This is a genomic window from Pseudomonas sp. 44 R 15 (assembly GCF_900004965.1).
In the GTDB taxonomy this organism is placed as follows: domain Bacteria; phylum Pseudomonadota; class Gammaproteobacteria; order Pseudomonadales; family Pseudomonadaceae; genus Aquipseudomonas; species Aquipseudomonas orientalis_A.
The window spans coordinates 1-56,888 of the sequence record NZ_CVTU01000053.1; the positions used below are offsets into that span (position 1 = coordinate 1).

General features: G+C 61.8%; 49 protein-coding genes (1 of these 49 running past the window's edge). 20 read left to right on the forward strand and 29 right to left on the reverse strand.

Going from position 1 to position 56,888, the window contains the following annotated elements; translation table 11 throughout:
• Nucleotides 1–167: 167 nt before the first annotated feature.
• Nucleotides 168–1,361: a murein transglycosylase A gene (locus BFP93_RS05950; RefSeq protein WP_065892424.1), complete on the reverse strand. Its 1,194-nt coding sequence runs from the start codon at nucleotides 1,359–1,361 to the stop codon at nucleotides 168–170.
• Nucleotides 1,362–1,488: 127 nt separating this feature from the next.
• Here BFP93_RS05950 and BFP93_RS05955 point away from each other — a divergent pair, with 127 nt between their 5' ends.
• A complete protein-coding gene (locus tag BFP93_RS05955; RefSeq protein ID WP_065892425.1) occupies nucleotides 1,489–1,938 on the forward strand; it encodes a c-type cytochrome in 450 nt (149 codons plus the stop codon).
• Nucleotides 1,939–1,944: 6 nt separating this feature from the next.
• Here the strand turns inward: BFP93_RS05955 and BFP93_RS05960 are convergent, their stop codons facing one another.
• The 4 genes from BFP93_RS05960 to BFP93_RS05975 form a co-directional block, all read right to left on the reverse strand.
• Entirely contained in the window at nucleotides 1,945–2,340 is a 396-nt protein-coding gene (locus BFP93_RS05960) for a DUF1090 domain-containing protein (RefSeq protein WP_065892426.1), read from the reverse strand.
• A gap of 40 nt (nucleotides 2,341–2,380) precedes the next feature.
• On the reverse strand, nucleotides 2,381–4,042 hold the full coding sequence (gene ligB, locus BFP93_RS05965) for an NAD-dependent DNA ligase LigB (protein ID WP_065892427.1): 1,662 nt from the start codon (nucleotides 4,040–4,042) through the stop codon (nucleotides 2,381–2,383).
• Nucleotides 4,043–4,314: 272 nt separating this feature from the next.
• A complete protein-coding gene (gene metK, locus BFP93_RS05970) occupies nucleotides 4,315–5,505 on the reverse strand; it encodes a methionine adenosyltransferase (protein ID WP_065892428.1) in 1,191 nt (396 codons plus the stop codon).
• Between the two features lie 19 nt (nucleotides 5,506–5,524).
• Entirely contained in the window at nucleotides 5,525–6,520 is a 996-nt protein-coding gene (locus BFP93_RS05975; RefSeq protein WP_065892429.1) for an ArsR/SmtB family transcription factor, read from the reverse strand.
• 259 nt (nucleotides 6,521–6,779) lie between these two features.
• On the opposite strand from BFP93_RS05975, the gene tkt reads away from it, so the two are divergent.
• The 6 genes from tkt (at nucleotide 6,780) to fba (ending at nucleotide 13,166) form a co-directional block, all read left to right on the forward strand.
• Nucleotides 6,780–8,777 carry a transketolase gene (gene tkt / locus BFP93_RS05980; protein WP_065892430.1) on the forward strand — a complete coding sequence of 666 codons (1,998 nt, stop codon included), beginning with the start codon at nucleotides 6,780–6,782 and terminating at the stop codon, nucleotides 8,775–8,777.
• Between the two features lie 166 nt (nucleotides 8,778–8,943).
• The gene (epd, locus tag BFP93_RS05985; protein ID WP_065885403.1) at nucleotides 8,944–9,999 is read left to right on the forward strand and encodes an erythrose-4-phosphate dehydrogenase; all 1,056 of its coding nucleotides are present in this window, start codon (nucleotides 8,944–8,946) and stop codon (nucleotides 9,997–9,999) included.
• A 17-nt stretch (nucleotides 10,000–10,016) separates the two neighbouring features.
• Nucleotides 10,017–11,180, forward strand: coding sequence for a phosphoglycerate kinase (locus tag BFP93_RS05990; protein ID WP_065892431.1), 1,164 nt, complete (start codon nucleotides 10,017–10,019; stop codon nucleotides 11,178–11,180).
• A gap of 31 nt (nucleotides 11,181–11,211) precedes the next feature.
• Nucleotides 11,212–11,439 carry a hypothetical protein gene (locus BFP93_RS05995; protein ID WP_065892432.1) on the forward strand — a complete coding sequence of 76 codons (228 nt, stop codon included), beginning with the start codon at nucleotides 11,212–11,214 and terminating at the stop codon, nucleotides 11,437–11,439.
• 60 nt (nucleotides 11,440–11,499) lie between these two features.
• Nucleotides 11,500–11,832 carry an MliC family protein gene (locus BFP93_RS06000; RefSeq protein WP_065892433.1) on the forward strand — a complete coding sequence of 111 codons (333 nt, stop codon included), beginning with the start codon at nucleotides 11,500–11,502 and terminating at the stop codon, nucleotides 11,830–11,832.
• Between the two features lie 269 nt (nucleotides 11,833–12,101).
• Entirely contained in the window at nucleotides 12,102–13,166 is a 1,065-nt protein-coding gene (gene fba / locus BFP93_RS06005; protein WP_003177554.1) for a class II fructose-bisphosphate aldolase, read from the forward strand.
• Between the two features lie 62 nt (nucleotides 13,167–13,228).
• Here fba and BFP93_RS06010 read toward each other — a convergent pair whose 3' ends face one another.
• Together BFP93_RS06010 and BFP93_RS06015 are read right to left on the reverse strand one after the other, a co-directional pair.
• A complete protein-coding gene (locus BFP93_RS06010; protein ID WP_065892434.1) occupies nucleotides 13,229–13,522 on the reverse strand; it encodes a fructose-bisphosphate aldolase in 294 nt (97 codons plus the stop codon).
• Between the two features lie 485 nt (nucleotides 13,523–14,007).
• Nucleotides 14,008–14,673 carry a polysaccharide lyase family 7 protein gene (locus BFP93_RS06015; RefSeq protein ID WP_065885408.1) on the reverse strand — a complete coding sequence of 222 codons (666 nt, stop codon included), beginning with the start codon at nucleotides 14,671–14,673 and terminating at the stop codon, nucleotides 14,008–14,010.
• Between the two features lie 312 nt (nucleotides 14,674–14,985).
• Here BFP93_RS06015 and BFP93_RS06020 point away from each other — a divergent pair, with 312 nt between their 5' ends.
• The 3 genes from BFP93_RS06020 to BFP93_RS06030 are packed head-to-tail and all read left to right on the forward strand — an operon-like array spanning nucleotide 14,986 to nucleotide 17,951.
• Nucleotides 14,986–17,091 (forward strand): putative bifunctional diguanylate cyclase/phosphodiesterase, encoded by a 2,106-nt coding sequence (locus tag BFP93_RS06020; RefSeq protein ID WP_065892435.1) that lies wholly within the window; start codon nucleotides 14,986–14,988, stop codon nucleotides 17,089–17,091.
• Between the two features lie 42 nt (nucleotides 17,092–17,133).
• A complete protein-coding gene (locus BFP93_RS06025) occupies nucleotides 17,134–17,649 on the forward strand; it encodes a M48 metallopeptidase family protein (RefSeq protein WP_065885410.1) in 516 nt (171 codons plus the stop codon).
• Nucleotides 17,650–17,651: 2 nt separating this feature from the next.
• Entirely contained in the window at nucleotides 17,652–17,951 is a 300-nt protein-coding gene (locus BFP93_RS06030) for a winged helix-turn-helix domain-containing protein (protein ID WP_065892436.1), read from the forward strand.
• 5 nt (nucleotides 17,952–17,956) lie between these two features.
• Here the strand turns inward: BFP93_RS06030 and BFP93_RS06035 are convergent, their stop codons facing one another.
• The gene (locus BFP93_RS06035; RefSeq protein ID WP_065892437.1) at nucleotides 17,957–18,409 is read right to left on the reverse strand and encodes a GNAT family N-acetyltransferase; all 453 of its coding nucleotides are present in this window, start codon (nucleotides 18,407–18,409) and stop codon (nucleotides 17,957–17,959) included.
• A gap of 200 nt (nucleotides 18,410–18,609) precedes the next feature.
• Here BFP93_RS06035 and BFP93_RS06040 point away from each other — a divergent pair, with 200 nt between their 5' ends.
• Nucleotides 18,610–19,347: a substrate-binding periplasmic protein gene (locus tag BFP93_RS06040; RefSeq protein WP_065892438.1), complete on the forward strand. Its 738-nt coding sequence runs from the start codon at nucleotides 18,610–18,612 to the stop codon at nucleotides 19,345–19,347.
• A gap of 95 nt (nucleotides 19,348–19,442) precedes the next feature.
• On the opposite strand, the gene yccS is transcribed toward BFP93_RS06040, so the two are convergent.
• The 10 genes from yccS to betI form a co-directional block, all read right to left on the reverse strand.
• Nucleotides 19,443–21,626 (reverse strand): YccS family putative transporter, encoded by a 2,184-nt coding sequence (yccS, locus tag BFP93_RS06045; RefSeq protein ID WP_065892439.1) that lies wholly within the window; start codon nucleotides 21,624–21,626, stop codon nucleotides 19,443–19,445.
• Between the two features lie 234 nt (nucleotides 21,627–21,860).
• Nucleotides 21,861–23,039: an NAD(P)/FAD-dependent oxidoreductase gene (locus BFP93_RS06050; RefSeq protein ID WP_065892465.1), complete on the reverse strand. Its 1,179-nt coding sequence runs from the start codon at nucleotides 23,037–23,039 to the stop codon at nucleotides 21,861–21,863.
• Nucleotides 23,040–23,200: 161 nt separating this feature from the next.
• Nucleotides 23,201–24,538: an ATP-dependent RNA helicase DbpA gene (gene dbpA / locus BFP93_RS06055; protein WP_240995367.1), complete on the reverse strand. Its 1,338-nt coding sequence runs from the start codon at nucleotides 24,536–24,538 to the stop codon at nucleotides 23,201–23,203.
• 130 nt (nucleotides 24,539–24,668) lie between these two features.
• Nucleotides 24,669–26,096, reverse strand: a complete 1,428-nt coding sequence (gene mdtD / locus BFP93_RS06060; RefSeq protein WP_065885417.1) for a multidrug transporter subunit MdtD — start codon at nucleotides 26,094–26,096, stop codon at nucleotides 24,669–24,671.
• Between the two features lie 35 nt (nucleotides 26,097–26,131).
• Entirely contained in the window at nucleotides 26,132–27,022 is an 891-nt protein-coding gene (locus tag BFP93_RS06065; protein ID WP_065892440.1) for an alpha/beta fold hydrolase, read from the reverse strand.
• A 252-nt stretch (nucleotides 27,023–27,274) separates the two neighbouring features.
• Nucleotides 27,275–28,591: a TldD/PmbA family protein gene (locus tag BFP93_RS06070; protein WP_065892441.1), complete on the reverse strand. Its 1,317-nt coding sequence runs from the start codon at nucleotides 28,589–28,591 to the stop codon at nucleotides 27,275–27,277.
• The gene (locus BFP93_RS06075) at nucleotides 28,591–30,033 is read right to left on the reverse strand and encodes a TldD/PmbA family protein (protein ID WP_065892442.1); all 1,443 of its coding nucleotides are present in this window, start codon (nucleotides 30,031–30,033) and stop codon (nucleotides 28,591–28,593) included. Before BFP93_RS06075 ends, BFP93_RS06070 begins: the two co-directional genes overlap by 1 nt.
• A gap of 195 nt (nucleotides 30,034–30,228) precedes the next feature.
• Nucleotides 30,229–31,923 carry a choline dehydrogenase gene (betA, locus tag BFP93_RS06080; RefSeq protein ID WP_065892443.1) on the reverse strand — a complete coding sequence of 565 codons (1,695 nt, stop codon included), beginning with the start codon at nucleotides 31,921–31,923 and terminating at the stop codon, nucleotides 30,229–30,231.
• 159 nt (nucleotides 31,924–32,082) lie between these two features.
• Nucleotides 32,083–33,555, reverse strand: a complete 1,473-nt coding sequence (gene betB, locus BFP93_RS06085; RefSeq protein ID WP_065892444.1) for a betaine-aldehyde dehydrogenase — start codon at nucleotides 33,553–33,555, stop codon at nucleotides 32,083–32,085.
• A 50-nt stretch (nucleotides 33,556–33,605) separates the two neighbouring features.
• Nucleotides 33,606–34,208, reverse strand: coding sequence for a transcriptional regulator BetI (gene betI, locus BFP93_RS06090; protein ID WP_057723583.1), 603 nt, complete (start codon nucleotides 34,206–34,208; stop codon nucleotides 33,606–33,608).
• A gap of 390 nt (nucleotides 34,209–34,598) precedes the next feature.
• On the opposite strand from betI, the gene BFP93_RS06095 reads away from it, so the two are divergent.
• Entirely contained in the window at nucleotides 34,599–36,533 is a 1,935-nt protein-coding gene (locus BFP93_RS06095; RefSeq protein ID WP_237140441.1) for a BCCT family transporter, read from the forward strand.
• Nucleotides 36,534–36,678: 145 nt separating this feature from the next.
• Here the strand turns inward: BFP93_RS06095 and choV are convergent, their stop codons facing one another.
• The 3 genes from choV to BFP93_RS06110 form a co-directional block, all read right to left on the reverse strand.
• Nucleotides 36,679–37,857: a choline ABC transporter ATP-binding protein gene (gene choV / locus BFP93_RS06100; protein WP_065885424.1), complete on the reverse strand. Its 1,179-nt coding sequence runs from the start codon at nucleotides 37,855–37,857 to the stop codon at nucleotides 36,679–36,681.
• Nucleotides 37,854–38,699 (reverse strand): choline ABC transporter permease subunit, encoded by an 846-nt coding sequence (gene choW / locus BFP93_RS06105; RefSeq protein WP_003194913.1) that lies wholly within the window; start codon nucleotides 38,697–38,699, stop codon nucleotides 37,854–37,856. Before choW ends, choV begins: the two co-directional genes overlap by 4 nt.
• A 69-nt stretch (nucleotides 38,700–38,768) precedes the next feature.
• Nucleotides 38,769–39,716 carry a choline ABC transporter substrate-binding protein gene (locus BFP93_RS06110; protein ID WP_065885425.1) on the reverse strand — a complete coding sequence of 316 codons (948 nt, stop codon included), beginning with the start codon at nucleotides 39,714–39,716 and terminating at the stop codon, nucleotides 38,769–38,771.
• 415 nt (nucleotides 39,717–40,131) lie between these two features.
• On the opposite strand from BFP93_RS06110, the gene BFP93_RS06115 reads away from it, so the two are divergent.
• The gene (locus BFP93_RS06115) at nucleotides 40,132–41,508 is read left to right on the forward strand and encodes an L-serine ammonia-lyase (RefSeq protein WP_065892446.1); all 1,377 of its coding nucleotides are present in this window, start codon (nucleotides 40,132–40,134) and stop codon (nucleotides 41,506–41,508) included.
• Between the two features lie 508 nt (nucleotides 41,509–42,016).
• On the forward strand, nucleotides 42,017–43,120 hold the full coding sequence (locus tag BFP93_RS06120) for a choline metabolism transcriptional regulator GbdR (protein WP_065885427.1): 1,104 nt from the start codon (nucleotides 42,017–42,019) through the stop codon (nucleotides 43,118–43,120).
• 130 nt (nucleotides 43,121–43,250) lie between these two features.
• On the opposite strand, the gene BFP93_RS06125 is transcribed toward BFP93_RS06120, so the two are convergent.
• The 5 genes from BFP93_RS06125 to BFP93_RS06145 form a co-directional block, all read right to left on the reverse strand.
• Entirely contained in the window at nucleotides 43,251–43,514 is a 264-nt protein-coding gene (locus BFP93_RS06125) for a hypothetical protein (RefSeq protein WP_065892447.1), read from the reverse strand.
• 225 nt (nucleotides 43,515–43,739) lie between these two features.
• Nucleotides 43,740–44,219, reverse strand: coding sequence for a thioesterase family protein (locus BFP93_RS06130; RefSeq protein ID WP_065892448.1), 480 nt, complete (start codon nucleotides 44,217–44,219; stop codon nucleotides 43,740–43,742).
• Nucleotides 44,220–44,334: 115 nt separating this feature from the next.
• The gene (locus tag BFP93_RS06135; RefSeq protein ID WP_065892449.1) at nucleotides 44,335–45,300 is read right to left on the reverse strand and encodes an L-carnitine dehydrogenase; all 966 of its coding nucleotides are present in this window, start codon (nucleotides 45,298–45,300) and stop codon (nucleotides 44,335–44,337) included.
• Nucleotides 45,301–45,424: 124 nt separating this feature from the next.
• Nucleotides 45,425–46,312: a 3-keto-5-aminohexanoate cleavage protein gene (locus BFP93_RS06140; protein WP_065892450.1), complete on the reverse strand. Its 888-nt coding sequence runs from the start codon at nucleotides 46,310–46,312 to the stop codon at nucleotides 45,425–45,427.
• Nucleotides 46,313–46,385: 73 nt separating this feature from the next.
• Entirely contained in the window at nucleotides 46,386–47,330 is a 945-nt protein-coding gene (locus BFP93_RS06145) for a choline ABC transporter substrate-binding protein (protein ID WP_065892451.1), read from the reverse strand.
• A gap of 193 nt (nucleotides 47,331–47,523) precedes the next feature.
• Here BFP93_RS06145 and BFP93_RS06150 point away from each other — a divergent pair, with 193 nt between their 5' ends.
• Nucleotides 47,524–48,468 (forward strand): GlxA family transcriptional regulator, encoded by a 945-nt coding sequence (locus tag BFP93_RS06150; RefSeq protein WP_065892452.1) that lies wholly within the window; start codon nucleotides 47,524–47,526, stop codon nucleotides 48,466–48,468.
• Between the two features lie 153 nt (nucleotides 48,469–48,621).
• Here BFP93_RS06150 and BFP93_RS06155 read toward each other — a convergent pair whose 3' ends face one another.
• Genes BFP93_RS06155 through BFP93_RS06165 form a run of 3 tightly spaced genes read right to left on the reverse strand, consistent with a single transcriptional unit; the run spans nucleotide 48,622 to nucleotide 50,322 of the window.
• Nucleotides 48,622–49,038 (reverse strand): DUF3010 family protein, encoded by a 417-nt coding sequence (locus tag BFP93_RS06155; protein ID WP_065892453.1) that lies wholly within the window; start codon nucleotides 49,036–49,038, stop codon nucleotides 48,622–48,624.
• Between the two features lie 46 nt (nucleotides 49,039–49,084).
• A complete protein-coding gene (locus tag BFP93_RS06160; RefSeq protein ID WP_065892454.1) occupies nucleotides 49,085–49,873 on the reverse strand; it encodes a hypothetical protein in 789 nt (262 codons plus the stop codon).
• Nucleotides 49,874–49,920: 47 nt separating this feature from the next.
• Complete coding sequence (locus tag BFP93_RS06165; RefSeq protein WP_065885435.1) at nucleotides 49,921–50,322, reverse strand: lysozyme inhibitor LprI family protein; 402 nt, start codon at nucleotides 50,320–50,322, stop codon at nucleotides 49,921–49,923.
• A 219-nt stretch (nucleotides 50,323–50,541) separates the two neighbouring features.
• On the opposite strand from BFP93_RS06165, the gene BFP93_RS06170 reads away from it, so the two are divergent.
• From BFP93_RS06170 to BFP93_RS06190, 5 genes are all read left to right on the forward strand, one after another.
• Entirely contained in the window at nucleotides 50,542–51,519 is a 978-nt protein-coding gene (locus BFP93_RS06170; protein WP_065885436.1) for a dipeptidase, read from the forward strand.
• Nucleotides 51,520–51,571: 52 nt separating this feature from the next.
• Complete coding sequence (locus BFP93_RS06175) at nucleotides 51,572–52,102, forward strand: DUF5943 domain-containing protein (protein ID WP_008033249.1); 531 nt, start codon at nucleotides 51,572–51,574, stop codon at nucleotides 52,100–52,102.
• Between the two features lie 15 nt (nucleotides 52,103–52,117).
• On the forward strand, nucleotides 52,118–54,178 hold the full coding sequence (gene dgcA, locus BFP93_RS06180) for a dimethylglycine demethylation protein DgcA (RefSeq protein WP_065892455.1): 2,061 nt from the start codon (nucleotides 52,118–52,120) through the stop codon (nucleotides 54,176–54,178).
• A 157-nt stretch (nucleotides 54,179–54,335) separates the two neighbouring features.
• Nucleotides 54,336–56,279 carry a dimethylglycine demethylation protein DgcB gene (dgcB, locus tag BFP93_RS06185; protein WP_065892456.1) on the forward strand — a complete coding sequence of 648 codons (1,944 nt, stop codon included), beginning with the start codon at nucleotides 54,336–54,338 and terminating at the stop codon, nucleotides 56,277–56,279.
• Nucleotides 56,279–56,888, forward strand: the start of a protein-coding gene (locus BFP93_RS06190; RefSeq protein WP_065892457.1) for an electron transfer flavoprotein subunit alpha. It continues 611 nt past the right edge of the window; 610 of the gene's 1,221 nt are visible here — the first part of the coding sequence; it begins with the start codon at nucleotides 56,279–56,281; the stop codon falls past the right edge of the window. Before dgcB ends, BFP93_RS06190 begins: the two co-directional genes overlap by 1 nt.

The window sequence follows — 56,888 nt, forward strand, 5'->3', positions numbered from 1 at the left end:
CGGCTAACCCGGCGTCCTGCCGGGTTGCCCACGGATTCAAGCCTGCGTTCGGCCAGCGTGGTTTAACGGGGCGCCTAAGATCAAGATCAAAAGCCAGATCAAGGGCGACTCGCTTCGCATCGTGGTTAGCGTTGGGTGCTACCGCGTTGTGTCGATACCTATGGCTGTCAGGTGCCCGCGGGGGCATCCGGCACGTGCGGCAGCGGCGTACCCTTGGGCCATAGCATCCAGATCTGTCCCTGCTGCTTCATGTTCCCCGCCAACTCGCCTGCTGCTTCGCCTGTGCCCCAGAACAAATCTGCGCGTACTTCTCCGGTAATGGCGCCGCCGGTGTCTTGGGCTGCGACGGGTCTGGCGATCGGTGAGCCGTCGGGTTTGGTGGTGGACAGCCACAACAGGCTCCCCAGCGGAATCACCTTGCGGTCAACCGCTACGCTGTATCCCGCCGTCAAGGGCACGTTCAGCGAGCCGCGCGGCCCTTCATTGCTGTCGGGGCGGGCGCTGAAGAACACGTAGCTGGGGTTGCTCGCCAGCAGTTCGGGGATGCGTTGCGGGTGCGCCTTGGCCCAGGCGCTGATGGCGGCCATGCTCACGTCTTCCTTTTTCAGCTCGCCCTGCTCGACCAGCCAGCGACCGATAGGGCGATAGGGATAGCCGTTCTGGTCGGCATAACCCACGCGCAGTTGACGACCATCGGCCAGTTGAATACGCCCGGAGCCCTGGATCTGCAGGAACTGCAGGTCCATCGGGTCGGTCAGCCAGGCGATCGGCTTGGCGCTCGAGCCTTGGCCGTTGAGGGTGCCGGCATCGTCATATGGCTTGAGCACGCGGCCCTCCAGGCGACCGCGCAGGCGTTTGCCCTTGAGTTCCGGGTAGATTGCTTCCAGGTTGACGATAATCAGGTCGTCCGGCACGCCATACACCGGCACATGGGCGGTGGCGGTTTCGGTGAGGCTGCCGGGGTAGACCGGCTCGTAGTAGCCGGTGATCAGGCCGTTCGGCGTGTTGTCGGCTGAACGCAGGCCAAATACATCCAGGCGCTCCTTGAGGAACCCGCGAACCGTCACGGCATCGCCCGGCACGCCGGCTGCGGCTGCGCAAGTCGCCCCCCAGACCGGGTCGGCCTTGAGGCGCTGGCAGGCACTGCGCCAGGATTCGAAACCCGCCAGCAGATCGCTGTCGGAAACAGACGGCAGCGCCTCCCACGGCGCGCTCACGTAAGTGGCGACGGCATGGGGTTTGGCGGCTTCTTCTTTGGCGGGCTCTTTGCCCGCGTCCTTGCCCAGGTCGCAGCCGGCCAGCAGCGCGATCATCGGCAGAGCCCACACCAGGCGGCTCCAGAGTTTCCAATTGTCATTCATGTACGTAATTCCTGAAGCGATTGCCCGGGCTTTATCGCGTTGGGCAACCCTTATTATTAATAGGGCTATTGGTCTTTGCGGACGAGGCGGGGATACTGGCCGCCGTTTCCCGTGACCCTGAGCCACCATGACTTTTAAACATATGACGGTTGTAGTGCTGGCCTGCCTGGCCTTGTCCGCCTGCGGCGGTGTTGACCCCAATTCGCCCCTGGGCCAGCGCAAGGCGATCTTCAAGCAGATGCTCAAGACCAGCGAAGACCTGGGTGGCATGTTGCGCGGGCGTATCCCGTTCGACGGCGCCCGGTTTGCCGACGGCGCGGTCAAGCTGGACGTGTTGGCCCATGAACCCTGGCAGCACTTCCCGAGCGTACGTGAAGACGACCACACCAGTGCCAGGGACGAAGTGTGGCAAAAGCAGGCGCAATTCCAGCAACTGGCTCGCGACCTTGAAGCGGCCACCGGTGAATTGGTGACCGCAAGCCGCGTCCAGCCCTATAAGGCCGGCAGCCTTCAACCTGCGGTGCAGAAAGTCGAAGATGCCTGCAGCGCTTGCCATAAGCAGTTCCGGGACCATTGACCGGTTTTACTGGTCGAGTTCTTCCACCGCATCCTGCAACTCTTTGCGCGATTCGGCGAGCTTGTCCTTGCGCTTGTTGATCTTGTCCGCATCGCCTTTTTTCATGGCCTTGTCGAGGTCGGCTTGACGGCGGCTGACTTCGTGCTTGGCATCGAGCACCTTGTTTTCGCGCTCTTTCTTCAGCGATGCGTCAGTGCAGTTGGCGGTGACCTCGCTCAGGGCTTTTTCCAGCCCGGCCTGTTGGGCGCTGTTGCCATGGGCCTTGGCCTGTTCGATCTGGGTACTGATGGCTTGGCGCTTGGCGGCGCAGCCTGTCAGTTGGGGGGCTTCGTCGGCGGCCAGCAGCGGCGTGGTCGTGAAGCTTGCAAAGGTGAGTAACGCAAGAGGGGCAAGAAATTTCATATAAGGGCTCCAAGGTAGCAATCAGAGGGCCGGGCCGGTTTCAAAAACCGTCTATGCCGGCGCCATGTAATATTTCAGCCAATGCCTGTACCTGCGGGTCGCGGAAAAAAGCGCTCAGTTGCGCTGCGCGTCCCGGGCCGATGCCGTCAGAGGCCAGCCAGGCTTGGGTGTCTTTGGCGACCAGCGTATGCCAGTCGCCCTGCAGGTTGTTGCGCGCCGCGGGCGGCACCCCCAATGCTTTGAGCCATTGTGCAAAAGGCCGTTTGCGGGCGCTGTGAATACTGTCGAGCACCCGCGTACGGGTGCGTTCGCCGAAGCCATCAATGTTAGCAAGCTCTGCCGCATCCAGGGTCAACCAATCGAGAAAGCCTGCGATTAGACCGGCCTGGATCAATACGTTCCAGGTCTCACGCCCCATATGGGGCAAGGCCAGGCCCTGGTTGCTGCTCAGCCAGGTGAGGCGCGAGAGCAGTTGCTCCTCGCAACCAGGGTCCAGTTGCCAACAACTCAAGGCATGAAAGTCGCGAGTATCGGGCACCGGCACTTCCACCCGGGTCTTGTTGCGCAGGACCACCTCATCGAGCCGGGGAATGACCTGGCCGGCCAGGCTGATGGACACCTGGTCGCCGGGACGGATGTCCAGGTTTTGCCAGTTTTTCAGCGAGCCTGCGCTGACCCGCCTGATTTGCCGATCATCCAGCCACACGGGGTCCAGTTCGAGAATCGGTGTGATACGCCCGGTACGCCCGATCCTGAACTGCACCTTGCGCACCAGCGCCAACGCCTTGCTCACCGGGTACTTCCAGGCCACGGCCCAGTAGGGTGCGCTGGCTTTCCAGCGTTTGGCCGGCGCGCGCGCCGCCTGATGCAACACCACGCCATCGCTGGCGAACGGCAGCGGATGGTTGTACCAATGCAGACGCCAACGCGCGGCATCGCTGATGCTGGCGATGGACTGGCTATACCGCTGGCTGTCGGTAAACCCCCACCGCGCCAGCGTGGCCAGGCGCTCGGTGAAGCTGGCCGGGCCCTCGGGCCAGGCCCACACGAACAGCCCGATCCCGCCTGCCTCGGTGTCGCTCAATTGCCGTCGGTTCATCAAGCCAGCCACTTTACTGCGCGCGTTGAGCCCGCCCTGTGCGGACTGTACGTGGCCGTCGAGGCGCCAGTAGAGCTCGCCTTGCAGTACCGCATCGACCGGCTCCGACAGTTGCTGGACGATACCCGGGATTCTGCGTGCGCCAGCGGACCAATCGTGACCGAGCAGGCCGTCGCCGCGGCTGATGAGTTGGTGCAATCGGCCTTTGCGATACACCAGGGTCACGGCGACGCCGTCGACCTTGGGTTGAATCCAGACCTCCTGTCGGGTGCTGAGCCAATCACCCACTTCGGATGCGTCCAACAGCTTCTCCAGCCCGGTATGGGCGACCGGATGGCGGACTGTGCCACGAGCGCTTGCCAGCGGGTTGTCAGCCCTGGGTGTGGGTTGCAGCGCGCATTTGCGCCAATGGGCCAGGCGACGCCGGGCCTGGTCGTACAGTTCATCGCTGACGGGAGATTGACCCTGTCGGTGGTAGGCGTCATCCCATTGGCTGACCTGCCTGGCCAACGTGTCGATTTGCGCTCGGACATCATCGGGGCAGTCTTCGGCCCAGGCCCGGCACGCTAGAAAGCTGATCAGGAAAATCATCAACAGACGCATCGTGAGCATCCTTGCTCGAAAAGGGTGCTCAGCCTAAGTGATCGGCACGGCCACAAAAAAGCCCCGACCGAGCGGGGCTTTTTACCGGGTGTTTCTGCTTGGGTGAACAGGCCGCCCCACGCGTGCGGCGCGTCGTTGTTATCCGTCTCGGCTCCGCGCTTTTGCTGGCCCGCGTCGACTTCGGCCGTGGTTTCAACGATTTTGTTGCAACCTTTGAGAAACAAAAAAGCCCCGCCGGGCGAACCCGGCGGGGCTTTGGCGGCCGCGAGCGATTACAGGCCGGCAGCGGTCCGCAGGTCGTTGGCGCGGTCGGTTTTTTCCCAGGTGAAGGTGGTGAAGGTGTCGTCGCCGACCGTTTTCTGCGCAGGGGTACGGCCGAAGTGGCCGTAGGCTGCGGTTTCCTTGTACATCGGGTGCAGCAGGTCGAGCATGGTGGTGATCGCGTAAGGGCGCAGGTCGAAAATCTCACGCACCAACTTGACGATCTTGTCATCGCTGATCTTGCCGGTACCGAAGGTATTCAGCGAGATGGACGTCGGCTGGGCTACGCCAATGGCGTAGGACACCTGGATCTCGCAACGCTCGGCCAGGCCTGCGGCGACGATGTTCTTGGCCACGTAGCGACCGGCGTAGGCGGCGGAACGGTCAACCTTGGACGGGTCTTTGCCCGAAAATGCACCACCGCCGTGGCGGGCCATGCCGCCGTAGCTGTCGACGATGATCTTGCGACCGGTCAGGCCGCAGTCGCCTACCGGGCCACCGATGATGAACTGGCCGGTCGGGTTGATATGGAACTGGGTGTCCTTGGTGAGCAGTTCGGCCGGCAGCACGTGCTTGACGATCAGCTCCATCACGCCTTCGCGCAGGTCTTTGTAGGAAACGTCCGGGTTGTGCTGGGTGGACAGTACGACGGCGTCGATACCGACCACTTTGCCGCCGTCGTAGCGGCAGGTGACCTGGGACTTGGCGTCCGGGCGCAGCCATGGCAACAGCCCGGATTTGCGCGCTTCGGCCTGGCGCTGCACCAACTGGTGGGAGAAGGTGATAGGCGCAGGCATCAGCACGTCGGTTTCATTGCTGGCGTAGCCGAACATCAGGCCCTGGTCGCCGGCGCCCTGATCTTCAGGCTTGGCGCGGTCGACGCCCTGGTTGATGTCGGGGGACTGCTTGCCGATGATGTTCATCACGCCGCAGGTCGCGCCGTCAAAGCCCACGTCGGAGCTGGTGTAGCCGATGTCGGTGATCACGTCGCGCACGATCTGTTCCAGATCGACCCAGGCCGTGGTGGTGACTTCGCCGGCGATGATCGCCACGCCCGTTTTCACCAGAGTCTCGCACGCCACACGGGCGAACTTGTCTTCAGCAATGATGGCGTCCAGCACCGCGTCAGAAATCTGGTCGGCGATTTTGTCCGGATGCCCTTCAGACACGGACTCGGAGGTGAAAAGGGAGTATTCGCTCATCTCGATGTTTTCCTGATATTTACCGATGGTGAGTGTCGCCAGCCGGTCGCTGAAAATGGCGGACCTGAATCTGGAAACCATTACGTAAACCTACATAGAGGCTTTCCCCGGGAACGAGTCCCGCAGCGGTGGCCCAACGGGCCAGATCGTCCTGTTCAAAACCCAGCCAGAGATCACCGCAGGCCTCCTTGGCCCAATTCTGGTTGTGGCTGCATAAATCCGTCACCAGCAGGCTACCGCCGGGGTGCAACAGCCCGGCCATTTGCCTGAGCGCATCGGCCGGGGCGGCGAAATGGTGCAAGACCATGTTCAGCACCACGCAATCGGCCTGCAGGCTAGTGTCACTCAAGGCGTCGGCCAGTTGCAGGCTGACATTGGCCAACGCTTCGCGCTCACACAACTGGCGGGCCAGTTCGAGCATCGCCGGGCTGTTGTCCAGTGCCGTCACCTGCCCGAAGCGTCGCGCCAGGTCCGGCAGAAAACCGCCGTCGCCAGGGCCCACTTCCAAGGCCGTGGCCTTATCACTGAAGCTCAGCTTGTCCAACAGCGCCAGTACGCTTTCGCGGTACTGGGGCAAGCCGGCGATCAGGTCCTGCTGGGCACGAAACTTGTCGGCGACCCGGGAGAAAAAGTCCTGGCTGGCGGCAGCACGTTGCCCATGCACCTGGGCGATCCGCGCTTGCACAGCGCCGGGCAGGCCCAGGTTGTCGACTTCTTCGAGCAGCGCCGCGTGCAATTTGCCGCCGAGCAACTCGGTGTGGGGCAGGGCGCGGCGGTAAAAAATCGCATTGCCTTCGCGGCGAGTGGCCACCAGGTCGGCCTGGGCCAGTACCTTCAAATGATGGCTCATGCCGGACTGGCCGATGGCGAAGATCTGCGCCAGTTCCAGTACCCCGAATGAATCATTGGCCAGTGCGCGCAATACGTTCAAGCGCAACGGATCACCCGCAGCCTTGCAAAGAGCTGCCAGTTCATCGCTGTCGGCGGGAAGCAGGGAGGGCACGGGTAGGTTCATAAGGCCAGCAGTCTAGAGACGGGTGGTACTTGCCGCAAGGTCAATATCAAAAAGTTTTGATATTGATCGATAAGTGGCGGTTATAAGCAGCCGCTATTGCCTTTAGACGAACCCGCAGCGCAATTGTGCAAGGGATCGGCGCGCAAACCGCGGGAAAAACCTGCTCAAGTGACTATCTGTCATTGCCCGCAGGCGGTGGCTGAGGGAAAATGCCGGTCCTTTTTTCCGTTTCCTTATTCAAGCCCCCAGGAGATCAGCGATGCCCAGCCGTCGTGAGCGTGCCAACGCCATTCGTGCCCTCAGCATGGATGCCGTGCAAAAAGCCAACAGCGGCCATCCCGGTGCCCCGATGGGCATGGCGGATATCGCCGAGGTACTTTGGCGTGACTACCTGAAACACAACCCGAGCAACCCGTCGTTCGCCGACCGCGACCGCTTCGTGCTGTCCAACGGCCACGGCTCGATGTTGATCTATTCGCTGCTGCACCTGACCGGCTATGACGTCACCATCGACGACTTGAAAAGCTTCCGTCAACTGCACAGCCGCACCCCCGGCCACCCGGAATTCGGCTACACCCCAGGCGTCGAGACCACCACCGGTCCCCTGGGCCAGGGCCTGGCCAACGCTGTCGGCTTCGCGCTGGCGGAAAAAGTCCTGGGCGCGCAGTTCAACCGCCCCGGCCATGACATCGTCGACCACCACACCTATGTGTTCCTGGGTGATGGCTGCATGATGGAAGGCATTTCCCACGAAGTCGCCTCCCTGGCCGGCACGCTGGGCCTGGGCAAGCTGATTGCCTTCTACGATGACAACGGCATCTCCATCGACGGCGAAGTCGAAGGCTGGTTCACCGATGACACCCCCAAGCGTTTCGAAGCCTACAACTGGCAGGTAATCCGCAACGTCGACGGTCACGATCCGGAAGAAATCAAGATCGCCATCGACACCGCCCGCAAGAGCGCGCAGCCGACCCTGATCTGCTGCAAGACCACCATCGGTTTCGGTTCGCCGAACAAGCAAGGCAAGGAAGACTGCCACGGCGCCCCACTGGGTGACGCGGAAATCGCCCTGACCCGTGAAGCGCTGAAGTGGACCCACGGCCCGTTTGAAATCCCGGCCGATATCTACGCCGAATGGGATGCCAAGGAAAAAGGCCTGGCCGCCGAAGCCGAGTGGGACCAGCGTTTCGCTGCCTACTCCGCCGAATTCCCGGAGCTGGCCAATGAACTGGTACGCCGCCTGGCCGGTGACCTGCCTGCCGACTTCTCGGAAAAAGCCTCGGCCTACATCGCCGAAGTCGCGGCCAAGGGCGAGACCATCGCCAGCCGTAAAGCCAGCCAGAACACCCTGAACGCCTTCGGTCCGTTGCTGCCGGAGTTCCTCGGCGGTTCGGCCGACCTGGCCGGCTCCAACCTGACCCTGTGGAAAGGCTGCAAAGGCGTGTCGGCTGAAGACGCCAGCGGTAACTACATGTACTACGGCGTGCGTGAGTTCGGCATGAGCGCCATCATGAACGGCGTGTCCCTGCACGGTGGCCTGGTGCCTTACGGCGCGACCTTCCTGATGTTCATGGAATACGCGCGTAACGCCGTACGCATGGCCGCGCTGATGAAGAAGCGTGTGATCCATGTGTACACCCACGACTCCATCGGCCTGGGTGAAGACGGCCCGACGCACCAGCCGGTCGAGCAACTGACCAGCCTGCGCACCACGCCGAACCTGGATTGCTGGCGCCCCGCCGACGCGGTGGAATCCGCCGTGGCCTGGAAGCACGCCATCGAGCGCAAGGACGGCCCTTCGGCGCTGATCTTCTCGCGTCAGAACCTGCAGCACCAGGTGCGGACCGACGCGCAGATCGCCGATATCAGCCGTGGTGGTTATGTGCTCAAGGACTGCATCGGCGAGCCGGAACTGATCCTGATCTCCACCGGTTCCGAAGTGGGCCTGACCGTCCAGGCCTACGACAAGCTGACTGCGCAGGGCCGCAACGTTCGCGTTGTGTCCATGCCTTGCACCAGCGTGTTCGAAGCCCAGGACGCCGGCTACAAGCAATCGGTACTGCCGTTGCAGGTCAGCGCGCGTATCGCTGTCGAAGCGGCCCACGCTGACTACTGGTACAAGTACGTGGGCCTGGAAGGCCGCGTGATCGGCATGACCACCTACGGTGAGTCGGCGCCGGCGCCAGCGTTGTTCGAAGAGTTCGGTTTCACCCTGGAAAACATTCTGGGTCAGGCTGAAGAACTGCTGGAAGACTAAGGCGCTAACGCGGTGGCCCACTGGCCACCGCCTCTACTGTAGGAGCGAGCTTGCTCGCGAAGATCGTCAACGATAACGCAGCGTTTCTGGTTTAACGCGGCGCTCTCAAGTTCTTCGCGAGCAAGCTCGCTCCTACAGTTTGTGTCGCCCACAATGCGAGAACCCCATGCCCCAACCGCGTCCCTACAAAGTTGCACTCAACGGCTACGGCCGCATTGGTCGTTGCGTCTTGCGTGCGCTGTTCGAGCGAGGGGCGGCGGCCGGGTTTGAAATTGTCGCGATCAACGATCTGGCCGACATGGCCAGCATCGAATACCTGACACGCTTTGACTCCACCCACGGCCGTTTCCCCGGCGAAGTGCGGATCGAAGGTGATTGTCTGCATATTAATGGCAGCTGCGTGCAGGTCTTGCGCAGCGCCACCCCTGAAGGCATCGACTGGAAAGCACTGGGCGTCGACCTGGTGCTGGAGTGTTCCGGTGTCTATAACACCCGTGCCGACGGCCAGCGTTTTCTCGACGCCGGCGCACCGCGCGTGCTGTTTTCCCAGCCGATGGCCAGCGAGGCCGATGTCGACGCCACCATCGTCTACGGCATCAACCAGGATTGCCTGACCGGCGCTGAGCTGCTGGTGTCCAATGCGTCGTGCACCACCAACTGCAGCGTGCCGTTGTTGCGCCTGCTGGATCAGGCGATCGGCATCGATTACGTGTCGATCACCACGATTCACTCGGCAATGAACGACCAGCCGGTGATCGACGCCTATCATCATGAAGACCTGCGCCGCACGCGCTCGGCATTCCAGTCGGTGATTCCGGTGTCCACCGGCTTGGCCCGCGGCATCGAGCGACTGTTGCCGGAACTTGCCGGACGAATCCAGGCCAAAGCCGTACGGGTGCCGACGGTGAATGTGTCTTGCCTGGACATCACCCTGCAAACCGTCAGCGACACCGATGCGACGGAGGTCAACCGGATCCTGCGCGACGCCGCCACCCGCGGCCCGCTCAAAGGCCTGCTGGCTTACACCGAGTTGCCGCACGCCAGTTGTGATTTCAACCATGACCCGCATTCGGCCATTGTCGATGCCAGCCAGACCCGCGTTTCCGGCCCGAGGCTGGTGAACATCCTGGCCTGGTTCGACAACGAATGGGGCTTTGCCAACCGCATGCTTGATGTGGCAGAACACTATCTGCACATCGCCGCTAAACAACCTCAACAGTAACTCAGGAACTGCGACCCATGACCGTGTTGAAGATGACCGACCTCGATCTGCAAGGTAAGCGCGTACTGATTCGCGAAGACCTCAACGTCCCAGTCAAGGACGGTGTTGTCACCAGCGATGCGCGAATCCTGGCCTCGCTGCCGACCATCAAGCTGGCCCTGGAAAAAGGCGCGGCCGTGATGGTCTGCTCCCACCTGGGCCGCCCGACCGAAGGCGAGTTTTCCGCCGAAAACAGCCTCAAGCCGGTCGCCGAGTACCTGAGCAAGGCCCTGGGCCGTGACGTGCCGTTGGTCGCAGATTACCTGGGTGGCGTGGACGTGAAAGCCGGCGACATCGTGCTGTTCGAAAACGTGCGCTTCAACAAGGGCGAGAAAAAGAACAGCGACGAACTGGCCCAGCAGTACGCAGCATTGTGCGACGTGTTCGTGATGGACGCCTTTGGCACCGCCCACCGCGCCGAAGGTTCGACCCACGGCGTGGCCAAGTTCGCCAAGGTCGCGGCGGCCGGCCCGCTGCTGGCGGCTGAGCTGGATGCGTTGGGCAAGGCCCTGGGCGCTCCGGCACAACCGATGGCCGCCATCGTCGCGGGTTCCAAGGTCTCCACCAAGCTGGACGTGCTCAACAGCCTCAGCCAGATCTGCAACCAGTTGATCGTCGGCGGCGGCATCGCCAACACCTTCCTGGCTGCAGCGGGTCACCCGGTGGGCAAGTCCCTGTACGAGCCGGACCTGCTGGACACCGCCCGCGCCATCGCCGCCAAAGTCAGCGTGCCGATGCCGGTGGACGTGGTGGTCGCCAAGGAATTCGCTGAAAGCGCCGAAGCGACCGTCAAGCTGATCGCTGACGTGGCCGACGACGACATGATCCTGGACATCGGCCCGCAAACCGCAGCCAACTTCGCTGAACTGTTGAAAGCTTCCCAGACCATCCTGTGGAATGGCCCGGTCGGCGTCTTCGAATTCGACCAATTCGGCAATGGCACCAAAGTATTGGCCAAAGCCATTGCTGAAAGCTCCGCATTTTCCATCGCCGGCGGCGGTGACACCCTGGCGGCCATCGATAAATATGGCGTTGCTGATCAGATCTCCTACATTTCTACCGGTGGCGGTGCGTTCCTTGAATTCGTCGAGGGCAAGGTACTGCCGGCCGTGGAAGTGCTGGAAACCCGGGCCAAGGGTTAAGGCGCGCGTGATCAGGAAAAGGAGCGTTCCCATGATCAAGTCGTTGGCACTGGTGATCACAGCGGGCCTGTTGGCCGGCTGCGGCAGCACGCCGAGTGCGGCGCCCGAGGCGGAAAAGGCCTCGGCACCGCTTAAAAAAAGCTGCTACCAGGCTGACTGGCAAGCCGAGACCATGCCGGTGATCAACAAGCGCATCGGCAACGAACGGCTGGAGAAATACGACTCCGCGCCCAACGGTCAGGAACAGGGTTGCCCATGACGGGTCTGATCCACTAACCCACAGCAACGGCGGCCCCTGGTCGCCCTGCGAGGATTGGCAATGAAAGGCGTTTTCGCCCTGGCAACCCTGGCCTTGTTGGCCGGTTGCAGCAGCATGAGCATGTTCGACAAGGCAGAGCCTGCAGACAAGTGGACCACCTGGACCTGCGACAGCAAGGCCGAGGTCAACTGGCGCTTTGTCAATCAGGACCGCAGCGAGGTGGATGTACGTCTCGGTGGTTCGGACCAGGTCTACCGCCTCAAGCAGGACGTGGCGGCATCGGGCGCGCTGTACAGCGACGGCCAGCTGGCCTTTCACACCAAGGGTGAGGAAGGCCTGGTGTATTGGGTGGCCACGGATGATTTGATTGGGCGCGGCTGCAAGGCCAACTGAGATCTGTCATGAGATGAGATCCAAATGTGGGAGGGGGCTTGCCCCCGATTGCGGCGTGTCAGCCAGCACTTGGGTGTCAGGCTGACCGCTATCGGGAGCAAGCCCCCTCCCACATTGATTCGGTTTCAACTTGGAATTTGAGTCGGCTACACCAGCAATAACGATTCAGCAGCTCAAGCTCAACCCCTTGATCTGCAATAACTTGAATAGCAGCCGCCGCTACGGCAGGCTTGCACGATTAACGACCCTCGATCGGGAGAGACAACACAATGGCACTTATCAGCATGCGTCAAATGCTGGACCACGCAGCCGAGTTCGGCTACGGCGTCCCAGCCTTTAACGTCAACAACCTTGAGCAGATGCGCGCCATCATGGAAGCCGCTGACAAGACCGACTCCCCCGTGATCGTCCAGGCTTCGGCCGGTGCCCGCAAATACGCCGGCGCGCCGTTCCTGCGCCACCTGATCCTTGCCGCCATCGAAGAATTCCCGCATATCCCGGTGTGCATGCACCAGGACCACGGCACCAGCCCTGACGTGTGCCAGCGCTCCATCCAACTGGGCTTCAGCTCGGTGATGATGGACGGCTCCCTGGGCGAAGACGGCAAGACCCCGACCGATTACGAATACAACGTACGCGTGACCCAGCAAACCGTGGCCATGGCTCACGCCTGCGGCGTGTCGGTGGAAGGCGAACTGGGCTGCCTGGGCTCCCTGGAAACCGGCATGGCCGGTGAAGAAGACGGCATCGGCGCCGAAGGCGTGCTCGACCACAGCCAGATGCTGACCGATCCGGAAGAGGCTGCGGACTTCGTCAAGAAGACCCAGGTCGACGCCCTGGCCATCGCCATCGGCACCAGCCACGGCGCCTACAAGTTCACCAAGCCGCCTACCGGCGACGTGCTGGCGATTGATCGTATCAAGGAAATCCACAAACGCATCCCCAACACCCACCTGGTGATGCACGGCTCTTCCTCGGTACCGCAAGAGTGGCTGGCGATCATCAACCAGTACGGCGGCGACATCAAGGAAACCTACGGCGTACCGGTTGAAGAAATCGTCGAAGGCATCAAGTACGGCGTGCGCAAGGTCAACATCGACACCGACCTGCGCCTGGCCTCCACCGGTGCGATGCGTCGCCTCATGGCCACCAACCCGAGCGAATTCGACCCGCGTAAATTCTTCGGTGCGACCGTGACCGCGATGCGTGATGTGTGTATCGCGCGTTATGAAGCATTTGGTACCGCCGGTAATGCTTCGAAGATCAAGCCGATTTCTTTGGAGGCTATGTATCAGCGGTATTTGAAGGGTGAGTTGAACGCTAAGGTGAACTGAGTCTTAAGCGTTTAACTAAGGAAGCCCGCAGCGATGCGGGCTTTTTTTTGCCTTGGGTTTGATCAGGCGGCGTGGGGCGTATCGAAACCACGCTGTTCAATCACTCGAAACACATCACTCACATCCTGCACCAGAATGCGTGCGGTATTGGCCGCGTTGTTCAGGTCGCGCTCGGCGAAGTCCGGCAGGCTGGAGCAGGCCATGAGGTTGAGGTGTTCGAGGGCGGCGTTGAGGCGTTCGCGCAGGCAGGCGTGGAGGTCTAGCAGTGGGGCGTTGCTGTCTATCAAGAGAACGGGCGAATCGGTCGCGGACTCAGTGCAGGGATAAAAACGGCGGGGCGGAAGTTGGTTGTTCATGGCAAATCCTTAACTCGAAAGAAGAATAGCCACCGTTTGCTGCGAAACAAATTGGGTGGCAGCTGTACGCGGGTTCGCAGACCGAGGAGTTAAGACCCGGCAGACCCGAAGGTCTCCCACGCACAGCCGCCATAACAAAGACGACCTTCGGCTGGGAGCCTGGGCTGTTTTGACGGATGCGGAATTAACTCTGTAGGGCTGCGAAACCCTGTCGCCGATCAATGCCAGCGACGGAGCGAACTATAAGCGGCCATCTGTCTGGCCGCAACGGTACTGTAGGACGAACACCGGCCTCTCAGGCCAGGCAGGACAACTGTGGGAGGGGGCTTGCCCCCGATTGCGGAGTGTCAGCATGCACAGTCGGCGGCTGGCCCACCGCTATCGGGGTCAAGCCCCCTCCCACAGGTGGACTGCAGTGGCTTCAAGGCCTGGGAACGGTCCCTTGGTTTATCGGACCTTGCCTGCATACGCTGGGCCGATCCGTTTTACTCGTGATCAATATCCAACTTGGCAAACGTCACCCGTGCCCCCTCCTTGCTGTCCCCACTGTTGTCCTGCACATACACCCCCGCCTTGAAGTACAGCGGCTTGTCGCCCCAGGCCGCGCCGATGCGATCATTCCACTCGCTGTCGGCCGCGTTCACGCTGAGCAATCCGGCCTTGTTGAGGTTGATCACATAGGTAAAGCTCTTCTCCAGGGGCACGTTGGAGGCGACCGTGATGACCCTGCTTTCGGATTCATCCGGGCGCATGCGCACTTTGGCGACGATGTTGCCGGTCTGGGTTTTTTCCTTGAATTGGTACTCCAGCTTGATCAGGGGTTTCTGGCTGTCATAGGCATGGATCTGGCCGATCACGACCTTGCCGCTGGACGGCACCTGGTTGACGGTGAGCGTGGCGCGCAGGAAGTTGTCGGCCTCGGGGTAGGTCCAGTTGCGCAGGCGCCCGTCGGCGTAGGTTTCGCGCAGTTCGCTGCGCGGGTAGATGGCGTTTTCGGTGCGGGTGCCGGTGACGGGCGTCCAGAACTGCACATCGCTGCCTTCGGCCTGGAAGTACTGGTCATTGAAGCCGCTGAGCAGCTTCGGGGTTTCGATGGTCGTGGGCGGGGAGCCGACCGGAATGCTCAGGTTCCAGGTGGAAAGGTCGATCATGGTGTTGGCCTTTTGACGAGGGGTGAACGCTTTAGCCCGAGGGCTGCACAGGTTCTTTATAGGTGGTGTTAACCCACTTGTTAAACGCTGGCTGGCGATTTATTGGCGTCAGAGGAATGCCAAAAAGCCATGTTGCCCATGGTACGCGGGCTGTAGCGCCTTACCGTTAGTCGGCTTCCCGGGGTTTGGCGCGATGATGGCACCGACGTTACTTCTGCTTTTATATTCCCGGGGCTAGAGTGAGGCCTCATTATTTGTCCGGTTTTGAGTACCCGAAGTGACCGGTGCAGTTCCTTAAGGAAGAGACGTAGCATGGATTGCGCTTCAAACCTCGGCGACGGTAGTTCAGTTCTCCTGGTGGTCGATGACTACCCGGAAAATCTCGTCAGCATGCGTGCCGTGTTACAGCGTGAAGACTGGCGAGTGATTACCGCGACTTCCGGTTTGCAGGCCCTGGAGTTGCTGCTGGAGCATGACGTCGACCTGGTGTTGCTGGACGTGCGGATGCCCGGTATGGATGGCTTCGAGGTGGCCCGTCTGATGCGCGGCAGCCAGCGCACGAGCATGACGCCGATCATCTTTCTCTCGGCCAATGCCCAGTCCCCCGACGCGGTGCTCCAGGGCTACGCCAGCGGTGCGATCGACTACCTGTTCAAACCCTTCGACCCGCATATTCTCAAGCCCAAGGTACAGGCACTGCTGGAACATCAGCGTAATCGCCGTGAGCTGCAGCGGTTGAGCCATGACCTGGAGGCCGCCCGCGCCTTCAATGCCTCGGTATTGGACAACGCCGCCGAAGGGATTCTGGTGGTGGGCGAGGGCAGCGTGATCCAGTACGCCAACCCGGCTATCTCCAGGCTGCTCAATGCCACGATGGCCGAGTTGCAGGGCGAGAGTTTCCTGAGTTTCCTGCAAAAGCCCCATGTGCCGGCCTGGCTGGGGTTCCCGATGTACGAGGCGTATTGCAAAGGCGAAACGTGGCGCTTGCACGACGCTATTTTGCGCACCAGTCGCGGTCAACAGGTGCCGGTGGCGTTGTCCTGCGCACCCTTGCCCGCAGAGCAGAAGGCAATGGTGGTGACGGTGCTGGACATGTCCGAGGTACGCCACCTGCACCAGCAGTTGGAGTTCCAGGCGGTGACCGACCCGTTGACCGGGCTGCTCAATCGTCGGGGCTTCCACCAGACGGTGGAGAGCATGTTGTCGCGCAGCGAGCGCAATGAGCAGTCGCTGGTGCTGCTGTACCTGGACCTGGATGGCTTCAAGCGCGTCAACGACACCCTGGGCCACGACGCCGGCGATCGCGTGCTGCGCTGGGTGTCCGAGCAGATGCAGGCGTGCCTGCGCTCCTACGACATTCTTGGGCGCATGGGCGGGGATGAGTTCACGGCATTGCTGGAGCTGGAATTCCCGGAGCAGGCGGCGAAGATTGCGGAAAAACTGATCGAGCGGGTGTCGGTGTGCCAGCAGGTCGACGGTTTGGAGGTGATGCTCGGCGTCAGCATCGGTATCGCGACCTTCCCGGACTGCGGCTCGGACCTGAGCGGCCTGCTGCGCGCGGCGGACATCGCCATGTACGAAGCCAAGCGCGCCGGCCGTCAGCAATATCGCTATTACGACCATGAAATGAACGGTCGAGCCCGCTCGCGCCTGATGCTTGAAGACAGTGTGCGCACCGCGATTCAAAACAAGGATTTCGTCCTGGTGTACCAGCCCCAGGTGTCGCTGGTGGACGGGCGCTTGCGGGGTGTCGAGGCGTTGCTGCGCTGGCAGCACCCGAGTGTCGGTGACGTGCCGCCGGGGTTGTTCCTGCCGCTGCTGGAAGAGGCGCGGCTGATCAGCCAGTTGAGCAGCTGGATTTACCAGCAGGTCGCTGCCCAGCGCCAGGTCTGGCAAGCGTCTTTCGATGATGAGCTGGTGTTGAGCGTGAGCCTGAGCAGCAGTCAGTTCAATACGCCCAACCTGGTCGGCCAACTGCGGCAGGTCCTCGAACGGCACGGTTTGCAGGGGCGGCAACTGGAGGTGGAAATCAGTGAAGACTGCCTGATGAGCAACCTTGAGGAATCGACCAAGCAGCTCACCTTGTTGCGTGAGCTGGGGGTGCGTATCGCCCTGGATGACTTTGGCGCGGGTCGCTGTTCCCTGGCCCATCTGCGCGACCTGGCGTTCGACACCCTCAAGCTTGACCCGCAATTGGTGGCCCGATTGCCAGGCTCCGCGCGGGATGCCGCAATGGCGCGCAGCATCATCGAGCTGTGCGGGCATTTTGAGGTGCTGGTGATCGCCGAAGGCGTGCAAAGCCTCGAACAGGCGCAGTGGCTCAAGGCCAACGGGTGTTCATTGATCCAGGGCACCTGGGCGGCGGCACCGCTGATGGCCGAGGACGTCGTCGGTTGGTCGCACCCTCACGCGCTGTGAATTCGCTACACTGGCGGCCGTCCGAATCACATTGCAGCCCCCATGACCGCGTTGAAATACCTTCAGGCCTATCCCGCCGCCCTTCAGGAACAAGTGCGCCAATTGATCGCCAAGGACCAGTTGGGCGCCTACCTGGAGCAGCGTTACCCCGAGCGCCACGCCGTGCAGAGCGACAAGGCCCTGTACAGCTACGCCCTGGCCTTGAAGCAGGAACACCTGCGCAATGCACCGTCGATCGACAAGGTGCTGTTCGATAACCGCCTGGACCTGACCCACCGCGCCCTGGGTTTGCACACCACGATTTCCCGGGTGCAGGGCGGCAATCTCAAGTCCAAGAAAGAGATCCGCATCGCCTCGCTGTTCAAGGAGGCGGCCCCCGAGTTTCTGCGCATGATCGTGGTGCACGAACTGGCGCACTTCAAGGAATCGGACCACAACAAGGCGTTCTATAAACTCTGTGAACACATGATGCCGGGCTACCATCAGGTGGAATTCGACCTGCGGGTGTACCTGACCTGGCGCGATTTGCAGGGCAAGCCCCAATTACAAGGCGATTGACCATGGATGTGAGCAAGACCAAGAGCAGCTTTTACCGTCGCTTGTATGTGGCGTACCTGATCGACAGCGGGCTGGCCAGCAGCGTCCCGGCGCTGACTGAAGTGACCGGTATGCCGCGGCGCACGGCGCAGGACACGATTGCGGCGTTGGCCGACCTGGATATCGTGTGTGAGTTCGAGCAGGAAGAGGGTGCGCGCAATCACGCCGGGGGTTATCGGATTCGTGAGTGGGGGGCGATTGATCGGGGGTGGATCGAGGCCAATCTTGCGGCGGTCAAGCGGGTGTTGGGTTACCCCCGATGAGGCCCTCAGGCCCGGCGCATACCAATATGTGGAATATCGTCCTCCAGATATTCCTCACCCTCCACTACAAACCCATACCGCCCGTAATACCCCTGCAAATGCGCCTGGGCGGACAGGAAGATCGGTGTCTCGGGCCAGATCTCCTCGATCTGCTTGAGGGTCTCTTCCATCATCAAATGCCCCAGCCCGGTGCCCCGCGCCGACGGCGCGACGATCACCCGGCCAATCACCACATCGCCGCCCTGTGACTCCGGGTCGAGCAGCCGCAGGTAGGCCACCAGCTCATCCGCTTTCCAGGCCATCAGGTGGTGGGTATCGCCGGACAGGTCCTGCCCGTCGATGTCCTGGTAAACACACTGTTGCTCAACCACGAACACTTCGCCGCGCAGGCGCAGGGTGGCGTACAGCTGTTCCTTGCCCAGATCGTCGTGATGTCTGCAGATCCAATCGACCGTCATGAGGTGCGCTCTTGTCAAAGGCTTGGCAGGGATAGTAAGTGCGACTGGCGCTGCTGTCCAAAGCCGGTCGTTTTTGTGAATGGCGTCAATTTGCCATCATTCAGTGCATGCGTACCTGACTTCTTTGTGCAATAACCAATGCAGGCTCATTGATGAGCTACTGTTATCAGGCCATCGCCTGCCCGCCAAGGATTTTAAGCATGCCGCGATTGTCTCGTGCCGTTGCTTTGATTGCAGTGTTGTTGCTGGCTCAACCGGTATTGGCGCAGCGTTTGCGCCTGGTGGCGGACGGTTGGCCGCCGTTTACCGATGTCACCCTGATCAACGGCGGGCTGGCTACGGATATTGTCAGCACCGCGCTGGCTCGGGCCGGGTACGCGAGTGATTTTGAGCAGGTGCCTTGGGCGCGCGCGCTCAAGGGCATAGGCGATGGGCGCTACGATGTGCTGATCAACGCCTGGTACAACGATGAGCGCACGCAGTTGGGTGAGTTTTCCGCGCAATATCTGGTCAACCGCGTGCGCTTTATCAAGCGCCGCGACGACCCTGTCGATTATCAAGACCTGCAACGGTTGCACGGCGAAAGCATCGCCGTGGTGCGTGGTTATGCCTATTCGGCGGCGTTCGACCAGGATGCGCTGCTACAGAAAGTGCCGGTGCATAACTTTGCCATGGCCGTGCGGATGCTGGCGGCGAAACGTGTGCGCCTGACCCTGGAGGATGAGTTCGTGGCGCGCTACTACCTGGCGCGCGAGTCGCCCAGGGTGCGCAGCGCCGTGGAGTTCGTGGGCGAGCCGCTGAGCGAGAACAGCCTGCATATCCTGGTCAGCCTGAAGAACCCCGAGCATGCGCAGATCGTTGCCGGCTTTGACCGGGAGATCGCCAGGATGAAGGCGGATGGCAGTTATGCGAAATTGATGAAGGCCCATGGGATGTAGCGTCTGTGCAGGCCTCATCGGGGGCAAGCCCCCTCCCACACTTTTGATTTGTGAACACCGTCAAATGTGGGAGGGGGCTTGCCCCCGATAGCGGCCTAAGCCGCGCGGGTATCTTTGATCAGATGCGCCGCCAGCGTACGCAACGGCCCCAACTGCCGACCAATCAACGCCAACTGCGTCTGCACCAGCCGCTGGCCCTCATCGATCTCATCCGGCATCTGCTCAAGCTGCGTCGCCAGTGCTTCCTCGTCATCGCTCTGGATCGCAATCGGCTGTTTGTTCGCCAGCCCCGTGGCGATCTCATCAATGCTCGCTGCCAGGCTGTTGCCCGCGCCTGCGATCAACTGTTCGCGCACGTCGGCCGGCAGTTGGGTATCGCGGTGCGCACCAAGGCCCGACAAATAGCTGAGCAGCGTGTGCGAGAGCACCAGGAAGCGGAAGCCGACGTCGGCCTCCTTACGAAAGTGCCCAGGCTCCATCAGCATATTCGCCAGGGTGGTGGACAGCGCCGCATCGGCGTTGTGCGCGTTGCGACGGGCCAGCCGGTAAGCCAGGTCGTCGCTCTTGCCGGCGGCGTACTGCTGCATGATCTGGCGCAGGTAAATGCTGTTGCAGGTCAGGGTGTTGGCCAGCACCTTGTTCAGGCGCCGGCCTTGCCAGTCCGGCAGGAACAGGAACACCGCCAGGCCCGCGATCAGGCTGCCGAGCAAGGTATCGAACAGGCGTGGCAGGAACAGTCCGTAGCCATCGCCCACCTGGTTGAAACAGAACAGCACCATCAGGGTGATCGCCGCCGTGGCCAGGGTGTAGCGCGTGGTGCGGTTGATAAAGAACACCAGGCCGGCGGCGATGGCGAACATCGACTGCACCACCGGGTTTGGGAACAGGTCGAACAGCGCCCAGGCCACGGTCAGGCCGATCGCGGTGCCGATGATCCGCTGGCCGAGCTTGCGGCGCGTCGCCCCGTAGTTCGGTTGGCAAACAAACAGCGTGGTGAGGATGATCCAGTAACCCTGGGAGGCATGGATGGCATGCAGGGTGGCGTAGCCGACGGTCAATGCCAGGGACAGGCGCAAGGCGTGGCGAAACAGCAGCGAGGTGGGCGTGAGCTGGGTGCGCAGGCGCGTCCACATTTCCTTGAGGTTGCGTGGGGCACGGTCCAGCAGGTTGCTGTCGGTGGCGTCGGCCAGGGCGTCGGGGTTGCTTGCGTCGCCGAGCAGGCGGTCGAGGGTCGACAGGTTCGCCGCCAAGGCGCGCAACGAGCGCAGCAAACCGCGCCAGGCTGGATTGCTCTGGATGCGCAGGTGTTCCAGGGAGGCATTCAAATCGCCCAGGGCTTCGGCGAAGCTGTCGTCATAAATGAACGGCTGGCGCAGTTGGATCGACTCGGCCAGGGCCTGGCAGGCCTTGCCCTGCTGGCGCAGCAGGCGTTGGCAGCGGAACAACACGTCGCTGTGGAAGAACGCGTCGGCCAGTGCGTTATACGGGTAGTGGGACGAACTGGCACGCTCGTGGATGTCCTGGGCCAGAAAGTACAGCTTCAGGTAGCGGCTGACCTTCGAGCCCGGCCGGCCATTGCCGACGCGGTGCAGGATGATTTCCTTGGCCGCATTCAACGCCGCGACCACGCGGCCATTCTGCTGGGCCAGTTCCAGGCGGCGTGCTTCCACATCCAGTTGGCGGATCGGCTCGAACAACGCAGATTTGAGCTTCAGGTAACGTCCCAGCTCGCGGAACAACCGCGCCAGGCTCTGCTGCACCGGCTGGTTGGAAAACAGCGCCTGCCACAGCACCGACAGCACGCCGTACCAGGCCGCGCCCGCCACCAGCAGCAGCGGCTCGTGCCAGAAATCACTGACGGCACCGCCGCGCTGGTCCACGCCGATCATGGTGTAGACCGACAGGATCAACGTGGCCGAGGCAATCGCGCCATAGCGTTCGCCGAGCGCGCCGAGCATGGTCAGGCCGAACGTGGCCAGGGCCAGGGAGGCCGCGAAAATCCAGGGGTAGGGAAACAGCAGCTCCACCGACAGCGCGGCGATGCTGAAACACACCAGCGTCACCGCCAGGGCGTTGAGACGGCCTTGCCAACTGTCATCGGTCTCGGCCAGGGCGCTGGCGATAATCCCCAGGAACAGCGGGATCAGCAGCGTCATTTCATCCTGATACCAGCACAGCGCCATGCTGCCGGTCAGGGCGATGAATACCCGAATGCTGTAGCTGAATTTATCCAGTGCCCACAGGCGTCGCAGGGACTGCTTGAACGAGGTCGATGACATGAAGTCTGGAGTCTTCCGGGACGTTGTCGCTAAATTGAGCTATCAAGGACGCCACGGCAAGGGTGGTGATCACATCCAACAGAAAATTATTCCCGCACACCCATTCTCAATGTGGAATGCAGTCAATGTGGGAGGGGGCTTGCCCCCGATAGCAGTGTGTCAGCCACTGCATGTGCAAACTGATACACCGCCATCGGGGGCAAGCCCCCTCCCACATTTGACCGAGTACACCCTTCAGGCATATTGCGCGGCTGCGTAGCCCGAAGCCCAGGCCCACTGGAAATTGAACCCGCCCAGGTGACCGGTCACATCCAGCACTTCACCGATGAAGTACAGCCCGGGGCTTTTCAGGGATTCCATGGTCTTGGACGACACTTCCCGCGTATCCACCCCGCCCAGCGTCACCTCGGCCGTGCGATAGCCCTCGGTGCCCGCCGGTACCAGTTGCCAGTTGCCGAGCTTCTCGGCGATGTCGGCGATTTCGGCATGGGTGTACTGCTTCATCGGCTTGGACGCGAACCAGGTGTCCGCCAGCAGGTTGGCCATCTTCTTAGTGAAAATCTCGCCCAGCAGTGTCTTCAACTCGCTGTTGGGACGCTCGGCCTGTTGCTGTTGCAGCCACGTGTGGGCGTCGTGGTCGGGCAGCAGATTGATCTCCACGGTGTCACCCGGCTCCCAGTAGGAGGAAATCTGCAAAATCGCCGGCCCGCTCAGGCCGCGATGGGTAAACAGCAGGTTCTCGCGAAAGCTCTGGCCGTTGCAACTGACCAGGCAATCCACCGAAGTGCCGGACAGCTCGCCGCACAGGTCCTTGAGCTGGTCGGTGATGGTGAACGGCACCAATCCCGCGCGGGTCGGCAGCAGTTCATGGCCGAACTGTCTGGCCACTTGATAGCCGAAACCGGTGGCGCCCAGGGTCGGTATCGACAAGCCGCCGGTGGCAATCACCAGGGACTCGCAGTGCAGCTCGCCCAAGGTGGTGTGCAACTGATAGCCGCTGTCGAGTCTGGCGATTTGCTGGACGGAGGTGTCCAGGTGCAGGCTCACGCCGGTCTGGATGCATTCATCGAGCAGCATGCCGAGGATATCGCTGGACTTGTTGTCGCAGAATAGCTGGCCGAGTTTCTTTTCGTGGTACGGCACGCCGTGCTTGGCCACCAAGCCGATGAAATCCCACTGGGTGTAGCGCGCCAGCGCCGACTTGCAGAAGTGCGCGTTGTGCGAGAGGAAGTTGGCCGGCTCGGTGTACAGATTAGTGAAGTTGCAGCGGCCACCACCGGACATCAGGATCTTTTTGCCGGCCTTGTTCGCATGGTCGATCAGCATCACCTTGCGCCCGCGCCCGGCGGCGGTCAGTGCGCACATCAAGCCAGCGGCGCCGGCGCCAATGATCACAACTTCGGTCGAGCGCACAGCCATGTCCTCATACAAATATTCATCTGAAATGTAATCAAAACTGTGGGAGGGGGCTTGCCCCCGATAGCGGTGTATCAGTAACAGATGGACTGACTGACACACCGCCATCGGGGGCAAGCCCCCTCCCACATTGGATCTTCATTGGATCAACGGTCGTGTTACAGGATCCGCACGCGCAACGAACGGCCTTTGATCTTGCCGTCGTTCAAGCGCTGCAGCGCCTGCTTGGCGATGCCGCGTTCCACGGCCACGAAGGCCTGGAAGTCAAAGATCGCAATTTTGCCGACCTGGGCACCGGGGATGCCGGCGTCACCCGTCAGGGCGCCGAGGATGTCGCCTGGGCGAACCTTGTCCTTGCGGCCGGCGGCGATGCACAGCGTGCTCATCACCGGCAGCAGCGGGCCACCGCTCTGCGGCTTGAGGTTGTCCAGTTGATCCCAGTTCAGCGGCGACTTCTGCAGTTGCTCGATGGCCTGGGCGCGGTGCGCTTCGGACGGCGCCACCAGGCTGATGGCGAGGCCGGTCTCTCCCGCGCGACCGGTACGGCCAACACGGTGAATGTGGATTTCCGAGTCGCGGGCCAGTTCGACGTTGATCACCATGTCCAGCGAGTCGATGTCCAGGCCACGGGCGGCGACGTCGGTGGCCACCAGCACCGAGGTGCTGCGGTTGGCGAACATGGCCAGTACCTGGTCACGGTCGCGTTGCTCCAGGTCACCGTGCAGGCCGACGGCGGAAATGCCCTTGGACGTCAGGTGATCCACGGTTTCCTGCACTTGCTGCTTGGTAAAGCAGAACGCCACGCACGACGCCGGGCGGAAATGCGCCAGCACCTTGGTCACGGCGTCCATGCGTTCTTCCGGCGAGATCTCGTAGAACCGCTGTTCGATCTGATCGTCGGAGTGGAACGCTTCGGCCTTCACTTGCTGCGGCGCGCGCATGAACTTGGAGGCCAGTTGCTTGATGCTCACCGGGTAGGTGGCCGAGAACAGCAGGGTCTGGCGGCGTGCCGGGGTCTTGCTGATGATGTCTTCGATGGCGTCGTAGAAACCCATGTCGAGCATGCGGTCGGCTTCGTCGAGGATCAGCGTGTTCAAGCCGTCCAGTACCAGCGAACCTTTGCGCAGGTGCTGCTGGATGCGGCCCGGGGTGCCGACGATCACGTGGGCGCCGTGCTCAAGGGAGGCGATCTGCGGGCCGAGGGACACGCCGCCGCACAGGGTCAGCACCTTGATGTTGTCTTCGGCGCGGGCCAGGCGACGGATTTCCTTGGCCACCTGGTCGGCCAGCTCGCGGGTCGGGCACATCACCAGGGCCTGGCACCCGAAATAGCGCGGGTTGATCGGGTTCAGCAGGCCGATACCGAAGGCGGCGGTCTTGCCGCTGCCGGTCTTGGCCTGGGCAATCAGGTCCAGCCCCTTGAGGATCACCGGCAAGCTCTGCGCCTGGATCTGCGTCATCTCGACATAACCCAGCGAGTCGAGGTTAGCCAGCATGGCGGCGGACAGGGGCAAAGTATTAAAAGCGGTGGCGATGGTGGTCACGGGACTGGCTCTGCAAAACAAAATGTCGCGCAGTGTACCAGTCTCGTGGGAATTTCCCCGCAAGTTCTAGACGAGACGCCGGTCAGTGCTCGATATCATGCTCGCGGCTGACCACGCGTTTGCCGTCTTTTGGCGACAATTGCAGGAAGATCGCCGCCGCCAGCATCGCCATGATGCCCACGGTGAGGAACGTCAGCTGGAACGCGCCGAGCACCGTGTTCACCCCATCGTTGCCGGTCTCCAGGGTGAACCCGCCGAGCAGGGCACCGGCGCAGGCCACGCCCAGGCTCAGGGACAGTTGTGCCACCACCGACAGCAAACTGTTGCCGCTGCTGGCCTGGGCGTCGTCGAGGTCGATCAGGGTCACGGTGTTCATCGCCGTGAATTGCAGCGAGTTGATGGCGCCGAGCACCGCCAGCATCGCCAGCAGCAGCGGGTAAGGGGTTTGCTCGCTGACCAGGCCCATGCTCGCGAGCATGGCGCCCAGGGCCAGGGTGTTGCCGGTGAGCACCACGCGATAACCCAGGCGCTCGATCAACGGCCGGGCGATGGACTTGGCAAACATCGCCGCCGCCGCCAGCGGCAGCATGCTCATGCCGGCCTGTGACGGCGAATAACCCAGCGCCACCTGCAACAGCAAGGGCACCAGGAACGGCAGCGCACCGCTGCCCAGGCGCGCGAACAGGTTACCGAGGATGCCCACGGCAAAGGTGCGGGTCTTGAACAGCACCGGCGAGAACAGGGCGTTGTCGATATGCCCGGCGCGCAGCCAATACGCCGCCAGGCACGCCAGCCCGCCGAACAGCAGCAACATCACCCGCAGGTGCGGCAGGTGCAGTTCGCCCAGGCCCTCCATGGCGATGGTGATCAGCACCATGGCCGCGCCGAACAGCAGGAAGCCGAGGCTATCGAAACGCGTGCGCTCGCTGCCGCGCAGGTCGGGGATGAACTTCCACACCGCGTAGCAGCCGATCATGCCCACCGGCAAGTTGATCAGGAAGATCCAGTGCCAGGTCAGGTATTGCACCATCCAGCCGCCCAGGGTCGGGCCGAGCAATGGGCCGAGCAGGCCGGGGATGGTAATGAAGCCCATGATCCGCACCAGCTCGGAACGGGGATAGGCGCGCAGGACCACCAGGCGCCCGACCGGCAGCATCAGCGCGCCGCCCAGGCCCTGGATCACCCGCGCACCCACCAGCATGCTCAAGCTGCTGGACAAGGCGCACAACAATGATCCGATGCTGAACAGCAGGATGGCGCCAAAGAAGATTTTCTTGGTGCCGAAGCGGTCGGCGATCCAGCCCGACGCGGGGATCAGCAAGGCGACGGTGAGCATGTAGGCAATGACCACGCCCTGCATGCGCAGCGGGTTTTCCGCCAGGTCCCGGGCCATGGCCGGCAGCGCCGTGTTGAGGATCGTCCCGTCCAGCGACTGCATGAAGAAGGCAATCGCGACCACCCAGGGGAGCCAGCGGGCGGTCTTGGCGTCGAGAGGGGCACGATTCGGCATGGGAACCCTTTTGTTAGCAGGCTATGTGTTGGCGATTATGCGCCATTCGTCGCTGTTTTTCCCACTAGCGGTTCGTCTATAGCCGACAACGCGGCGTGCTCGCCCACCAGAAAATCCAGCAAGGCACGATGCACCGCCAGCGCCGCCTCGCGTGATTCCAGGTCGAGCAAATGGCCGGTGTGTTCGGCCACGGCGAAACTGCTGCGCCCTACGTAATCGCCGAACAAACGGGCTTCGGCGGCAGGGGTGTATTCGTCCAGCGTACCGTTGAGGAAGTGCACCGGTGTTGCAATGTGCCGCAGCGCCGGCAAGTAGTTGCCATCGCCCAGCGCCAACACCTGGTGGATATGAAAACGCGCCTGGCGATATTCGGTGGTGGCCATGTTCGACAGGTGGCGGTGGTTGTTGCGCTTGAGGCGCGGCGACAGGTATTTGCCGACTGTCTCGTTGAGCAGGTGGCCCACGGCGGATTTGTCATCGGCCTCGATCAGCACACGCACGCGCTCCACGTACGCAAGCATGGCCGGGTTGAGGTTGGGGGCGAGGGCCATCACCACCGAGCTTTCGATGGACGGCGGGTTGTGCGCCAGGGTCAGCAGCGTGGAGATACCGCCCCAGGAGGCCGATACCAGGTGGTTGACCTCGAAGCGCTCCACCAGGGCGCGGAGCATCTGCACTTCGTCGTCCTTGGTCACCAGGTCCAGGTCGGTGTTGTATTCACGCGAGTAGCCGGAGAAAGGCAGGTCGAACAGCACCACATTGAAATGCCCGGCCAGGCACCTGCTGGTGCGCGCAAAGGCACGCGTGGTGGACAGTGCACCGTTGACCAGCAACACGGTTTTTCTGCGCGGGTCGTTGCCCAGTTGCTCTACATGGACGTTGTAGTGCTTGTACAGCTTCTCTATGACAAAACTTCCCTGGGTCATCGCAACACTCCCTGTTGTGTGGCGGTATGCCACTAGCTCTTATAACGAGGTTTTTTGCAGGCGACAACAGGCCTGCCCGCGAAGAGCACGAAGAAGGGAATTGGCGGTAGGAAGGGTTGAAACCGAGCTGTCTGAAATCAACTCAGGACAATGTGGGAGGGGGCTTGCTCCCGATAGCAGTGTGTCAGTCAGTACATGTGTCACTGATACACCGTCATCGGGAGCAAGCCCCCTCCCACAGGGGTTTTGTATTTACAACGTCAGGGTCAGGCGTTTGACCAGGGCGCCTGGCAGCAGATTCGACGCGGTGTTGCGCTGGCCGTACGTACTGGCTGACAACAGCAGCTCTCGCTCGGCCGTCAACGCCTCCAGCTGTGAGCCAAGCAGGCTGTACACACTGTCATCAAAGCGCATGGTGCTGACCGGGGCCTTGATCTCGCCGTCTTCCACCCAGAACGTGGCGAAGCGGGTCATGCCGGTCAGGCGCGCCGCCGGCAGGTCGGAGTAGTTCAGGTACCACAGGTTGCTGATGTACAGCCCGGTGCCCAATTGCTTGAGGACATCGGCCTGAGCCAAGTTGCCGGCGGCCATCTGCAGGGCGCTGGGGGACTCGTCGCCGCCGGCGCCGTTGGCACTGAGGCCATATTCGGCGGCGCTGCGCGAGTTGACCAGTTGCCCGTCGGCGCGGCCTGCATCGATCAACCTGACATCGCTGCGCGGGTAGCCTTCCGGGGAAAAGGCCTGGCTCAGTGAACCGCTGATCTGCTCGCTGACGGTCACCAGCGGGCTCAGGTGCTGTTCGCCGGCATACAGGCGTTGCAACGAGCTGCCTTTGCTGGCGATGGCCTGGGCGGAAAAACCGCCCCAGGTCACGATGCTGATGATCTCTTCGAGTGCCGCCGGAGCGAGGTAGGCGCGGTACTGTCCGGGCGCCAGCGGGTGCAGCGGTCGGCCCAGGAAGTGGAGCTGGTCGCGCGCCTGTTGGACGCGCCGGGCGAACTCGGCACTGTCCCAGGTGTGCCCTGCGTAGCTGGCCTTGACCGCTTCGCCATTGGCGTGGAACAGGCTGAAGTCGAAGTTGAAGCTATTGGCCTGGTGCCAGCCGAACGCGCCGTCGGAGCTGGCAAAGCCACGGCTGATGGGACCGGCGGCATAGAAGCCGACCATGTCCACGTCTTCTGCAGCCTGGCTGATGTCTTGCAGCACCTGGGCCAGCTTCGGCAGGGGGCGTAGCTGTTCGTTGTGACTGTGCCAGGCGTCGTGGTTCAGCAACAGGTACGGGTCCGCCGGCAGTAACGGCAAGGTTTCGCGCAGTTGTTGCAGGCCATCGGCCAGACGCTGGCGATCCAGCGCCGGCTCGCCGGACAGGGTGATGCCCAGGTCGGCGTGGCGGCCGTCGTTGATCAGCTTGAGGTTCAGGCTCGATTGTTGCACCTGGCCGGCCTGGCGCACCTGCGCGTGGTTGAACCGCACGAATTCCGACGATTCATCCGCGTAGCCGAGGTGAAATTGCTCGTTGTCGGTGATGGCCTGCTTGAGCCAGTCCACCAGTGCCTTGAAATTGTTCATCAGGCGTCCCCCCCGAATACATCGACGTTGCTGAACACACAGGCCGGTGAGGCGTGGCCCACACGGATCACCTGGTTGGGTTCACCCTTGCCGCAGTTCGGCGTGCCCAACACCTTGAAGGTGCTGGCATCGCCGACCGCGCTGAGGTTGCGCCAGAACTGCGCGGAAATGGCGCGGTAGTTGGGGTTCTTCACCACACCCTTGAGTTCGCCGTTTTCGATCAACTGGCCCCACTCACACCCGAACTGGAACTTGTTGCGCGCATCGTCGATGGACCACGAACGATTGGTCGACATCAGGATGCCGTGTTCAATACCGCCCACCAGTTGCGCGAGGTTTTTATCGCCGGGCTCGATATTCAAGTTGGCCATGCGATCGATGGGCGGGCGATTCCAGCCGCAGGCGCGGCTGTTGGCGACGCCTGGCAGGTTGGCGCGAAATTGCGACAACGCGCCGCCCAACGGCTTGAGCAGCAGCCCTTCGCGGATCAGGAACTGCTTGCTGGCGCGGGTGCCGTCATCGTCATGGCTGTAGCTGGCAAGCTGCTCGGGGATGTCCGGGTCGAAGGTCACGTTGAGCAGCGCTGAACCGTATTGCAGGTGGCCGAAGTCGCTGGCCTTCACAAAGCTGGTGCCGGCGTAGTTGCGCTCGTCGCCGAGGATGCGGTCCAGCTCCAGCGGATGGCCGATGGACTCGTGGATCTGCAGGATCATCTGGTCGGGCATCAGCAGCAGGTCACGCGGACCCTGGGGCGTGTTCGGTGCCAGCAACAGTTGCAGGGCCTCGTCGGCCACGCGCGGCGCGGCGCCGATCAGGCCGAAGCGGCTGATCACGTCAAACCCGCCTTGCTGGCCGAAGTTGCTGCCGCCGAGGGTGCGGGTCTGGCTGTCGTTACCGTCGAAGGCCGTGACATTGACGCCGGGGAACACAAAGCGCTGGGCCTGGCGCAATTCGGCCCCGGCGGTGTTGAGGTAGATTTGTTCGACGGTGGTCTGGCCCAGACTCACGTCCCAGCTGACCAGGCGCTCATCCCTGGGCACCGCAGCCGACTCATCGCCGAGCAGTTGGTAGCAGTCGCTCAGGGTGGGGAAGGGCTGGTCGAAGTCGGGCGACAGGTAGTCGGCAACGTCACTGGACACCGCTTGCTCGCGCAGGTCGAGCAGGGCGTGGGGCAGGATCTGCCGGGCCTGCTGCTCGGCGCGCTCGAGGGCGGCTTGCAGGCCGGCCAGGGAAATATCGTTGGTCGCGGCGTAGGCTTCCACGCCGTTGAGGCGCACGGTGAGCATGGCGCCTTCGTCGTGGCTCAGGTGCGGCGGTTCGGCGACGTTCTTGCGTACCGACAGGTATCGGCCGGATTCGCGGACATAGCGCAGGGAGAAGAATTGGGCGTTGGTGCGCAGGGCACTGAAGTGTTTTTTGAGCGTGGCGTGGTGTTCGAACATGGGGCCTTCCTTGTGGGCGGCTCAGCGCGGGCAGGCCAACAGAGTAGGCCGGGGTTGGGAGCTGATCAAGGGAGGTGGTTGTGTGTTGTTTGTTCGGGCCTCATCGGGGGCAAGCCCCCTCCCACATTTGAAGGTGTTCACAAATCAAAGTGTGGGAGGGGGCTTGCCCCCGATGGGAGCGCCGCAGTGTTTCAGTTACTGCGCAATTTCACGCATCGGCTTGCCACGCACCGGCGCATCGCCGGCCACGTAGTAGTCGGCGGTGCTGCGCGGCAGTGGCTTGCGGCCACGGATCTTGTCGGCGATTTTCTCGGCGATCATGATCGTCGGCGCGTTCAGGTTACCGGTGGTGATGATCGGCATGATCGACGCATCCACCACACGCAAACCCTGCATGCCGTGCACGCGGCCTTCGCCGTCGACCACCGCCATCTCGTCGGTGCCCATCTTGCACGAGCAGGACGGGTGGAACGCGGTCTCGGCGTGCTCGCGGATGAACTTGTCCAGCTGCTCATCGGATTGCACGTCGATACCCGGGCTGATTTCGCGGCCACGGTAAGGGTCGAGCGCCGGCTGCTGCATGATTTCGCGGGTCAGGCGGATGCCGTCACGAAACTCCTGCCAGTCCTGTTCGGTGGCCATGTAGTTGAAGAGGATGCTCGGGTAGTCCCGTGGGTTCTTCGACTTCAGGTGCACGCGGCCACGGCTTGGCGAACGCATGGAACCCATGTGCGCCTGGAAGCCGTGCTCTTTCACGCCGTTGCTGCCGTTGTAGTTAATGGCGACCGGCAGGAAGTGGTACTGGATGTTCGGCCATTCGAATTCCGGGCGCGAACGGATAAAACCGCCGGCCTCGAACTGGTTGCTGGCGCCGATACCGGTGCCGTTGAACAGCCATTCGGCACCGATGGCCGGCTGGTTGTACCAGAGCAGCGAGGGGTACAGCGACACGGGCTGGGTGCAGGCATATTGCAGGTACAGCTCAAGGTGATCCTGCAGGTTTTCGCCGACGCCTGGCAGGTCATGGACCACCGGGATGTCGAGGCTTTCCAGCAATTTGGCCGGGCCGACGCCGGAGCGTTGCAGCAGTTGCGGCGAGGCAATTGCGCCGCTGCACACCAGCACTTCCTTGCGCGCACGGGCTTCGACGCGCTCTTCGGCAGCGCCGATCAGGTAACGCACGCCGACCGCACGCTTGCCTTCGAACAACACTTTGTCGGTGAGGGCGTGGGTGACGATGGTCAGGGTCGAACGCTTTTTAGCCGTGTCCAGGTAACCGCGTGCGGTGCTGGCGCGACGGCCATTGGGCGTGACGGTACGGTCCATCGGGCCGAAGCCTTCCTGCTGGTAGCCGTTCAAGTCTTCGGTACGCGGGTAACCGGCCTGTACGCCGGCTTCGACCATGGCGTGGAACAGCGGATTATTGCCTGCTTTGGGCGTGGTCACGCTGACCGGGCCTTCGCCGCCGTGGTAGTCGTTGGGGCCGATGTCGCGGGTTTCGGCCTTGCGGAAATACGGCAGGCAGTCCAGGTAGGTCCAGTCTTCCAGGCCCGGCAGCTTCGACCAGTTGTCGTAGTCCATGGCGTTGCCGCGGATGTAGCACATGCCGTTGATCAGGGAAGAGCCACCCAGGCCCTTGCCGCGACCGCATTCCATGCGGCGGCCGTCCATATGCGGCTCTGGATCGGTTTCGTAGGCCCAGTTATAGCGGCGGCCTTGCAGCGGGAAGGCCAGGGCGGCGGGCATCTGGGTACGGAAGTCGAGACGGTAGTCCGGGCCACCGGCTTCCAGCAACAGGACGGTGACGCCTTCGTCTTCGGTCAGGCGAGTCGCCAGGGTGTTACCGGCGGAGCCGGCACCCACAATGATGTAGTCGTATTCTTGGGACATTGGATGCACCCTCTTGATGTGTGGTCAGGTCGGGCCTCATCGGGGGCAAGCCCCCTCCCACACTGACTGTGTTCACAAGTTTAGATGTGTAAACACAGTCAAATGTGGGAGGGGGCTTGCCCCCGATGGCGGCCTTACAGGCAATACAAGGCTCGGGTGTCAGAACACCGAGGCGTAATCACCCAACTCAACCTGTACCGATTTGATGCGCGTGAAGTTGTTCAGCGAGCTGATCCCGTTCTCACGGCCCACACCCGATTGCTTGTAGCCACCCACCGGCATCTTCGCGTCGGACTCGCCCCAGGCGTTGATCCAGCAGATACCCGCTTCCAGTTGATGAATCACGCGGTGAGCGCGGTTCAGGTCCTTGGTGACCAGGCCGGCGGCCAGGCCGAAGTCGGTGTCGTTGGCGCGACGGATCACTTCTTCTTCGGTTTCATAGGTGAGGATGCTCATCACCGGGCCAAAGATTTCTTCACGCACGATGGTCATCTCGTCGGTGCAGTCGGTGAACACGGTCGGGGCCACGAACGCGCCTTTGGCCAGGTCGCCGTCGGTCAGGCGATCGCCGCCGCACAGCAGGCGTGCGCCTTGCTCTTTGCCCTTGGCGATGTAGCCCAGCACGCTTTCCATGTGGGCGAAGCTGACCAGCGGGCCGAAGTTGGTGTTGTCGTCCTGCGGGTCGCCTACACGGATGCGCGCAACGCGTTCAAGAATCTTGGCTTCGAACGCCGCCTGCAGGTGCTTGGGCACGAACACGCGAGTGCCGTTGGTGCAGACCTGGCCGGAGCTGTAGAAGTTGGCCATCATCGCGATGTCGGCGGCGCGATCCAGGTCGGCGTCTTCGAACACGATCAGCGGCGACTTGCCGCCCAGTTCCATGGTCACTTCCTTGAGCGAGGAGCTCGACGCGCTGGCCATGACTTTCTTGCCGGTGTCGGTGCCGCCGGTGAACGAGACTTTCTCGATGCGCGGGTGCTCGGTCAGCCAGGTGCCGACTTCACGGCCGCTGCCGGTCAGGACGTTGAACACACCGGCCGGAACGCCGGCTTCGGTGTAGATCTCGGCCAGTTTCAGGGTGGTCAGCGAGGTGACTTCGCTGGGCTTGAAGATCATCGCGTTACCGGCGGCCAGGGCCGGTGCGGATTTCCACAGGGCGATCTGGATCGGGTAGTTCCACGCGCCGATACCGGCGACCACGCCCAGCGGCTCGCGGCGGGTGTAGACGAATGAGGTGTCGCGCAGCGGAATCTGCTCGCCTTCGATGGCCGGCACCAGGCCCGCGTAGTATTCCAGCACGTCGGCGCCGGTGACGACGTCGACGTATTTGGTTTCGGAGAACGCCTTGCCGGTGTCCAGGGTTTCCAGGGCGGCCAGTTCATCGTTGCGCTCGCGCAGGATGTCGACGGCGCGGCGCAGGATGCGCGAACGCTCCATGGCGGTCATGGCGGCCCAGATCTTCTGGCCTTTTTCGGCGCTGACCACGGCACGTTCAACGTCTTCCTTGGTAGCGCGTTGCACTTGGGCGAGAACTTCACCGTTAGCCGGGTTGATGGCTTCGAAGGTGGCATCGCTGCCAGCGTCGCTGTAGCCGCCGTCAATGTAGAGTTTTTGCAGTTCGAAACGGGCCATAAAGTCCTCGCAAGTGCATAAGTGGTTGGCGCGGTTCGGGAGTTGAGCGGTTATGTGCTCTGACTCACCTGCTTGGCCAATTGGAAATCCATGTATTCGTGAGCAATGCGTTGCGCCTGCTCCGTGTCGAAAGCGTCTCCCGACAGGGCACCGCGCAACCACAAACCGTCGATCAGGGCCGCCAGGCCTCGGGCTGCGCTGCGTGCTTCGGGCAACGGCAGCGCACGGCGGAACTGGCAACACAGGTTGGAATACAGACGTTGATCGTTGATCCGCTGCAACCTGTGCAAAGACGGGTGGTGCATGCTGGAGGCCCAGAAGGCCAGCCAGGTTTTCATTGCCGGGCCGTTGACCTGGCTGGCGTCGAAGTTGCCGGCGACGATCACCTGAAGGTGGGCGCGCGGGCTGTCATCCTTCAACGCTTGTCGACGTGCGTGGATGTTTTCCATCAGCACGCTCATCAAGTACTGCATCGTCGCTGCGATCAGGCCGTTCTTGTCCCGAAAGTAGTGACTGATGATGCCGTTCGAGACGCCTGCCAAACGGGCGATCAGCGCAATGCTGGCATCTCCCATTCCGACTTGATCGATGGCCGTCATCGTGGCTTCGATCAACTGCTGGCGGCGTATGGGTTGCATACCGACCTTGGGCATGTAGCACCTCTCCTTTGGCCTGCCGACAGGCGATCCACGTCCGTCGGCTTGAAGGCCAGTCTATTTTGTTTTGATTGAACGTTCAATCAACAAAGAATAAGCTCTGCGACAAATGGTCGCTGCCTACAGAAGTTTCCTACCTGAGAGCCGCGACCTCTGACATCTGCGAAACCCCCTGAAACAGGCCGTATCAGGGCCTGGGCACCGCTTCGGCGGGGTCCGGGATTTTCGGGATGTCTTTATAACACCCGTCCGTCGACTGCCGAAAAATCGATGTCCCGGGATAACCGTTGCCTTGTGTTTCTCTCTCGCACTGCCCGGAGCATCTGCGCCATGAGTTCTGCCTCTCTTATAAAGACTCCGCCCGAAAAGGTGCGGGTCAACGGTTGGGTGTTCTACACCTCCACCGCGCTGATTCTGTTGTTGACTGCCATTCTGATCATCGCCCCGCAGGAGGCCGGGCGCATGCTCGGCGTCGCCCAGGCCTGGCTGTCGAAAAGCTTCGGCTGGTACTACATGGTGGTCATCGCCGCCTACCTGGTGTTCGTGGTCGGCCTGGCGTTTTCGTCCTATGGCAAATTGAAACTGGGCAGCAAGGACGACACCCCGGACTTCAGCTACGGTGCCTGGGCCGGCATGCTGTTCTCGTCGGGCATCGGCATTTCGCTGCTGTACTTCGGCGCCTCCGAGCCGCTGGATCACTACTTCAACCCGCCCGAAGGCGCGGCTGCCAGCAATGGCGCGGCACGTCAGGCCCTGCAACTGACCTTCCTGCACTGGGGCCTGCATGGCTGGGCGATCTATGCGCTGGTCGGTCTGGCCGTGGCGTACTTCGCGTATCGCCATAACCAGCCGCTGGCCTTGCGTTCGGCGCTGTACCCGCTGGTGGGCGAGCGCTGGGTAAAAGGCGCGGCCGGCCACGCGGTGGACGGTTTCGGCATGTTCGTGACCTTGCTCGGCCTGGTGACCAACCTGGGGATTGGTGCGATGCAGGTGTCGTCGGGGCTGGAAAACCTGTTCGGCATGGCGCACAGCAACACCAACCTGCTGATCGTGATCATCGTGATGAGCACCGTGGCGACCATCGCGGCGGTGTCGGGCGTGGAGAACGGCATTCGCCGCCTGTCCAACCTCAACATCGTCTTGTTCAGCGGGTTGCTGATCTTCGTGCTGCTGTTCGGCCCCACGCTGCACTTGCTCAACGGCCTGGTGCAGAACACCGGTGACTACCTCAACGGTATCGTGCTGAAAACCTTCGACCTGTATGTGTATGAAGGCGACGGCGCCAAGACCGAACGCTGGATGGGCCTGTGGACCCTGTTCTACTGGGCCTGGTGGATTTCCTGGGCACCTTTCGTGGGCATGTTCATTGCGCGTATTTCCCGTGGGCGGACCGTGCGTGAACTGGTGGCCGGCGTGCTGCTGATCCCGCTGGGCTTCACCCTGGCGTGGTTGTCGATCTTCGGCAACTCGGCGCTGGACCTGGTGCTGAACCATGGCGCCGTGGAGTTGGGCAAGACCGCGCTGGAACAACCGTCCATGGCGATCTACCAGTTGCTTGAGCATTACCCGGCGTCGAAAGTCGTCATCGGTGTGTCGATCTTCGTCGGCTTTGTGCTGTTCCTGACGCCGGCGGATTCCGGCGCGGTGATGATGGCCAACCTGTCGTGCAAGGGCGGCAACGTGGATGAAGATGCGCCGCACTGGCTGCGCATTTTCTGGTCGGCGGTGATTACCCTGGTGACCATCGGCCTGCTGTTCGCCGGCAACTTCGAAGCCATGCAGACCATGGTGGTGCTGGCGGGGCTGCCGTTCTCGGTGGTGCTGATTCTGTTCATGTTCGGTTTGCACAAGGCCATGCGCCAGGACGTGGCCATCGAACAGGAGCAGGCGCAGTTGGCTGAACGCGGGCGTCGCGGCTTCAGCGAGCGCTTGACCGCACTGGACCTGCAACCGAGCCAGGGCACCGTGCAACGCTTTATGGACAAGCACGTCACGCCGGCGCTTGAAGAAGCGGCGACGGCGTTGCGTGAACAGGGTTTGCACGTGCAGACGCTGCTGGGCAAATCCAAGCGCTGCATCGGTGTGCGGATCGAGATGGAAGAGGGCAACCCGTTTGTCTATGAAGTCAGCCTGGATGCCTACTCGTCGGCGCCGGCTGACTTGCCTGAAGAAGAGCGCACGCGGTATTACCGTGCCGAGGTGTACCTGCACAACGGGCCTCAGGAATACGACCTGATGGGCTTCACCCAGGAGCAGATCACCCGGGATGTGCTCGATCAGTTTGAAAGCCATCGGCAACTCCTTGGCCGGGTCTATAGCTGATAGTTGGGCTTGCCATGATCGTTCCCACGCTCCGCGTGGGAATGCATCCCGTGACGCTCCGCGTCACCAGCGCAGCGGACCGTTGGCGGGACGCGGAGCGTCCCAGGCGGCATTCCCACGCGGAGCGTGGGAACGATCAGCTCCTTCAGCCCAGGTTCTTGCCCAGCAGGGCATGGTAGAGCTCGCTGTCACCCAGGATGCCCACCACCTTGTTGTTGTCATGCAGCACCAGCTTGTTGCCTGTCTGATAGCGAATCTGCAACGCATCGCGCATGCCGATGTTGGAGTCCACCAGCGTCGGCACCCGGCCCAGACCTTCCACCGCTTGCCCCGGCGCCCAGTTCTGCAGGTTCATCACCACGCCGTTCTGCCGCGCGCCCTGGATGGTGTTGCCTTCGGCCAGGTCCAGCCAGGAGTCGCCGCCCGGGTCCAGGCATACCGAACCGTTGACCCGCGTGCAGTTGTCCAGCGTCCGCATCAGGCTGCGGCCGCACAGCACGTTCAGCGGGTTGGTATGGGCGACGAAGGTGCGCACATAGTCGTCCGCCGGGTTCAGCACGATCTCTTCCGGCACGCTGTACTGGATGATCTTGCCGTCTTTCATGATTGCGATGCGGCTGCCCAGCTTGAGGGCCTCGTCGAGGTCGTGGCTGACGAACACGATGGTCTTGTTCAGCTTGCGCTGCAGTTCCAGCAGTTCATCCTGCAGGCCTTGGCGAATCAGCGGGTCGAGGGCGGAGAAGGGTTCGTCCATCAGCAGGATATCGGCGTCCATCGCCAGCGCACGGGCCAGGCCGACGCGCTGTTGCATGCCGCCGGACAGCTCGTCCGGCTTCTTGTTGCGCCATTGGGTCAGGCCCACCAGTTCGAGTTTTTCATCGACCAGCGTGCGTCGTTCCTTTTCCGGACGGCCCTGCATTTCCAGGCCGAAGCTGATGTTCTCGCGCACCGTCAGCCAGGGCATCAGGGCGAATTTCTGGAACACCATGGCGATGCGTTTGGTGCGCATCATTTTCAGCTCGGCCGGCGTGCAGGAGGCGATGTCGATCTGGCGCCCTTCGTGCTCGACAAACAGTTGGCCACGGCTGACCGTGTTGAGGCCGTTGATGCAGCGCAGCAGACTGGATTTGCCGGAGCCCGACAGGCCCATCAGCACACAGATCTCGCCTTTCTCGATATCCAGGCTGGCGTTTTCCACGCCGACAATCTGCCCGGTTTTTTTCAGGATTTCGTTACGGCTCATGCCCTGGTCCAGCAGCTTGAGCGCTTCGCGTGGGTCTTTGGAAAAGATCACGTCGACTTTGTCGAATCGGATAATGCTCATGCATCACCCCCTACTTTGGCGTCGGGTTGTTTGCAGATACGGTCGAGCATGATGGCCAGCAATACGATTGCCAGGCCCGCTTCAAAGCCCAGGGCGATATCGGCCGTGTTCAGTGCGTTGACCACCGGCTTGCCGAGGCCGTCGGCGCCGACCAGGGCCGCGATCACCACCATCGACAACGACAGCATGATGCATTGGGTAATGCCGGCGGCGATGCTCGGCATGGCGTGGGGCAGTTCAATGCGCGAGAGCAACTGGCGGCGCGAGCAGCCGAAGGCCTTGCCGGCGTCCATCAGTTCCTGCGGAACGTCGCGGATACCCAGGTAGGTCAGGCGGATGGGCGCGGCAATCGCGAACACCACGGTGGAAATCAGCCCAGGCACCACACCCAGCCCGAAGAGGGTCAGGGTAGGGATGAGGTAGACGAAGGTCGGCACGGTCTGCATCAGATCGAGTACCGGCCGCATCATGGTGTAGAACATCGGCTTGTGCGCGGCAACAATGCCCAGCGGCACGCCGATGACCACGCAGACCAGGGTGGCGAACAGCACCTGGGCGAGGGTTTCCATGGTTTCCTGCCAGTACCCCAGGTTGAGGATCAGCAGGAAGGAGGCAATGACGAACACCGTCAGGCCCCATTTGCGTTGAATAAAGTGAGCCAGCAGCGCAATCAGACCGATCAATGCCAGCGGATTGAACCAGGTCAGCGCAAACGTCACGCCGTGGATCATCGTTTCCAGTGTCGATGCGATTGCGTCGAAGTAGTTGGCACCGTGTTGGGTCAACCAGTCGACGAAGGCAGCGATGTACTGGCCTAGTGGGATTTTCTGTTCAGTCAGCATGGTAGTGAATGTCCACATGCGAAGGGGAATACATCCCGGGGCAGCGCACCGCCCCGGGGTCAGCGGGGGTTACTTGGCGAGGTAAGCCTTGACGGCGTCGAGTCCTGGTTTGCCATCGACGGTGGTGACACCGGCGAGCCAGGTGTCGAGCACTTGCGGGTTCTTCTGCAGCCAGGCCTTGGCGGCGGCGTCGGCCTTCATCTTGTCGTCCAGGACGTTACCCATCAGGGTGCTTTCCATGTCCAGCGTGAACACCAGGTTTTTCAGCAACTGGCCAACGTTGCTGCATTCCTGGGTGTAGCCCTTGCGGGTGTTGGTGTAGATGGTGGCCTGGCCGTAGTTGGGGCCGAACGAATCGTCACCCCCGGTCAGGTACTTCATCTTGAAGCGGGTGTTCATCGGGTGCGGTTCCCAGCCCAGGAACACGATGGCCTGGTTGCGCTTTGAGGCGCGTTCAACCTGGGAGAGCATCCCGGCTTCACTGGATTCGACCACCTTGAAACCGGCGGTCTTGAGGCCGAAGGCGTCTTTGTCGATCAACGTCTGGATGGTGCGGTTGCCGTCGTTGCCCGGCTCGATGCCGTAGATCTTGCCGCCCAGCTCATCCTTGAATTTGGCGATGTCGGCGAAGTCTTTCAGGCCCTTGTCATACAGCGCCTCGGGCACCGCCAGGGTGTATTTGGCGTTCTCCAGGTTGGCACGTACGGTTTCCACCGTGCCGGCTTCGCGGTACTGCTTGATGTCGTTTTCCATGGTCGGCATCCAGTTGCCGAGGAAGATGTCCATGTTCTTGCCGTCGGCCAGGGACTTGTAGGTCACTGGGACCGAAATCATCGTGGTGCGCGGCTTGTAGCCCAGGCCCTTGAGGATTTCGCTGGTGGTCGCGGTGGTGACGGTGATGTCGGTCCAGCCGACATCGGAGAAGTTGACGGTCTTGCACTGTTCCGGTTCTGCGGCGTGCGCCATGACCGGCAGACTCAGCATGGCGGCCAACAACAACGAGGGTGAACCTTTCATCGGGGTAGACTCCTGTGTTTTTTCTGGCGGCATTCGCCGCGCTTTATAGTGCTGCTATTGGAGTGTGCGTTGGACAGCTCTGGCACGGTGCCTTGCAAACGAGTCGTGACTGATCATGTACCAGTGAAAATCTGACGCCTACAGGGGGCGTCGTATCCAGTACAGGGAGGGTCGCATCCAGTACCGATGACGTCGCTTACAGATTTTTCCAAAGGTAAAACCGCTGTTTTTACCCTTCTGCACCGCAAAAAACGCCCAAAACAGGCCATTACACGCGAGCGACGCTGGTGAGCATGGATGCGTCGGTGTGAGACGCCGTGAGCGGCCACAAAAGCTTGATGATGCGGCCATCTGGGCGATCTGAGCGTAGCACCTCGTTCAAGCCTGGCCGTGCTTATCGAGGAGTTCTACCGCAATGGCTATCAGTGTTTTCGACCTGTTCAAGATCGGCATCGGGCCTTCGAGTTCTCACACCGTCGGCCCCATGCGCGCCGCCGCGCTGTTCGTTCAAGGCTTGCGCGAGCGTGATCTGTTGGGCCAGGTTCGGCGCGTCGAGGTGCAACTCTACGGCTCGTTGTCGGCCACCGGTATCGGCCATGGCAGTGACACCGCCACCATCATGGGCCTGATGGGCGAATGGCCGGACGCAATCGACCCGTCGCAGATCGGCGTGCGCATTCACACGCTGCGCGAAACCGACACCTTGTTGCTCGACGGCCGTCTGCCGGTGCCGTTCGTATGGTCACGGGACATGCGCCTGCTCGACGAAAACCTGCCGTTCCATCCCAACGCCATGACCCTGGTGGTGTGGGGGGATGACGGCGAGTTGCACCGCGACACCTACTACTCGGTGGGCGGCGGCTTTGTGGTGGATGAAGCTCAGGCGCAAAGTGGCGTGGCCGATATGGACGGCACCGTACTGCCTTACGATTTCTCCAGCGCGGCCGAGTTGCTGCAGCTGTGCAAGACCCACAACCTGCGGGTCGCCGAACTGATGCTGGCCAACGAGAAAACCTGGCGCTCCGAAGAAGAAATCCGCAGCGGCCTGATGAAACTCTGGCGTGCCATGCAGGATTGCGTGGAGCAGGGCCTCAAGCACGAAGGCATCCTGCCCGGCGGTCTCAACGTGCGCCGTCGCGCTGCCAAGCTGCACCGCAGCCTGCAGGAACTGGGCAAGCCGAATGTGATCGGTTCGACCTTGAGCGCCATGGAGTGGGTCAACCTGTTTGCCCTGGCGGTCAACGAAGAAAACGCCGCCGGTGGGCGCATGGTCACCGCACCCACCAATGGCGCGGCGGGGATTATTCCGGCCGTGCTGCATTACTTTATGAAGTTCAGTGAAGAAGTGACCGAGGCCAACGTGGTCGACTACCTGCTCGGCGCGGCGGCAGTGGGTATTCTGTGCAAGAAGAACGCCTCGATCTCCGGTGCCGAAGTCGGTTGCCAGGGCGAAGTGGGTTCCGCCTGCGCCATGGCCGCAGCGGGCCTGGCCGAAATTCTCGGCGCCACGCCGGAGCAACTGTGCAACGCTGCGGAAATCGGCCTGGAACATAACCTGGGCCTGACCTGCGACCCGGTCGGCGGCCTGGTGCAAGTGCCGTGTATCGAGCGCAATGCGATTGCGGCGGTCAAGGCGATCAATGCGGCGCAGATGGCCTTGCGCGGCGACGGCCAGCACTTTATTTCCCTGGACCGGGTGATCCGCACCATGCGCGATACCGGGGCGGATATGCACGACAAGTACAAAGAAACGTCGCGCGGTGGGTTGGCGGTCAGCGCTGTTGAGTGCTGAGACCGCGTCGCCTGCATCGGGAGCAAGCCCCCTCCCACACTTGACCGCATTCCTACAGGATGTACTCGGTCAAATGTGGGAGGGGGCTTGCTCCCGATAGCGGTTGTCCAGGCGACACTGCTCACAAAGTGAACACCCCCAACCAAAACCGCCACCTTTTAGCGCGTCGCAAATAGATAAGTAGCCTGCGAACGATTTACCCCTCCGTTACCCGTCCCCCGTGCTTTGGGTGACAGACTTTTCCTACGCCCGCAAAGCGCCTTCCCACAAGTGCTACCGTTCTGCTCACGGCCCTTGAACGCCCATCCTGTGCGTTATATCCCACGTTTAATGCGCGGGCTTATATAGACGCGTCAACAGGTCGTTTTCAGGATTTGTTGAATGGCCATTCAAATTTAGGCATGGCATTTGCTCTATCAATTCAAAGCCTCTGTCCTTGCAAGGGATGAGCGCAATAACAAGAGCCTCGCCTGAGGCCATCACCTGCTTTGTGTGAGGAGATACTGTGATGACGTCGTCCAACTCCGGGGGCCAACCCCAGAACCGTGCGCCTCAATCCATCGGCTTTTTGCTGCTGGACAATTTCACGCTGATTTCCCTGGCGTCGGCCGTGGAACCGCTGCGCATGGCCAACCAGCTGTCCGGTCGCGAGCTGTATCGCTGGACAACCCTGAGTGTCGACGGCAACCAGGTGTGGGCCAGCGACGGCCTGCAGATCACGCCCGATGCCGCGATGCACAAGGCCCCGGTGCTGGACACGGTGATTGTCTGCGGCGGCGTCGGCATTCAGCGCACCGTCACCCGCGAACACGTGTCGTGGCTGCAAAGCCAGGCGCGCCAGTCCCGGCGTCTCGGGGCGGTGTGCACCGGCAGTTGGGCCCTGGCCTGCGCAGGTCTGCTCGATGGTTTTGATTGCAGCGTGCACTGGGAATGCCTGGCGTCGATGCAGGAAGCGTTCCCCCGCGTAGCCATGAGCACCCGCCTGTTCACCCTAGACCGCAACCGCTTCACCAGCTCCGGCGGCACTGCGCCGTTGGACATGATGCTGCACCTGATCAGCCGCGACCACGGCCGTGAACTGTCGGCAGCCATCTCCGAGATGTTTGTGTACGAACGCATCCGTAACGAACAGGATCACCAGCGCGTGCCGCTCAAGCACATGCTCGGCACCAACCAGCCCAAGCTGCAGGAAATCGTTGCGCTGATGGAAGCCAACCTGGAAGAGCCCATCGACCTGGACGAACTGGCGGTGTACGTCGCCGTGTCGCGTCGCCAACTGGAGCGGCTGTTCCAGAAATACCTGCACTGTTCGCCGTCGCGCTATTACCTCAAGTTGCGCTTGATCCGTGCGCGGCAGTTGCTCAAGCAGACGCCGATGTCGATCATCGAAGTGGCGTCGGTGTGCGGGTTTGTGTCCACGCCGCACTTCTCCAAGTGCTACCGCGAATACTTCGGCATTCCGCCGCGGGATGAGCGCGTAGGTTCCAACACCACCCAGCAAGTGGCGATGATGCCGATTCCCCAGGCACTGGTGTTGTCACCGCTGTCGGGGCCGATGTCGGCGTTGAGCCAGGCGCGCAATGAGTCGACGTTCGCCAGCGTAAGGCTCTGACACTGGCCGCTTTAAATTGTAGGAGCGAGCTTGCTCGCGAAAAACTCAAGATCGCTGCGGGGTGTCTGATTACCCGCGTTATCGTTGACGATTTTCGCGAGCAAGCTCGCTCCTACAGGGAGAGTGTCTCTCAGGCGCCAGAGTTCTGCTTGAACTGCATCAAAGCCGGCAACAACTGCTTATCGATCGCCTGCCGCACCGCCGGCAGAATCGTCGCCTTGCCGGTGTACATCTGTTCCACCATGCCCTTGAGCGCCTTGGCCCGCGCTTCGCTCAAACCGCGTACCGCACACTCGCATGCCTGCTCGGCCGTGGCACCGCTGGACACTTCAAAACCCAGCGAGCGCAGTTGGCTCAGCAGGTCATCCTGGTCAATCAAATCCGCGTGCATCATGACGTTTATCCTGGTGTAGGGAACGGTGATTGAGCTGGATTCTGGTAGGCCCCCGGCCGGTGGGCAAGCGCAGAATCGAGCAATGCCTCGGATGGCTATGAACAGGTCGTTTTCGGGTTACTCAGGCCTGCAAGTAATAGGCACACTGGCGCCAGGCACGCAGCTTGATGGTTTGGTCACCCTCGGGATGCACGGCTCACACAAGGCACCTCTGCCCCGATCCAGTCACGGCTGGTTTGCCGGCAAACCGATGACCCGGCCGAGCAGGGCGGGCCGTGGCAGCTCGGCCTGTGCAGCGCTGATTGCGGTGAGCTTGTGCAGCGTGGCCTCAGTGAACGGCGTTGCGTGCGGGCCGGCCAGGTCGACATGCAGCAGCATCTGTTCGTTGCCGGCCAGCTCCTTTTCATCACCCAGCAGATGCAGACTGTGATAGAGGTGCAGGCGCTTGGCATCAAAGGCGATCAGTTGGGTGCGCACCTCGACCTCGGCCCCCAGCTTCACTTCGTGCAGGTAGTTCAAATGCAGCTCCAGGGTGAACAGCGAGTGGCCGCTGGCTTCGCGGTTATCGCTGTCCAGGCCCAGGGTGTCCATCAACGCGTCGGTGGCGTAGCTGAAGATCAGCAGGTAGAACGCATCGCGCAGGTGGCCGTTGTAGTCCACCCAGGCGGGCTGGATTCTAGTTGTGTAGGTTTTTAATGCGGACATGGGGCTGTACTCGGTAAAAAATGTGGGAGGGGGCTTGCCCCCGATGGCGGTTCGTCAGCGGCAGATGGGCTGGCTGACCCACCGCTATCGGGGGCAAGCCCCCTCCCACATTCTGTTATTCGGCGAAGGTCATGCCGTGTTTGGCTTTAGTAACCTTGACGGCCTCCAGCACCGCCAGCAAGCAATCATCACGATAGCGCTCCAGCGCCGAAATGCTGTGGTTGCCCAGTTGGTCGCTGGTGCCGGCGACTACATCGTCAATCAGCGTGTCGGTCAATTCGGGCGCGGGCAGATACGTCCACGGCAACTGCAACGCCGGACCGAACTGCGCCATGAAGTGGCGCATGCCCGCGTCGCCGCCCGCCAGCGTGTAGGTGAGGAAGGTGCCCATGAACGACCAGCGCAGGCCGGCGCCAAAACGAATCGCATCGTCGATTTCACCGGTGGTCGCCACGCCATCGTTGACCAGATGCAGCGCCTCGCGCCACAGCGCTTCCAGGAGCCGGTCGGCAATGAACCCCGGCACTTCCTTGCGCACGTGCAGGGGGCGCATGCCGAGGGATTCATACACCTTGATGGCGGCCTGGATCGCCTCCGGCGCGGTGCGTTTGCCGCCCACCACCTCCACCAGGGGTAACAGGTACACCGGGTTGAAGGGGTGGCCGACCACGCAGCGTTCGGGGTGGGTCGAGTCCTCATAGAATTCGCTCGGCAGCAGCCCAGACGTGCTCGAGCCGATCAACGCATCCGGCTTGGCTGCCGCGCTGATCTGGCGGTGTAATTGCAACTTCAGCTCCAGGCGTTCCGGGGCGCTTTCCTGGATGAAGTCGGCGTCTTTGACGCACGCTTCGATGGTACTGACAAAGCGCAGGCGATCCTGGGAAGCGCCCGGGGCCAAGCCTTGTTTCTCCAGCGCGCCCCAGGCATTGGCGACACGCTTGCGCAGCGCCGCCTCGGCACCGGGCGCCGGGTCCCAGGCCACGACATCCAGGCCGTGGGCGAGGGCGCGGGATACCCAGCCGCTGCCGATAACACCGCTGCCGAGGGCGGCGAAGGTTTTGATTTCTGTGATAAAGCGCATGGGTGCATTCCTAAAGAGTTTGGTGATCCCCTGTGGGAGGGGGCTTGCCCCCGATGGCGGTGCGTCAGTCGATGCATTCGCTACTGAGCCACCGCTATCGGGGGCAAGCCCCCTCCCACATTTTTTATCCGCGCTTGGTCAGGCCCATCTTCACGCGGCCTTCCGCCGGGGTCATGACCCGCGCCCCCAGGCGGTTGAGGATTTCACCGGCGCGTTCGACCAGTTGGCCATTGGTGGCGAGCACGCCCTTGTCCAGCCACAGGTTGTCTTCCAGGCCGACCCTCACGTTGCCGCCCAGCAGCACCGCTTGCGCTGCCATCGGCATTTGCATGCGGCCAATGCCGAAACCGGCCCACACCGCGTCGGCGGGCAGGTTGTCGACCATGGCTTTCATGGTGGTGGTGTCGGCCGGGGCGCCCCACGGGATGCCCAGGCACAGTTGAAACAGTGGGTTGTCGAGCAGGCCTTCCTTGATCATCTGCTTGGCGAACCACAGGTGGCCGGTGTCGAAGATTTCCAGCTCGGCCTTCACGCCCAGCTCTTGGATACGCTTGGCGCCCGCCCGCAGTTGCGCCGGGGTAGACACGTAAATGGTGTCGCCATCGCCGAAGTTCAGGGTGCCGCAGTCCAGTGTGCAGATTTCCGGCAGCAGTTCTTCCACATGCGCCAGGCGGGTCAGCGGGCCGACCAGGTCGGTGTTGGGACCGAACGCCATAGGGTGCTCGCCGCCGCCGATCTCCAGGTCGCCGCCCATGCCGGCAGTGAGGTTGACGATGATGTCGATGTCGGCCTCGCGGATGCGCTCCATCACTTCGCGGTACAGCGCCACGTCGCGGCTGAACTTGCCGGTGTGCGGGTCACGCACATGGCAGTGCACCACGGTCGCGCCGGCCTTGGCCGCTTCCACCGCGGCGGCTGCGATCTGTTTGGGGGTGACCGGTACGTGCGGGCTTCTGGCGCTGGTGTCGCCAGCACCGGTGAGTGCGCAGGTGATGATGACGTCGTGGTTCATGGGACGGTTCCTTACAGGCGTGGTGGTGCCGTTCGCGGCCTCAAATGGCCGCGAAACGGTGATTCGGAGAAGGTTATTGGCTGGTCAGTTTCAGGTCGGCAGCGGCGGGTTTGCCATCGAAGGTGGTCACGCCTTGCAGCCAGCGCGCCTGGTCTTGCGGGTGATCCTTGAGCCACTGCCGGGCCGACTCAATGGGGTCCTTGTGATCCAGCAGGGGCTGCATCATCCGGCTCTCATCGGCGGCGGTGAAGGTCAGGTTGGTCAGCAGCTTGTGCACGTTGGGGCATTGCTCGGCGTAGGCCGGCGCGGTGACCGTCCACACGGTGGCCATGCCTTCGTTCGGGCCCAGGGCGTCGTCGCTGCCGGTGAGGTAGGTCATGGCGACGTTGACGTTCATCGGGTGCGGCGCCCAGCCGAAGAACACCACGGCTTCCTTGCGGCGTACCGCACGGTCGACGGCAGAGAGCATGGCCGCTTCACTGGATTCAACCAGTTGGAACTTGCCCAGGCCGAACTGGTTCTTGGCGATCATCGCCTTGATCTGGGTATTGGCGCCTGAGCCCGGCTCGATGCCATAGATCTTGCCGCCCAGCTCTTTCTCGAACTTGGCGATATCGGCAAAGGTCTTCAGGCCCTTGTCCGCCAGGTAAGTGGGGACGGCGAGAGTGGCGCGGGCGTCTTCCAGGCTCGGTTTGTCGAGCACCTTGACTTGCCCGGCGTCGACGAACGGCGTGATGGTCTGGGTCATCAGCGGGTTCCAGTAGCCCAGGAACAGGTCCAGGCGCTGGTCGCGGATGCCGGCAAAGATGATTTGCTGGGAGGCGCTGGTCTGTTTGGTTTTATAGCCGAGGCCGTCGAGCAACACCTGGGCCATGGCACTGGTGGCGATCACGTCGGTCCAGTTCACCACGCCCAGGCGTACGTTCTGGCATGAAGCGGCATCCGCTGCCATGACGTGGGTGCTCAAAATAGCGCTGACGCTGAGTGCAAGCACGCTGCGGCTGATCAGTCGGTTCATGGTGGAGCCCTCGGCAGGTCGTTATTGTGGGGTCCGGCGTCTTTGTGCACCGTGCAGCCAAGTTACGTACCTTCGCCAGCGCCGAAACGCACAGCGGCGACCGGCTCTTGCACTGCAGCGACCTGCGCGCTTGAATCCGCCCGTGAACGGGAGTATCACAGTGCCACGCTGGTCGTCCCACGAGAGCGCCATCATGTCCCAGGATTTTTATTTTTTGCTGATGCCGGGGTTCTCCGCCATCGGCTTTATCTCCGCCCTTGAGCCGCTGCGCGTGGCCAATCGCTTTCGTGGCGAGTTGTACCGCTGGCACATATTGAGCGCCGACGGCGGTGCCGTGCTGGCGAGCAACGGCATGTCGGTCAACGCCGATGCCGCGCTGGAGCCGCTGAAAAAAGGCGCGACCTTATTGGTGGTGGCCGGCTTTGAACCCTTGCAGTTCGCTACGCCTGCCCTGGCGCACTGGTTGCGTCGCCTCGACCACGACGGTGCAACCCTCGGCGCCATCGACACAGGTGCCTGCGTACTGGCCGAGGCGGGCCTGCTCGACGGCCACCGGCTGACCCTGCATTGGGAAGCGATCGACGCCTTCAAGGAGGCCTATCCGCACCTCAGCGTGACCCAGGAACTGTTCGAGATCGACCGCCGCCGCATCACCTGCGCCGGCGGCACCGCGTCCATCGACCTGATGCTCGACCTGATCGCCCAGGCCCACGGCCCGGACCTGGCAATCCAGGTCTCCGAGCAATTCGTGCTCGGCCGCATCCGCCCGCGCAAAGACCACCAGCGCATGCAAATCGCCACCCGCTACGGCATCCATAACAAGAAATTGGTGCAGGTGATCGGCGAAATGGAGCAACACACCGAGCCGCCCCTGAGCACCCTGGCCCTGGCCGAGGCGATCAAGGTCACCCGGCGCCAACTGGAGCGGCTGTTTCGCCTGCACCTGAACGACACGCCCAGCAACTTCTACCTGGGCCTGCGCCTGGAAAAAGCCCGGAAACTGCTGCGCCAGAGCGGCATGAGTGTGCTGGAGGTGAGCATTGCGTGCGGGTTTGAGTCGCCGTCGTATTTCACCAGGAGCTATCGGGCAAGGTTTGCGAAATGTCCGAGAGAGGATCGGCGACGGGAGGTGGTTTGATCGTTTTTTAGTCAATTAGGTATAAAAGCGGCCGGCACCGCAGATCAATGTGGGAGGGGGCTTGCCCCCGATACTGGTGGGTCAGCAGCACATAAGTGACTGACAAACCGCCATCGGGGGCAAGCCCCCTCCCACAGTAGATTTTGGTGTGGCTTATTTTTTCAGCAGGGCCGAACACGCCGCCTTGTAAGCCTCGTGCTGATACTTGTTCAGCGTCGCGGGCAGGTCAAAGTTGTGCTTTTTGTTCTGCGCATTGATGGTTTGCGGTGACAGCAGAGTCACTTCAACCCCGTCCAGCAACTGAAACACCCCTTCAATCTTGAACGTCGTCGGGCCTCCGGCGAATTCGCCTTTCTTGCTGCGCTTCTTGATCGCGATACGGGTGATGGCGTTTGCCTGCACGAACGCCTTCACCTGCGCGGCGAAGGCTTTGACGTTGGCGGCCTCATCGTCGTCTTCAAGGGCGATTTTCTTGGTGGTCAGGGAGAAATGAGTCAGCGTCTGGTTGTCCAGCGAAGCGACGGCGATGATGGCTTCGCTGCCTTTGATTTCAATGCCGCAGATAGTCATATGAGTACTCGGGGTGTCAGGCGGAAAGTGACGTTATGATGTTTATTTAAGTCGCTGGCATGGGGTCGTCTGGAACCAGGCTGACGAGTTTGTACCGGCGACCGATTTTTATTTTTCCAGGTTCCGGCTCAAGCGTCAGGTCGTAGGTGATGTGCGTCACCAGTAGAAACTTCACGCCACTTCTATCGTTCATAAAGCCCTTCGTACTACGAACCGTATCGGGGTCGTAATCGAGCTCCATTCCTTTCAGGTAGCGCGTTGTCAAGATATAAGATAGAGGCAGCGAATGATCCAGGAGCGTTAGCTTTTTATCCTCAAGAGAAATAGTGGTCTCTGAGGGCACTGTCAATGCGTGACCTTCGCTGAGTGCGTCCTGTTGGAAAGTGCTGCAGTACTGTAATTCCAAGTTAGTGGCGTGTCGCGAACTGGCGCTGCCAACATACAGCAATGTTCGGTGGGCATGGGTATTGTCAAGTTGAAGTTGCAGCTGTCCAAAGTCAAGCGCTTTGAAGCGACTGCATTCCGTATAGAAACGCTTGGCTTCAAGAAAAGCAACTCCCTCTTTTTCGGTGCCGTTTGGAAAAGTGAATTTTACAAGTATGGCAATATCTCCATACTTGGTTTCAAAATTCTTTCCGGCAAATTTATAAAGGTCCCATGCGACGTTTTGAGGGGCGGGAGATGTGATCGTTACTTTTTTCAACTTCTTGGTAAAACTTTTCAGTATTTTGTAGGTGATGATGTCTTCGTTCCACCCCCTGTCGAGGTCGGAGGTTACTGCTTTATTTATTAGGAAGTCTATTTTTTCCAGCCATTCTGACGGCGTAAGTTTCATGCAAAGTCCATTAAAAAATAGTCAGGTAGTCGCGTTGAATAGGTGGTCTATTCCTGCCCAATCGACTCCAAAAACTCCGACCGCTCGTCACTCATCCGCGCCAGGCAATCGTTGTGCGCAATCGCATAGGCCTTGGTCCCGGTCACCGCCGGGAAAGTGTCCACCGCACAATCGGCGTCGCGCAGTTTTTCCCATTTTTGCTGGGCGTCCTTCAGACGGGCGGTAATGTCCGCCAGTTTGGTCTTGTCGCTGCCATAGGTCGAACCCATGCGTTCCAGCAGCCCCTGATAGTTGTCCTTGAGCAATTGTTCGGCGGTGGTTTTGTTGTAGGTGGCGCATTCCAGGGTTTGCTGGTCGTTTTCGATGCCGTCGCACGGCGTGCTATCGGTGTCTTCGGCCGCGTGGACGCCGGTTGCGATGAGTGCCAAAGCCAGGAAAATCGATTTCATTGCGCCGTCTCATATCAGGTGATGCGGGAATTCTGGCTCAAGCGTAAGACAAAGAACAGCCGCCAGTCAGACCTCTCTTAACAGCCTTTGTCGTGGATTGACGCTTTCGGCAATTCCCCTGTCGTTTTTGCACCCGGCTCCGTCGGTCCCTGGGCATATGCTGGCCCCAAAGCGCCGGCAGACGATTCGGCGCATGAATCGCCAATAAGGGGACGCCTGATGAGCCCAGCCGAGTTGCACGCCGACAGCATCGTTATCGACGGTCTGATTATTGCCAAGTGGAACCGCGACCTGTTCGAAGACATGCGCAAAGGTGGCCTGACCGCCGCCAACTGCACGGTGTCGGTGTGGGAAGGCTTCCAGGCCACGATCAATAACATTGTTGCCAGCCAGACCCTGATCCGCGAGAACAGCGACCTGGTGATCCCGGTGAAAACCACCGCCGATATCCGCAAGGCCAAGGAGCAGGGCAAGACCGGCATTATCTTCGGCTTCCAGAATGCCCACGCGTTTGAAGACCAGCTCGGCTACGTCGAGATCTTCAAGCAGCTCGGCGTCGGGGTGGTGCAGATGTGCTACAACACCCAGAACCTGGTGGGCACCGGCTGCTACGAGCGTGATGGCGGCCTGTCGGGTTTCGGGCGTGAGATTGTCGGCGAGATGAACCGTGTCGGCATCATGTGCGACCTGTCCCACGTTGGTTCCAAGACCAGCGAAGAGGTCATCCTCGAATCGAAAAAGCCGGTGTGCTACTCCCACTGCCTGCCGTCCGGGCTTAAAGAGCACCCGCGCAACAAGTCCGATGAAGAACTCAAGTTCATCGCCGACCACGGTGGTTTTGTCGGCGTGACCATGTTCGCGCCGTTCCTGGCCAAGGGCATCGACTCGACCATCGACGACTACGCCGAAGCCATCGAATACACCATGAACATCGTCGGCGAAGACGCCATCGGTATCGGCACCGACTTCACCCAGGGCCATGGCCAGGATTTCTTTGAAATGCTGACCCATGACAAGGGCTATGCCCGTCGCCTGACCAGCTTCGGCAAGATCATCAACCCGCTGGGCATCCGCACCGTGGGCGAGTTCCCCAACCTGACCGAGACCCTGCTCAAGCGCGGCCACCCCGAACGCGTGGTACGCAAGATCATGGGCGAGAACTGGGTCAACGTCTTGAAGGACGTCTGGGGCGAATAAGCCAGACACCTATCGGCAACACCACCACGAATTTTTCTGGAGTTAAGTTTCCATGGCCAAGATCGCCCCGCAATTGCCTATCGAAGTCGACAGCGAAACCGGTGTCTGGACCTCCGACGCCCTGCCCATGCTGTACGTGCCGCGCCATTTCTTCGTCAACAACCACATGGGTATCGAAGAAGTACTGGGCGCCGACGCCTACGCCGAAATCCTCTACAAGGCCGGCTACAAATCCGCCTGGCACTGGTGTGAAAAAGAAGCCGAATGCCACGGCCTGGAAGGCGTCGCGGTGTTCGAGCATTACATGAAGCGCCTGTCGCAACGCGGCTGGGGCCTGTTCAAGATCCAGGACATCGACCTGGATAAAGGCACCGCCAGCGTCAAGCTTGAGCACTCGGCGTTCGTCTACGTGTACGGCAAGGTCGGGCGCAAAGTGGACTACATGTTCACCGGCTGGTTTGCCGGCGCCATGGACCAGATCCTGCAAGCGCGCGGCAGCAAAATCCGCACTGTGGCCGAACAAGTCTACGGAGGCTCCGAAGAGGGCCACGATGACGGCCTGTTCACCGTAAAACCGTTGTAAGCCGAGGACCGTGCCATGGCTTTCGAAGCAATGTTTGCGCCGATCCAGATCGGCAAACTGACCATCCGCAACCGCGTGCTCAGTACCGCCCACGCCGAGGTGTATGCCACCGACGGCGGCATGACCACCGACCGCTATGTGAAGTATTACGAAGAGAAAGCCAAGGGCGGTATCGGCCTGGCGATCTGCGGCGGCTCGTCGGTGGTGGCCATCGACAGCCCCCAGGAATGGTGGAGTTCGGTGAACCTGTCCACCGACCGCATCATCCCGCACTTCCAGAACCTGGCCGACGCCATGCACAAGCATGGCGCCAAGATCATGATTCAGATTACCCATATGGGCCGTCGTTCGCGTTGGGACGGCTTCAACTGGCCGACCCTGATGTCGCCGTCCGGCGTACGTGAGCCGGTGCACCGTGCCACCTGCAAGACCATCGAGCCGGAAGAGATCTGGCGCGTGATCGGCAACTACGCCCAGGCTGCGCGTCGGGCCAAGGCCGGTGGCCTGGACGGGGTGGAGCTGTCCGCAGTGCACCAGCACATGATCGACCAGTTCTGGAGCCCGCGGGTCAACAAGCGCACCGACGAATGGGGCGGCAGCTTCGAAGGCCGCATGAAGTTCGGCCTGGAAGTGCTCAAGGCCGTACGTGCCGAAGTGGGTGACGACTTCTGCGTGGGCATACGCCTGTGCGGTGACGAGTTCCACCCGGACGGCTTGTCCCACGAAGACATGAAGCAGATCGCCAAGTATTACGACGACACCGGCATGCTCGACTTCATCGGCGTGGTGGGCTCGGGGTGCGATACGCACAACACCCTGGCCAACGTGATCCCGAACATGAGTTACCCGCCGGAGCCGTTCCTGCACCTGGCGGCCGGCATCAAGGAAGTGGTCAAGGTCCCGGTGCTGCACGCGCAGAACATCAAGGACCCGAACCAGGCCACGCGCATCCTCGAAGGCGGCTATGTGGACATGGTCGGCATGACCCGTGCGCACATCGCCGACCCGCACCTGATCGCCAAGATCAAGATGGGCCAGATCGACCAGATCAAGCAGTGCGTCGGCGCCAACTACTGCATCGATCGCCAGTACCAGGGCCTGGACGTGCTGTGCATCCAGAACGCCGCAACCTCCCGTGAATACATGGGCGTGCCGCATATCATCGAGAAGTCCACCGGGCCCAAGCGCAAAGTGGTCGTAGTGGGCGCAGGTCCTGCCGGTATGGAGGCTGCACGTGTCGCCGCCGAACGTGGCCACGACGTAACCCTGCTGGAGAAGAAAGAGTTTATCGGCGGGCAGATCACCACGGCATCGAAAGCGCCGCAGCGTGACCAGATCGCCGGCATCACGCGCTGGTACCAGTTGGAGCTGGCACGCTTGAAAGTCGACCTGCGCCTGGGCGTGGCGGCGGATGCCGACACCATCCTCGACCTGCGCCCGGACGTGGTGGTGCTGGCCGTCGGTGGGCATCCCTTCATCGAGCAGAACGAACATTGGGGCGCTGCCGAAGGGTTGGTGGTGAGCAGTTGGGATGTGCTCGACGGCAAAGTCGCACCCGGCAAGAACGTATTGGTGTACGACACCATCTGCGAATTCACCGGCATGTCGGTGGCGGATTTCCTTGCGGACAAAGGCTGCCAGGTCGAGATCGTCACCGACGATATCAAGCCGGGCGTGGCCATCGGCGGTACGTCGTTCCCGACTTACTACCGCAGCATGTACCCCAAGGAAGTGATCATGACCGGCGACATGATGCTGGAAAAGGTCTATCGCGAAGGCGACAAACTGGTGGCGGTGCTGGAGAACGAATACACCGGGGCCCAAGAGGAGCGGGTGGTGGACCAGGTGGTGATCGAAAACGGCGTGCGCCCGGACGAAGAAATTTACTACGCCCTCAAGCCAGGCTCGCGCAACAAGGGCCAGATGGACGTCGAAGCCCTGTTCGCGATCAAGCCGCAGCCGTGCCTGAGCGAGGCGGGTGAGGGGTACTTGCTGTTCCGCATCGGTGACTGCGTGGCCCAGCGTAATACCCACGCTGCGATCTACGACGCCCTGCGCCTGTGCAAAGACTTTTGATGAGGTGAACGCGGTCAAATGTGGGAGGGGGCTTGCCCCCGATAGCGGTGGTTCAGCGACAGCTGTATCAACTGACACTCCGCCATCGGGGGCAAGCCCCCTCCCACATTCAAGGCCAGTTTCACAGTAGGCCTGTGTGGTCTTTGGGAGCTTCACCATGTTGAACACCTTGCTGCCTATTCTCTTGTTTGCCGCCCTGGGCCTCGCGGTCCTCGGTGCCTTGCGCCGGGCAAACATGTGGCGCCGTGGCCGCGCCTCCAAGGTCGACCTGCTTGGCGGCCTCTTGGCGATGCCCAAGCGCTACATGGTCGACCTGCACCACGTGGTCGCCCGCGACAAATACATTGCCAATACCCACGTCGCTACGGCGCTGGGGTTTGTGCTGTCGGCGTTGCTGGCAATCCTGGTGCATGGGTTCGGCCTGCAAAACCGTATCCTCGGTTACGCCTTGCTGCTGGCCTCGACCTTGATGTTTGTCGGCGCCATCTTCATGTACCTGCGCCGCCGCAATCCGCCTGCCCGCCTGTCCAAAGGCCCGTGGATGCGCCTGCCGAAAAGCCTGATGGCGTTTTCGGTGAGCTTTTTCCTGGTGACCTTGCCGGTGGCCGGCATTCTGCCCGCCGATTTTGGTGGCTGGCTGCTCGCTGCGCTGCTCGGCGTGGGCGTGCTGTGGGGCGTGTCCGAAATGTTCTTCGGCATGACCTGGGGCGGGCCGATGAAACATGCTTTCGCCGGCGCCCTGCACCTTGCCTGGCACCGCCGCGCCGAACGCTTTGGTGGCGGCCGTTCCACCGGTTTGAAACCGCTGGATCTGAGCGACAAGACCGCGCCACTGGGCGTGGAAAAACCCAGGGATTTTACCTGGAACCAATTGCTCGGCTTCGACGCTTGCGTGCAGTGCGGCAAGTGCGAAGCGGCGTGCCCGGCGTTCGCGGCCGGGCAGCCGTTGAATCCGAAAAAACTCATCCAGGACATGGTGGTCGGCCTGGCCGGTGGCACCGATGCCAAGTTCGCCGGCAGCCCGTACCCAGGCAAACCGATTGGTGAACACGCCGGCAACCCGCACCAGCCGATCGTTAACGGCCTGGTGGACGCCGAGACCCTGTGGTCGTGCACCACCTGCCGCGCCTGTGTGGAAGAGTGCCCGATGATGATCGAGCACGTCGACGCCATCGTCGACATGCGTCGCCACCTCACCCTGGAAAAGGGCGCTACGCCGAACAAGGGCGCCGAAGTCCTGGAAAACCTGATCGCCACCGACAACCCCGGCGGCTTCGCCCCGGGCGGTCGCCTGAACTGGGCGGCGGATCTGAACCTGCCGCTGCTCAGCGACAAGGGCAGCTGCGACGTGCTGTTCTGGGTCGGTGACGGTGCCTTCGACATGCGTAACCAGCGCACCCTGCGCGCGTTCGTCAAGGTGCTCAAGGCGGCAGGTGTGGACTTCGCGGTACTCGGTCTTGAAGAGCGCGACAGCGGCGACGTGGCGCGGCGCCTGGGCGATGAAGCGACGTTCCAACTGCTTGCCTCGCGCAATATCCAGACCCTGGCCAGGTACAGTTTCAAACGCATCGTCACCTGCGACCCGCACAGTTTCCACGTGCTGAAAAACGAGTACGGCGCCTTCAACGGCAACTACCTCGTGCAGCACCACAGCACCTTCATGGCCGAGCTGATCGGCGACGGCGCGCTGAACCTGGGCCAGCACAAAGGCACCAGCGTGACTTACCACGACCCGTGCTACCTGGGCCGCTACAACGGTGAATACGAGGCGCCGCGCCAAGTGCTGCGCGCGCTGGGCATCGAGGTCAAGGAGATGCAACGTTCGGGCTTCCGTTCGCGCTGCTGCGGCGGCGGCGGCGGAGCACCGATCACGGACATTCCCGGCAAGCAGCGTATCCCGGATATGCGCATGGACGACATCCGCGAAACCGGCGCCGAGCTGGTGGCCGTGGGTTGCCCGCAGTGCACCGCAATGCTCGAAGGCGTGGTCGAACCGCGCCCGCTGATCAAGGACATCGCCGAACTGGTGGCCGACGCGCTGCTTGAAGACGACGTGCCGGCCAAGGCACCCCCCAAACGTGAACCTGCGGAGGTGCACTGATGAGCGACATTATCCGCCGCGACCCACGGGCCGAATGGATCGCCCGCAATCGCCTGCACCCGCTGCATGCGGCGATGCAGCCGGTGCAACAGAGTTGGATGGGGCCTAACGGCGTCATCCGCAAGAATGTGCACGGTGTGGGGTTTATCGGCCCCAACGGCATCAAGCGCATTGACCGCAGCGGCGCGCAACAGGGCGGTGCGGCCAAGCGTACGGCGGCGGTGCAAGTGCAACTGCCGCTGCATCAGGTTGCGGCGCCGGCGTTCTACATCAACGTGGTGCCGGATATGGTCGGCGGCCGCTTGAGCAGCCACGACCGCGATGTGCTCGGCCTGGCCCGGCAACTGGCAGGCAATGACGGCGCGGTACTGGCCGTGGTGTTTGGTGAACACAAGGAAAATGCATTTGCCACCGCCGGCGTAGACCGCTTGCTGGTGCTGGACGGTCACGAATTCGACGGTTATTCACCGGAGCAACGCGTCCAGGGCCTGCGGGCTGTGGATAACCAGTTCAACCCGCGTCACTGGTTGCTGCCCGACAGCCGCAGCGGTGGCGGTGAACTGGGCCGCCGTTTCGCCGCCAGCCTCAAGGAACGCCCGGCCACGCGGG

Excerpts from the sequence above, each read along its gene's own strand:
- BFP93_RS06075 (WP_065892442.1), bottom strand. The coding sequence starts at position 30,033 with ATGTTCGAACACCACGCCACGCTCAAAAAACACTTCAGTGCCCTGCGC.
- dgcA (WP_065892455.1), top strand. The coding sequence starts at position 52,118 with ATGGCTTTCGAAGCAATGTTTGCGCCGATCCAGATCGGCAAACTGACC.
- BFP93_RS06110 (WP_065885425.1), bottom strand. The coding sequence starts at position 39,716 with ATGAAAGGTTCACCCTCGTTGTTGTTGGCCGCCATGCTGAGTCTGCCG.
- ligB (WP_065892427.1), bottom strand. The coding sequence starts at position 4,042 with ATGCGTCTGTTGATGATTTTCCTGATCAGCTTTCTAGCGTGCCGGGCC.
- dgcB (WP_065892456.1), top strand. The coding sequence starts at position 54,336 with ATGTTGAACACCTTGCTGCCTATTCTCTTGTTTGCCGCCCTGGGCCTC.
- BFP93_RS06115 (WP_065892446.1), top strand. The coding sequence starts at position 40,132 with ATGGCTATCAGTGTTTTCGACCTGTTCAAGATCGGCATCGGGCCTTCG.
- choW (WP_003194913.1), bottom strand. The coding sequence starts at position 38,699 with ATGCTGACTGAACAGAAAATCCCACTAGGCCAGTACATCGCTGCCTTC.
- BFP93_RS06175 (WP_008033249.1), top strand. The coding sequence starts at position 51,572 with ATGGCCAAGATCGCCCCGCAATTGCCTATCGAAGTCGACAGCGAAACC.
- BFP93_RS06020 (WP_065892435.1), top strand. The coding sequence starts at position 14,986 with ATGGATTGCGCTTCAAACCTCGGCGACGGTAGTTCAGTTCTCCTGGTG.
- choV (WP_065885424.1), bottom strand. The coding sequence starts at position 37,857 with ATGAGCATTATCCGATTCGACAAAGTCGACGTGATCTTTTCCAAAGAC.
- BFP93_RS06130 (WP_065892448.1), bottom strand. The coding sequence starts at position 44,219 with ATGTCCGCATTAAAAACCTACACAACTAGAATCCAGCCCGCCTGGGTG.
- BFP93_RS05995 (WP_065892432.1), top strand. The coding sequence starts at position 11,212 with ATGATCAAGTCGTTGGCACTGGTGATCACAGCGGGCCTGTTGGCCGGC.
- BFP93_RS06030 (WP_065892436.1), top strand. The coding sequence starts at position 17,652 with ATGGATGTGAGCAAGACCAAGAGCAGCTTTTACCGTCGCTTGTATGTG.
- BFP93_RS06165 (WP_065885435.1), bottom strand. The coding sequence starts at position 50,322 with ATGAAATCGATTTTCCTGGCTTTGGCACTCATCGCAACCGGCGTCCAC.
- fba (WP_003177554.1), top strand. The coding sequence starts at position 12,102 with ATGGCACTTATCAGCATGCGTCAAATGCTGGACCACGCAGCCGAGTTC.
- betB (WP_065892444.1), bottom strand. The coding sequence starts at position 33,555 with ATGGCCCGTTTCGAACTGCAAAAACTCTACATTGACGGCGGCTACAGC.
- BFP93_RS06125 (WP_065892447.1), bottom strand. The coding sequence starts at position 43,514 with ATGATGCACGCGGATTTGATTGACCAGGATGACCTGCTGAGCCAACTG.
- BFP93_RS06000 (WP_065892433.1), top strand. The coding sequence starts at position 11,500 with ATGAAAGGCGTTTTCGCCCTGGCAACCCTGGCCTTGTTGGCCGGTTGC.
- betA (WP_065892443.1), bottom strand. The coding sequence starts at position 31,923 with ATGTCCCAAGAATACGACTACATCATTGTGGGTGCCGGCTCCGCCGGT.
- BFP93_RS05990 (WP_065892431.1), top strand. The coding sequence starts at position 10,017 with ATGACCGTGTTGAAGATGACCGACCTCGATCTGCAAGGTAAGCGCGTA.
- mdtD (WP_065885417.1), bottom strand. The coding sequence starts at position 26,096 with ATGCCGAATCGTGCCCCTCTCGACGCCAAGACCGCCCGCTGGCTCCCC.
- betI (WP_057723583.1), bottom strand. The coding sequence starts at position 34,208 with ATGCCCAAGGTCGGTATGCAACCCATACGCCGCCAGCAGTTGATCGAA.
- BFP93_RS06035 (WP_065892437.1), bottom strand. The coding sequence starts at position 18,409 with ATGACGGTCGATTGGATCTGCAGACATCACGACGATCTGGGCAAGGAA.
- BFP93_RS05960 (WP_065892426.1), bottom strand. The coding sequence starts at position 2,340 with ATGAAATTTCTTGCCCCTCTTGCGTTACTCACCTTTGCAAGCTTCACG.
- BFP93_RS05955 (WP_065892425.1), top strand. The coding sequence starts at position 1,489 with ATGACTTTTAAACATATGACGGTTGTAGTGCTGGCCTGCCTGGCCTTG.
- BFP93_RS06155 (WP_065892453.1), bottom strand. The coding sequence starts at position 49,038 with ATGACTATCTGCGGCATTGAAATCAAAGGCAGCGAAGCCATCATCGCC.
- BFP93_RS06070 (WP_065892441.1), bottom strand. The coding sequence starts at position 28,591 with ATGAACAATTTCAAGGCACTGGTGGACTGGCTCAAGCAGGCCATCACC.
- BFP93_RS06010 (WP_065892434.1), bottom strand. The coding sequence starts at position 13,522 with ATGAACAACCAACTTCCGCCCCGCCGTTTTTATCCCTGCACTGAGTCC.
- BFP93_RS05950 (WP_065892424.1), bottom strand. The coding sequence starts at position 1,361 with ATGAATGACAATTGGAAACTCTGGAGCCGCCTGGTGTGGGCTCTGCCG.
- BFP93_RS06015 (WP_065885408.1), bottom strand. The coding sequence starts at position 14,673 with ATGATCGACCTTTCCACCTGGAACCTGAGCATTCCGGTCGGCTCCCCG.
- BFP93_RS06170 (WP_065885436.1), top strand. The coding sequence starts at position 50,542 with ATGAGCCCAGCCGAGTTGCACGCCGACAGCATCGTTATCGACGGTCTG.
- yccS (WP_065892439.1), bottom strand. The coding sequence starts at position 21,626 with ATGTCATCGACCTCGTTCAAGCAGTCCCTGCGACGCCTGTGGGCACTG.
- tkt (WP_065892430.1), top strand. The coding sequence starts at position 6,780 with ATGCCCAGCCGTCGTGAGCGTGCCAACGCCATTCGTGCCCTCAGCATG.
- BFP93_RS06140 (WP_065892450.1), bottom strand. The coding sequence starts at position 46,312 with ATGAACCACGACGTCATCATCACCTGCGCACTCACCGGTGCTGGCGAC.
- epd (WP_065885403.1), top strand. The coding sequence starts at position 8,944 with ATGCCCCAACCGCGTCCCTACAAAGTTGCACTCAACGGCTACGGCCGC.
- BFP93_RS06145 (WP_065892451.1), bottom strand. The coding sequence starts at position 47,330 with ATGAACCGACTGATCAGCCGCAGCGTGCTTGCACTCAGCGTCAGCGCT.
- BFP93_RS06040 (WP_065892438.1), top strand. The coding sequence starts at position 18,610 with ATGCCGCGATTGTCTCGTGCCGTTGCTTTGATTGCAGTGTTGTTGCTG.
- metK (WP_065892428.1), bottom strand. The coding sequence starts at position 5,505 with ATGAGCGAATACTCCCTTTTCACCTCCGAGTCCGTGTCTGAAGGGCAT.
- BFP93_RS06150 (WP_065892452.1), top strand. The coding sequence starts at position 47,524 with ATGTCCCAGGATTTTTATTTTTTGCTGATGCCGGGGTTCTCCGCCATC.
- BFP93_RS06025 (WP_065885410.1), top strand. The coding sequence starts at position 17,134 with ATGACCGCGTTGAAATACCTTCAGGCCTATCCCGCCGCCCTTCAGGAA.
- BFP93_RS05975 (WP_065892429.1), bottom strand. The coding sequence starts at position 6,520 with ATGAACCTACCCGTGCCCTCCCTGCTTCCCGCCGACAGCGATGAACTG.
- BFP93_RS06120 (WP_065885427.1), top strand. The coding sequence starts at position 42,017 with ATGACGTCGTCCAACTCCGGGGGCCAACCCCAGAACCGTGCGCCTCAA.
- dbpA (WP_240995367.1), bottom strand. The coding sequence starts at position 24,538 with ATGCTGGCTAACCTCGACTCGCTGGGTTATGTCGAGATGACGCAGATC.
- BFP93_RS06135 (WP_065892449.1), bottom strand. The coding sequence starts at position 45,300 with ATGCGCTTTATCACAGAAATCAAAACCTTCGCCGCCCTCGGCAGCGGT.
- BFP93_RS06065 (WP_065892440.1), bottom strand. The coding sequence starts at position 27,022 with ATGACCCAGGGAAGTTTTGTCATAGAGAAGCTGTACAAGCACTACAAC.
- BFP93_RS06160 (WP_065892454.1), bottom strand. The coding sequence starts at position 49,873 with ATGAAACTTACGCCGTCAGAATGGCTGGAAAAAATAGACTTCCTAATA.